This is a genomic window from Oerskovia enterophila (assembly GCF_044748475.1).
In the GTDB taxonomy this organism is placed as follows: domain Bacteria; phylum Actinomycetota; class Actinomycetes; order Actinomycetales; family Cellulomonadaceae; genus Oerskovia; species Oerskovia enterophila.
The window spans coordinates 621242-678038 of sequence record NZ_JBIVFZ010000003.1; the positions used below are offsets into that span (position 1 = coordinate 621242).

At 72.8% G+C, this 56797-nt stretch carries 51 protein-coding genes and 1 riboswitch (2 of these 52 cut by a window edge); of the genes, 16 read left to right on the forward strand and 35 right to left on the reverse strand.

Going from position 1 to position 56797, the window contains the following annotated elements; all coding sequences use genetic code 11:
• From ACIPWA_RS12155 to ACIPWA_RS12165, 3 genes are all read left to right on the forward strand, one after another.
• On the forward strand, positions 1 to 1655 hold the 3' portion of the coding sequence (locus ACIPWA_RS12155; protein WP_400290444.1) for a DUF885 domain-containing protein. Its footprint begins 100 nt before the window's first position; the window shows 1655 of its 1755 coding nt (coding positions 101-1755); its start codon lies off the left edge, out of view; the stop codon is at positions 1653 to 1655.
• Positions 1652 to 2359: a Maf family protein gene (locus ACIPWA_RS12160; RefSeq protein WP_400290446.1), complete on the forward strand. Its 708-nt coding sequence runs from the start codon at positions 1652 to 1654 to the stop codon at positions 2357 to 2359. Before ACIPWA_RS12155 ends, ACIPWA_RS12160 begins: the two co-directional genes overlap by 4 nt.
• A 241-nt stretch (positions 2360 to 2600) precedes the next feature.
• A complete protein-coding gene (locus ACIPWA_RS12165) occupies positions 2601 to 4433 on the forward strand; it encodes an acetyl/propionyl/methylcrotonyl-CoA carboxylase subunit alpha (protein WP_369819014.1) in 1833 nt (610 codons plus the stop codon).
• A gap of 91 nt (positions 4434 to 4524) precedes the next feature.
• Here the strand turns inward: ACIPWA_RS12165 and ACIPWA_RS12170 are convergent, their stop codons facing one another.
• On the reverse strand, positions 4525 to 5961 hold the full coding sequence (locus ACIPWA_RS12170; RefSeq protein ID WP_400290448.1) for an MFS transporter: 1437 nt from the start codon (positions 5959 to 5961) through the stop codon (positions 4525 to 4527).
• Positions 5962 to 6119: 158 nt separating this feature from the next.
• Here ACIPWA_RS12170 and ACIPWA_RS12175 point away from each other — a divergent pair, with 158 nt between their 5' ends.
• A complete protein-coding gene (locus ACIPWA_RS12175) occupies positions 6120 to 7421 on the forward strand; it encodes a benzoate/H(+) symporter BenE family transporter (RefSeq protein ID WP_400290450.1) in 1302 nt (433 codons plus the stop codon).
• A 180-nt stretch (positions 7422 to 7601) separates the two neighbouring features.
• Entirely contained in the window at positions 7602 to 8144 is a 543-nt protein-coding gene (locus ACIPWA_RS12180) for an NUDIX hydrolase (protein ID WP_400290452.1), read from the forward strand.
• A gap of 96 nt (positions 8145 to 8240) precedes the next feature.
• Here the strand turns inward: ACIPWA_RS12180 and ACIPWA_RS12185 are convergent, their stop codons facing one another.
• The gene (locus tag ACIPWA_RS12185) at positions 8241 to 8621 is read right to left on the reverse strand and encodes a DMT family transporter (RefSeq protein ID WP_400290454.1); all 381 of its coding nucleotides are present in this window, start codon (positions 8619 to 8621) and stop codon (positions 8241 to 8243) included.
• 1 nt (position 8622) lies between these two features.
• Positions 8623 to 8937 (reverse strand): DMT family transporter, encoded by a 315-nt coding sequence (locus tag ACIPWA_RS12190; RefSeq protein WP_400290456.1) that lies wholly within the window; start codon positions 8935 to 8937, stop codon positions 8623 to 8625.
• Positions 8938 to 8950: 13 nt separating this feature from the next.
• A riboswitch (guanidine-III (ykkC-III) riboswitch) is annotated at positions 8951 to 9018 on the reverse strand.
• 241 nt (positions 9019 to 9259) lie between these two features.
• Between ACIPWA_RS12190 and efeU the strand changes: the two genes are divergently transcribed.
• The 3 genes from efeU to efeB are packed head-to-tail and all read left to right on the forward strand — an operon-like array spanning position 9260 to position 12784.
• The gene (gene efeU / locus ACIPWA_RS12195) at positions 9260 to 10135 is read left to right on the forward strand and encodes an iron uptake transporter permease EfeU (RefSeq protein WP_068625350.1); all 876 of its coding nucleotides are present in this window, start codon (positions 9260 to 9262) and stop codon (positions 10133 to 10135) included.
• Positions 10132 to 11352 carry an iron uptake system protein EfeO gene (gene efeO / locus ACIPWA_RS12200; protein WP_400290458.1) on the forward strand — a complete coding sequence of 407 codons (1221 nt, stop codon included), beginning with the start codon at positions 10132 to 10134 and terminating at the stop codon, positions 11350 to 11352. The genes efeU and efeO overlap by 4 nt, the downstream gene beginning before the upstream one ends.
• Positions 11353 to 11365: 13 nt before the next feature.
• Positions 11366 to 12784, forward strand: coding sequence for an iron uptake transporter deferrochelatase/peroxidase subunit (efeB, locus tag ACIPWA_RS12205; RefSeq protein ID WP_400290460.1), 1419 nt, complete (start codon positions 11366 to 11368; stop codon positions 12782 to 12784).
• 19 nt (positions 12785 to 12803) lie between these two features.
• On the opposite strand, the gene ACIPWA_RS12210 is transcribed toward efeB, so the two are convergent.
• The 5 genes from ACIPWA_RS12210 to ACIPWA_RS12230 all read right to left on the reverse strand — a co-directional run bounded on the left by ACIPWA_RS12210 (position 12804) and on the right by ACIPWA_RS12230 (position 19416).
• Positions 12804 to 13934, reverse strand: a complete 1131-nt coding sequence (locus ACIPWA_RS12210) for a TIGR03842 family LLM class F420-dependent oxidoreductase (RefSeq protein WP_400290462.1) — start codon at positions 13932 to 13934, stop codon at positions 12804 to 12806.
• Between the two features lie 16 nt (positions 13935 to 13950).
• On the reverse strand, positions 13951 to 15387 hold the full coding sequence (gene hydA / locus ACIPWA_RS12215; RefSeq protein ID WP_400290464.1) for a dihydropyrimidinase: 1437 nt from the start codon (positions 15385 to 15387) through the stop codon (positions 13951 to 13953).
• An 83-nt stretch (positions 15388 to 15470) separates the two neighbouring features.
• On the reverse strand, positions 15471 to 16304 hold the full coding sequence (locus ACIPWA_RS12220; RefSeq protein ID WP_056650364.1) for a nitrilase-related carbon-nitrogen hydrolase: 834 nt from the start codon (positions 16302 to 16304) through the stop codon (positions 15471 to 15473).
• A gap of 101 nt (positions 16305 to 16405) precedes the next feature.
• The gene (locus tag ACIPWA_RS12225) at positions 16406 to 17776 is read right to left on the reverse strand and encodes an aspartate aminotransferase family protein (protein WP_400290467.1); all 1371 of its coding nucleotides are present in this window, start codon (positions 17774 to 17776) and stop codon (positions 16406 to 16408) included.
• Between the two features lie 101 nt (positions 17777 to 17877).
• Entirely contained in the window at positions 17878 to 19416 is a 1539-nt protein-coding gene (locus ACIPWA_RS12230; RefSeq protein WP_400290470.1) for a CoA-acylating methylmalonate-semialdehyde dehydrogenase, read from the reverse strand.
• Between the two features lie 187 nt (positions 19417 to 19603).
• On the opposite strand from ACIPWA_RS12230, the gene ACIPWA_RS12235 reads away from it, so the two are divergent.
• Entirely contained in the window at positions 19604 to 22240 is a 2637-nt protein-coding gene (locus ACIPWA_RS12235) for an endonuclease/exonuclease/phosphatase family protein (RefSeq protein ID WP_400290472.1), read from the forward strand.
• Positions 22241 to 22351: 111 nt separating this feature from the next.
• On the opposite strand, the gene ACIPWA_RS12240 is transcribed toward ACIPWA_RS12235, so the two are convergent.
• Positions 22352 to 23803, reverse strand: coding sequence for an NAD(P)H-quinone dehydrogenase (locus ACIPWA_RS12240; RefSeq protein WP_056763291.1), 1452 nt, complete (start codon positions 23801 to 23803; stop codon positions 22352 to 22354).
• A gap of 110 nt (positions 23804 to 23913) precedes the next feature.
• On the opposite strand from ACIPWA_RS12240, the gene ACIPWA_RS12245 reads away from it, so the two are divergent.
• Entirely contained in the window at positions 23914 to 24753 is an 840-nt protein-coding gene (locus ACIPWA_RS12245) for a purine-nucleoside phosphorylase (protein WP_056650348.1), read from the forward strand.
• Between the two features lies 1 nt (position 24754).
• On the forward strand, positions 24755 to 26581 hold the full coding sequence (locus tag ACIPWA_RS12250) for a phospho-sugar mutase (RefSeq protein WP_400290475.1): 1827 nt from the start codon (positions 24755 to 24757) through the stop codon (positions 26579 to 26581).
• A gap of 90 nt (positions 26582 to 26671) precedes the next feature.
• Here ACIPWA_RS12250 and ACIPWA_RS12255 read toward each other — a convergent pair whose 3' ends face one another.
• The 15 genes from ACIPWA_RS12255 to ACIPWA_RS12325 form a co-directional block, all read right to left on the reverse strand.
• The gene (locus ACIPWA_RS12255; protein ID WP_400290477.1) at positions 26672 to 27484 is read right to left on the reverse strand and encodes a siderophore-interacting protein; all 813 of its coding nucleotides are present in this window, start codon (positions 27482 to 27484) and stop codon (positions 26672 to 26674) included.
• Between the two features lie 117 nt (positions 27485 to 27601).
• Positions 27602 to 28309: a deoxyribose-phosphate aldolase gene (deoC, locus tag ACIPWA_RS12260; RefSeq protein WP_056763287.1), complete on the reverse strand. Its 708-nt coding sequence runs from the start codon at positions 28307 to 28309 to the stop codon at positions 27602 to 27604.
• A complete protein-coding gene (locus ACIPWA_RS12265; RefSeq protein WP_056763285.1) occupies positions 28306 to 29418 on the reverse strand; it encodes an adenosine deaminase in 1113 nt (370 codons plus the stop codon). The genes deoC and ACIPWA_RS12265 overlap by 4 nt, the downstream gene beginning before the upstream one ends.
• Positions 29419 to 29506: 88 nt before the next feature.
• Positions 29507 to 29779: a hypothetical protein gene (locus tag ACIPWA_RS12270; RefSeq protein ID WP_400290481.1), complete on the reverse strand. Its 273-nt coding sequence runs from the start codon at positions 29777 to 29779 to the stop codon at positions 29507 to 29509.
• Between the two features lie 30 nt (positions 29780 to 29809).
• Positions 29810 to 30913, reverse strand: a complete 1104-nt coding sequence (locus ACIPWA_RS12275) for a hypothetical protein (RefSeq protein ID WP_400290484.1) — start codon at positions 30911 to 30913, stop codon at positions 29810 to 29812.
• Between the two features lie 58 nt (positions 30914 to 30971).
• On the reverse strand, positions 30972 to 31286 hold the full coding sequence (locus tag ACIPWA_RS12280; protein WP_056650332.1) for a DUF202 domain-containing protein: 315 nt from the start codon (positions 31284 to 31286) through the stop codon (positions 30972 to 30974).
• Complete coding sequence (locus ACIPWA_RS12285; RefSeq protein WP_068625341.1) at positions 31283 to 31717, reverse strand: YidH family protein; 435 nt, start codon at positions 31715 to 31717, stop codon at positions 31283 to 31285. The genes ACIPWA_RS12280 and ACIPWA_RS12285 overlap by 4 nt, the downstream gene beginning before the upstream one ends.
• A gap of 1 nt (position 31718) precedes the next feature.
• Positions 31719 to 33065 (reverse strand): thymidine phosphorylase, encoded by a 1347-nt coding sequence (locus ACIPWA_RS12290; protein WP_400290488.1) that lies wholly within the window; start codon positions 33063 to 33065, stop codon positions 31719 to 31721.
• Positions 33062 to 33472, reverse strand: a complete 411-nt coding sequence (locus tag ACIPWA_RS12295; RefSeq protein ID WP_056650323.1) for a cytidine deaminase — start codon at positions 33470 to 33472, stop codon at positions 33062 to 33064. Before ACIPWA_RS12295 ends, ACIPWA_RS12290 begins: the two co-directional genes overlap by 4 nt.
• 4 nt (positions 33473 to 33476) lie before the next feature.
• Positions 33477 to 34745 (reverse strand): ABC transporter permease, encoded by a 1269-nt coding sequence (locus ACIPWA_RS12300; protein WP_056651346.1) that lies wholly within the window; start codon positions 34743 to 34745, stop codon positions 33477 to 33479.
• A gap of 5 nt (positions 34746 to 34750) precedes the next feature.
• Complete coding sequence (locus tag ACIPWA_RS12305; protein WP_056650320.1) at positions 34751 to 36007, reverse strand: ABC transporter permease; 1257 nt, start codon at positions 36005 to 36007, stop codon at positions 34751 to 34753.
• Positions 36004 to 37557, reverse strand: coding sequence for an ABC transporter ATP-binding protein (locus tag ACIPWA_RS12310; protein ID WP_400290493.1), 1554 nt, complete (start codon positions 37555 to 37557; stop codon positions 36004 to 36006). Before ACIPWA_RS12310 ends, ACIPWA_RS12305 begins: the two co-directional genes overlap by 4 nt.
• Positions 37558 to 37668: 111 nt before the next feature.
• Positions 37669 to 38760: a BMP family lipoprotein gene (locus ACIPWA_RS12315; protein ID WP_068625361.1), complete on the reverse strand. Its 1092-nt coding sequence runs from the start codon at positions 38758 to 38760 to the stop codon at positions 37669 to 37671.
• A gap of 289 nt (positions 38761 to 39049) precedes the next feature.
• Complete coding sequence (locus tag ACIPWA_RS12320; RefSeq protein WP_400290753.1) at positions 39050 to 40255, reverse strand: amidohydrolase; 1206 nt, start codon at positions 40253 to 40255, stop codon at positions 39050 to 39052.
• 228 nt (positions 40256 to 40483) lie between these two features.
• Entirely contained in the window at positions 40484 to 41647 is a 1164-nt protein-coding gene (locus ACIPWA_RS12325) for a mannose-1-phosphate guanylyltransferase (RefSeq protein ID WP_068625338.1), read from the reverse strand.
• Between the two features lie 324 nt (positions 41648 to 41971).
• On the opposite strand from ACIPWA_RS12325, the gene sdhC reads away from it, so the two are divergent.
• The 4 genes from sdhC (at position 41972) to ACIPWA_RS12345 (ending at position 45506) form a co-directional block, all read left to right on the forward strand.
• Positions 41972 to 42355 carry a succinate dehydrogenase, cytochrome b556 subunit gene (sdhC, locus tag ACIPWA_RS12330; RefSeq protein WP_082608862.1) on the forward strand — a complete coding sequence of 128 codons (384 nt, stop codon included), beginning with the start codon at positions 41972 to 41974 and terminating at the stop codon, positions 42353 to 42355.
• Positions 42355 to 42816: a succinate dehydrogenase hydrophobic membrane anchor subunit gene (locus tag ACIPWA_RS12335; protein ID WP_056650313.1), complete on the forward strand. Its 462-nt coding sequence runs from the start codon at positions 42355 to 42357 to the stop codon at positions 42814 to 42816. The genes sdhC and ACIPWA_RS12335 overlap by 1 nt, the downstream gene beginning before the upstream one ends.
• An 84-nt stretch (positions 42817 to 42900) precedes the next feature.
• A complete protein-coding gene (gene sdhA / locus ACIPWA_RS12340) occupies positions 42901 to 44733 on the forward strand; it encodes a succinate dehydrogenase flavoprotein subunit (protein ID WP_056763275.1) in 1833 nt (610 codons plus the stop codon).
• Complete coding sequence (locus ACIPWA_RS12345) at positions 44733 to 45506, forward strand: succinate dehydrogenase iron-sulfur subunit (RefSeq protein ID WP_056650307.1); 774 nt, start codon at positions 44733 to 44735, stop codon at positions 45504 to 45506. Before sdhA ends, ACIPWA_RS12345 begins: the two co-directional genes overlap by 1 nt.
• A gap of 88 nt (positions 45507 to 45594) precedes the next feature.
• Here the strand turns inward: ACIPWA_RS12345 and ACIPWA_RS12350 are convergent, their stop codons facing one another.
• The 7 genes from ACIPWA_RS12350 to sigE all read right to left on the reverse strand — a co-directional run bounded on the left by ACIPWA_RS12350 (position 45595) and on the right by sigE (position 52207).
• Positions 45595 to 46656, reverse strand: a complete 1062-nt coding sequence (locus ACIPWA_RS12350) for a YihY/virulence factor BrkB family protein (protein ID WP_400290498.1) — start codon at positions 46654 to 46656, stop codon at positions 45595 to 45597.
• A gap of 29 nt (positions 46657 to 46685) precedes the next feature.
• Entirely contained in the window at positions 46686 to 47237 is a 552-nt protein-coding gene (locus ACIPWA_RS12355) for a 2'-5' RNA ligase family protein (RefSeq protein ID WP_068625336.1), read from the reverse strand.
• A complete protein-coding gene (trpS, locus tag ACIPWA_RS12360) occupies positions 47237 to 48274 on the reverse strand; it encodes a tryptophan--tRNA ligase (RefSeq protein ID WP_068707046.1) in 1038 nt (345 codons plus the stop codon). Before trpS ends, ACIPWA_RS12355 begins: the two co-directional genes overlap by 1 nt.
• Before the next feature lie 71 nt (positions 48275 to 48345).
• Positions 48346 to 48720 (reverse strand): twin-arginine translocase TatA/TatE family subunit, encoded by a 375-nt coding sequence (locus tag ACIPWA_RS12365; RefSeq protein WP_068625334.1) that lies wholly within the window; start codon positions 48718 to 48720, stop codon positions 48346 to 48348.
• 9 nt (positions 48721 to 48729) lie between these two features.
• Entirely contained in the window at positions 48730 to 50586 is a 1857-nt protein-coding gene (locus tag ACIPWA_RS12370) for a S1C family serine protease (protein ID WP_400290502.1), read from the reverse strand.
• A complete protein-coding gene (locus ACIPWA_RS12375) occupies positions 50583 to 51581 on the reverse strand; it encodes an anti-sigma factor family protein (protein ID WP_400290504.1) in 999 nt (332 codons plus the stop codon). Before ACIPWA_RS12375 ends, ACIPWA_RS12370 begins: the two co-directional genes overlap by 4 nt.
• Positions 51578 to 52207, reverse strand: coding sequence for an RNA polymerase sigma factor SigE (sigE, locus tag ACIPWA_RS12380; RefSeq protein ID WP_231907597.1), 630 nt, complete (start codon positions 52205 to 52207; stop codon positions 51578 to 51580). The genes ACIPWA_RS12375 and sigE overlap by 4 nt, the downstream gene beginning before the upstream one ends.
• A 227-nt stretch (positions 52208 to 52434) precedes the next feature.
• Here sigE and ACIPWA_RS12385 point away from each other — a divergent pair, with 227 nt between their 5' ends.
• Positions 52435 to 53085, forward strand: a complete 651-nt coding sequence (locus ACIPWA_RS12385) for an O-methyltransferase (RefSeq protein WP_369800608.1) — start codon at positions 52435 to 52437, stop codon at positions 53083 to 53085.
• Between the two features lie 124 nt (positions 53086 to 53209).
• Here ACIPWA_RS12385 and ACIPWA_RS12390 read toward each other — a convergent pair whose 3' ends face one another.
• The 4 genes from ACIPWA_RS12390 to folP all read right to left on the reverse strand — a co-directional run.
• Complete coding sequence (locus tag ACIPWA_RS12390) at positions 53210 to 54835, reverse strand: leucyl aminopeptidase family protein (RefSeq protein ID WP_400290508.1); 1626 nt, start codon at positions 54833 to 54835, stop codon at positions 53210 to 53212.
• A 6-nt stretch (positions 54836 to 54841) separates the two neighbouring features.
• Entirely contained in the window at positions 54842 to 55009 is a 168-nt protein-coding gene (locus ACIPWA_RS12395) for a DUF3117 domain-containing protein (RefSeq protein WP_064506638.1), read from the reverse strand.
• A gap of 161 nt (positions 55010 to 55170) precedes the next feature.
• Positions 55171 to 56502, reverse strand: coding sequence for a hypothetical protein (locus ACIPWA_RS12400; RefSeq protein WP_400290510.1), 1332 nt, complete (start codon positions 56500 to 56502; stop codon positions 55171 to 55173).
• Positions 56503 to 56516: 14 nt separating this feature from the next.
• On the reverse strand, positions 56517 to 56797 hold the end of the coding sequence (folP, locus tag ACIPWA_RS12405) for a dihydropteroate synthase (protein ID WP_248948450.1). It continues 610 nt past the right edge of the window; 281 of the gene's 891 nt are visible here — the last part of the coding sequence; the start codon falls outside the window, past its right edge — the gene reads right to left on this strand; its stop codon occupies positions 56517 to 56519.

Below are 56797 nucleotides of genomic sequence, written 5' to 3' on the forward strand. Positions count from 1 at the left end.
CGGTCGCCGACCTGAACCCGCTCGCCGCCACGGCCATGGGCCTCACGGGTTACGACCACCGCATGACCGACCTGTCGCCCGCCGGGTACGAGGCCCTCGCGGCCGCGGACCGGGCCGTGCTGGCCGAGCTCGCGGACGTCGAGCCCGTCGACGACGTCGACCGCGTCACGCTCGCCGCGATGCGCGAGCGCATCGGTCTCTCGCTCGAGCTCCACGAGGCCGGCGAGGACCTCTCGCTACTCAACAACATCGCGTCCCCGCTGCAGGAGCTGCGCGACATCTTCGACATGATGCCCACGGGCACGGTCGAGGCCTGGGAGAACGTCGCGGCCCGGCTCGCCGCCCTCCCGGGCGCCATGGACGGGTACATCGCCTCGCTCAGGGCCGGCGCCGCGCGCGGCAACGTCGCAGCGATCCGCCAGGTCCGCGAGGGCGTCAAGCAGGCCCGCGAGCTCGCGGACCCCGAGACGTCGTTCTTCGTCACGTTCGTCCGTGGCGACGAGGCCGCAGCGGTCCTCGACGAGTCCGCCGCATGCTCCCTGGTGCGCAAGGAGCTCGAGATCGGCGCCACCGACGCCGTGGCCGCCTACGGCAGGCTCGCTGCCTTCCTCGAGGACGAGCTCGCCCCGCAGGCCCCCACGGCCGACGGCGTGGGGCGCGAGCGCTACGCCCTCGCGTCGCGCAACTTCCTCGGGGCCGAGGTCGACCTCGAGGAGACCTACCGGTGGGGACTCGAGGAGCTCGCGCGCGTCATCGCCGAGCAGGAGGCCGTCGCCGCCCAGATCGCCGGGCCCGGCGCCACGGTCGAGGAGGCCGTCGCGATCCTCGACGCGGACCCGAGCCGCAAGCTCGACGGCACCGACGCGCTGCGCGCGTGGATGCAGGAGACGTCCGACGCCGCGATCCAGGCGCTCGACGGCGTGCACTTCGACATCCCCACCCCGGTCCTGGACCTCGAGTGCATGATCGCCCCGACCCAGACCGGCGGGATCTACTACACGCCCCCGAGCGACGACTTCTCGCGCCCCGGGCGCATGTGGTGGTCCGTGCCCCCGGGCGTCACCGAGTTCAACACGTGGCGCGAGAAGACGACCGTCTACCACGAGGGCGTCCCGGGCCACCACCTGCAGTGCGGCCAGGCCGTCGCGGCGCGCGACACGCTCAACTCCTGGCGCCGCCTCGCGTGCTGGGTCTCGGGCCACGGCGAGGGCTGGGCCCTGTACGCCGAGCGCCTCATGGCCGACCTGGGCTACCTCGACGACCCGGGCGACCGGCTCGGGATGCTCGACGGCCAGCGCATGCGCGCCGCGCGCGTCGTGCTCGACATCGGTGTGCACCTGGGGCTCGACGCCCCCGAGGAGTGGCGCGGCGACTCCGAGGACCCGCGCTGGGACGCGGACAAGGCCTGGGAGTTCCTCAAGGCCAACGTCAACATGGACGAGTCGTTCGTGCGCTTCGAGCTCAACCGCTACCTCGGGTGGCCGGGGCAGGCCCCGTCCTACAAGGTCGGCCAGCGCCTGTGGGAGCAGACGCGCGACGCGGCCCGTGCGGCTGCGGAGGCCCGCGGCGAGGAGTTCGACGTCAAGGCGTTCCACGAGCGCGCGCTGAACCTCGGCTCGGTCGGCCTCGACGTGCTGCGCGGAGCCCTGCGGTGAACGAGCCCACGAGCCTCCCCGCTCCCCGCCTGCTCCTGGCCTCGCAGTCCCCGGCCAGGCTCGCGACCCTGCGCTCGGCGGGCGTCACGCCCGAGGTCCGGGTCTCCGGACTCGACGAGGACGCGGTCCTCGACGCCGCGACCGCACGGTTCGGTGCGCTCGACCCCGCCGACGCGGTGCTCGTCCTCGCCCAGGCGAAGGCCGAGGAGGTCGCCCAGGTGATCACGCGCGAGGCGCGCGAGCGGGACGAGGCGAGCGACGCCGTCGGGCCCGAGGAGAGCGCACCGATCGTGGTCGGCTGCGACTCGATGCTCGAGCTCGCGGGCGAGGTGTACGGCAAGCCGAAGGACGCCGACGAGGCGACCGCCCGGTGGCGCGCGATGCGTGGCCGGTCCGGCGTGCTGCACACCGGGCACTGGCTCGTCGACCTGCGCGACCCGCAGGACGGCGGAAGCGGGGCGACGCTGGGCGCGACCAGCTCGACCACGATCCACTTCGCCGACGTGACCGACGCCGAGATCGCCGCCTACGTCGCGACGGGCGAGCCCCTCGCGGTCGCCGGCGCGTTCACGGTCGACGGGCTGGGCGGGGCGTTCGTCGAGAGCATCGAGGGCGACCACCACGGCGTGGTCGGCATCAGCCTGCCGCTCGTGCGCGAGCTGCTCGGCGAGATCGACGTGGCCTGGACCGACCTCTGGGCGTGAGCCCCTGACGGCCCGCCTGCTCCGCCGCGCCACGCCCTCGGGTGCGGCGCGGCGGAGCGGGCGGGCCGTCGCTTGTCGAGGCCGCACAACCCAGGCCGACCCCGGGGCGGTTCGTCCCGCCGACCATGGAGGGTTCCTACAAACGACCCCGGTGCGCCTTGGCCTGATCTCCAATCTTGTCCGGTACCGGTGGTCGGAGCGTGAACCGAGGGCGCCCGACGCGTTACCGTGAGCCGTGCCCGTGAACTCAACGAACCCCGCGACCAGCCTGCCCAGACGACTGTCGAAGGTTCTCATCGCCAACCGCGGGGAGATCGCGGTCCGTATCGCCCGCGCCTGCGCCGACGCCTCGATCGCGTCGGTCGCCGTCTACGCGGACTCCGACCGCGAGGCCCTGCACGTCCGCCTCGCCGACGAGGCGTACGCGCTCGACGGCGCACGCGCCGCCGACACCTACCTCGACGTCGCCAAGCTGCTCGACGTCGCACGCCGCGCGGGCGCCGACGCGGTGCACCCGGGCTACGGCTTCCTCGCCGAGAACGCCGGGTTCGCCCAGGCCGTGATCGACGCGGGCCTCGTCTGGATCGGCCCGCCCCCCGCCGCGATCGACGCGCTCGGCGACAAGGTGAGCGCCCGGCACATCGCGCACCGCGCCGGCGCTCCCCTGGTCCCGGGTACCCCGGACCCCGTCGCCGACGCGACCGAGGTCCACGCGTTCGCCGCCGAGCACGGCCTGCCCATCGCGATCAAGGCGGCCTTCGGCGGCGGCGGCCGCGGGCTCAAGGTCGCCCGCACGGTCGACGAGATCGACGAGCTGTTCGACTCCGCGGTCCGCGAGGCCACGGCCGCGTTCGGTCGCGGCGAGTGCTTCGTCGAGCGCTACCTGGACACCCCGCGCCACGTCGAGACCCAGTGCCTGGCCGACGAGCACGGCACGGTCGTGGTCGTCTCGACGCGCGACTGCTCGCTCCAGCGTCGCCACCAGAAGCTCGTCGAGGAGGCCCCCGCGCCGTTCCTGACCGACGAGCAGCAGGCCGAGCTCTACAAGGCGTCCGAGGCGATCCTGCGCGAGGCCGGGTACGTCGGCGCCGGGACCTGCGAGTTCCTCGTGGGCGCCGACGGCACCATCTCGTTCCTCGAGGTCAACACGCGACTGCAGGTCGAGCACCCGGTCTCCGAGGAGGTCACGGGCATCGACCTGGTGCGCGAGCAGCTGCGCATCGCGGCGGGCGAGCCGCTCGGCTACACCCAGGTCGCCACCCGGGGGCACTCGCTCGAGTTCCGCATCAACGGCGAGGACCCGGCCGCGAACTTCCTGCCGGCGCCCGGTCGCATCTCGCGCCTGCACTTCCCCAGCGGCCCGGGCGTACGCGTCGACAGCGGCGTGAGCGAGGGCGACGTCATCTCCGGTGCGTTCGACTCGATGATCGCCAAGGTCATCGTGACCGGCGCGACGCGCCTCGAGGCCGTCCAGCGGGCGCGGCGCGCGCTGCGCGAGATGGTCGTCGAGGGCATCCCGACGGTCGTCCCGTTCCACCGCGCGGTGCTCGACTCCGAGGACTTCGTCCCGACCGACGGCTCGGCGTTCCGCGTGCACACGCGCTGGATCGAGACCACGTTCGCCGACGAGCTGACCAAGCTCGCGCCGGCCACGCCCGCCCAGTCGCCCACCGAGGAGGACGAGGCCCCCGCGACCGAGCGCGTGGTCGTCGAGGTCGGCGGCAAGCGCCTCGAGGTCGTGCTCCCCGCGGGCCTCGGCATGGCGGCGGGCCGCGCCCGCTCGGCCAACGCGGCTCGCCGCCCCGCCCGTCGTTCGACCGCCAAGGCGGGCTCGAGCAACGGCACCACGCTGGCCTCGCCCATGCAGGGCACGATCGTCAAGGTCGCCGTGGCCGAGGGTGCCGTGGTCGCCGAGGGCGACCTCATCGTGGTCCTCGAGGCCATGAAGATGGAGCAGCCTCTCGTCGCGCACCGTGCGGGGCGCATCACGGGCCTGACGGCGGGCGTCGGCGCGAGCGTCAGCTCGGGCACCTCGATCTGCGAGATCACGGACGTGACCGAGGCGTCTGCCTGAGGTTCTTCCACCGAGACGCCGACGGGGTCCGGTCGGCACGCTCCACCGAGCGTGCCGGCCGGACCCCGTCGGCGTCTCCGGCGTCGGACGGTCAGACCGTGGTCGAGGTGTGCGCGTCCGCCGCACGCATGGCCCGGCGCCCCGAGGGAACCAGGGTCGCGACCGCGATCACGACGAACATGAGCGCGCCCGACACGATCAGGAGCGACTCGACCGAGTACCGGTCCGCGAGCGGGCCGAAGATCAGCATGCCGAGCGGCATCGCGAGCGCCATCACGATGCCGACGAACCCGAAGACACGCCCCTGCCGGTCGGGTTCGACCGTCTCCTGCAGGACCGTCATCGAGGTCGTGGCGAAAGCGGGCACGGCGACGCCGAGGAGGAACATGAACGTGAAGAAGACCCACATGTTCGTCGACAGGCCCAGACCGACCGAGAGCACGCCGAACACGAACGTCGCGCCGACGATCATCGCGACCCGGTTCTTGAGCCCGCCCCAGGTGGCGAGCAGCACGCCGCCGACGATCGCGCCGAACGAGAACGCGAGCTCGTTGGCCGTGAGCTTCCAGACCTCCTCGCCGAACGTCCGCACGACCATGAGCGGCGTGAGATAGGACGGGGCCACGATCAGCAGGAACACGATCGCGTAGAGGCCCAGGACCCAGCGCACGAAGGTGTGGCCGCGCAGGTAGCGCAGGCCGCCCACGAGGTCGTCGAAGTACCCGACCTTCTCGCCCGCCGCCAGGTCGGCGCGCAGCACCTTGGTCACGGGGATCAGCGCCAGGAGGCCGATCCCGATCACGGCCGTGACGACGTCGACGAAGAAGATCGCGACGATCGAGGCACTCGCGTAGACGCCTGCCGCGACCGCGGGGGCGAGCAGCGTCATGGCCGACTGGATCGACCCGTTGATGCCGTTGACCCGCATGAGCTTGCTCACCGGGACGAGCTGCGGGAGGAGCGAGGACACCGCGGGCATCTGGATCCCGGCACCGACCGAGCGGATCGCGAGCGCGGCGTAGATGAACCACAGGTCGTCGCTGCCCGAGAGCATGAGCAGCGCGAGGGCGAGGGTCGTGACCGCGATCGAGGCGTCGGCCGCGATGATCAGGAACTTGCGGTTGAGCCGGTCCGCCCAGACCCCGCCGAAGATCGACACGACCGCCTGAGGCAGGAACCCGAAGACGGTCGCGAGCGCCAGGACCGACCCGGACTTGGTCTCGAGCGTCAGGTGCCACATGATCGCGTACTGCACGAGCATCGACCCGAACAGCGAGACGGTCTGCCCACCCAGGAAGATCGTGGCGTCGCGACGCCAGCGCGGCTTGTCGGCCTCGTCGTCGGTCGGCGGCGGGCCGGACGGGCTGGCGGGGTCAGCCTGGTCTGCGGGCTCGGGCTGGCCCGCGGGACCGTAGGGAGCAGCCGCAGGATCGGCGGGCTCAGAAGGGTGGGAGGGACTGGCGTCGGCGCCTGTCGAGGCATCCTCTGCGGTCGGGTCGGACACGATGTTCGGCTCGGGATGACTCACCCGTCCATGGTGCGGGGCGCAGGACCGTGCGTCCACCGTATTCGGGCCCGTCGCCCGTCCGCAGACGGGTCGTCCGGCTCGGACCGCCCCCGGAGTCGCACGGCCGTCTCCCCGCCCGGTTCCCGCTCGCGGCACCGCCGTGGTGGCAGGGTGGGCCCGTGACGTCCGAACCGCCCGCACCGCTCCCCGCCGGGAGCCCCCGCGCCGCCCCTGCCCGGACCGTCGACCTGCTCACGGGACCGGTGCCGTCCCCGGGTCTGGTGCGCGCATCGTCGATCTCGGCCGTGGTCGCGGGCCTGGTCGCGGTCATGGTCTCGTTCGCCGGACCGTCGCTCATCATCCTGCAGGCCGCGCACGACGGCGGGCTCACGACGGCCCAGACGACCTCCTGGCTGTGGGCCGTCTCGATCGGCAGCGGACTGACGGGCGTGGTCCTGAGCCTGCTGACGCGTCAGCCCGTCATCACGGCATGGTCGACGCCCGGCGCCGCCCTGCTGCTCGGCACGCTGGGCGACTTCGCGTTCTCCGACGTCGTGGGCGCCTATCTCGTCGCGGCCGTGGCAGCGCTCGCGCTCGGCGCGAGCGGGGTGTTCGGACGGCTCCTGGCGGCCGTCCCGCCCCAGATCCTCTCGGCGCTGCTCGCGGGGGTCCTGCTCCCGTTCGTCCTGGGGGCGGTCGTGAGCGCAGTCGGCTCGCCCGCGATCGGGGCGAGCGTCGCGGTCGCGTTCGTCGTGGTGCGTCGCCTCGCGCCGCGCTACGCCGTCCTGGCGGCGCTGCTCGCCGGGGTCGTGGCGGCGCTCGTCGCGGGCGACGTCTCGCGCCCGACGACCGCGCTCGCCCTGGCCGTCCCCGAGTGGACCACCCCGACGCTCGACCTGGGCGCGGTCGTCGGGATCTCCGTCCCGCTCCTGCTCGTGACGCTGAGCGCCCAGAACGGCCCGGGCCTGGAGATGCTGCGCGCGAGCGGATACCGCCCGAACAGCCGGCTGCTGGTCGGCGGGACCGCGGCGGCCTGGGCCTTCCTCGCACCGTTCGGCGCGCACGGCATCAACCTGGCCGCGATCACCGCGGGCATCTGCACGGGCCCGGAGGCCCACGAGGACCGCACGCGCCGCTACGTCGCGGGGGTCGCGTGCGGCGTGGGGTACCTGGTCGTGGGGACGTTCGCGGGGAGCCTGGTCGGCCTGTTCCACGCCGTGCCGACGGCCCTGGTCACGACCGTCGCGGGCGTCGCGCTCGTCGGCGCGCTCACGGGCGCCCTCGCGGGGACCTTCGCCCCCGCGGCCTCGACGCCCGGCGCGAGCCCCTCTCCTGCGGCACTCGAGGCGGCCGTGCTGACGCTCGTCGTCACGACCTCGGGGATCGTGGTCGCCCACGTCGGGTCGGCGTTCTGGGGAGTCGTCGTCGGGCTCGTCACCTACGGGGTCCTCACGGTCGGCAGGCGTCGCCGCGCGGCGTGAGGGCCGCGCGGGCGCGGTGCGGGCCCGGGCCGCGTGGCGCCGTCGGGCCGGTCCTTCCTCCTGCCCGACGGCGGAGCCTCCGTTCTCTTCGCAGGTCCCCCTGCGGGGCTGACTGTCCACGACGTGGTCACCGCGGCCGGGCGCTGTCCCGGCGGGCCCGCCGGATGGCAGGGTGGGACCGTGACGATCCCGACCGAGCCCACGCCTCCGACCCCCACGACCGACGCGCCCCGCGCTCCCCGCCATCTCCAGCCCGGGGACGGCTGGGTCGAGTGCACGTGCGGCAGGCGGCACTGGGGGCTCGCGGGAGCCGCGGGCCTGCTCGTCGCGCGCCGGGGCGAGGACGGGCGCGTGAGCCACGTCCTGCTGCAGCACCGGGCGACCTGGAGCGACCAGGGCGGCACGTGGGGCGTGCCCGGTGGCGCGATCCACCCCGACGAGACGCCCGAGCAGGGCGCGCTGCGCGAAGCGCACGAGGAGGCCGGCGTGGACCCCGCACTCGTGACGATCGTCGGCGACCGGGTCCTGGACCACGGGCCGTGGCGATACACGACGGTGCTCGCGGAGGTCGTGCCGGGTGCGCACCTCGAGGCACGAGCGACCGACGCCGAGAGCCTCGAGATCGCGTGGGTCGCGGTCGAGGACGTCACCTCGCTCCCCCTGCTGGACGCGTTCCGGGACGCGTGGCCCGAGCTCGTGGGACGGTTCGCCGAGGTCCTCTGACGACGTCGGCCGCCGCGCGAGGGCCTGGCGCGCGAACGGCCCGTGGTCGCCCCTCGACGTACGAGGACCGGCCACGGGCCGTCCGACGCGTGGTCGCTAGCGGCCCGGCAGGTCGTCCTGGGCGGTCGCGACCTCGGTGGGTGCGGGCTCCTTCGCGGGTCCGTGCGGGACGAGCTTGAGCCCCACGACCGCGGCGATGATGCCCGCGATGAAGACGACCTTGCCGACGGAGGCGGACTCGTCGCCCGTCAGGATCGCGTAGGACACGGTCAGGGCCGCACCGATGCCGACCCACACCGCGTAGGCGGTGCCGATCGGGATGTGCTTGACGGCCCAGCCGAGCCCACCCATGCTGACGGCGAGCGCGACGAAGAAGACGATCGACGGGACGAGGTTCGAGAAGCCGTCGGACTGGCCCAGGGCCGTGGCCCAAACGGCCTCGAAGACGGCGCTGAGGAGCAGGACGATCCACGGCATGTCAGCTCACCACCTTGAGGCCGACCACGGAACCGACGAGCAGGACCAGGAGCAGCCCGCGCAGCCAGGTGAACCGCTCGACGCCGGTGAAGAATCCCCAGACGACCGTGAGCGTGGCGCCGATGCCGACCCACACCGCGTAGGCGGTACCCGTGGGCAGCGAGGTCATCGCCCAGGCGAGACCGACCATGCTCAGCGTCAGGGACAGGGCGAAGACGACCGTCGGTCGCTTGCGCGTGAAGTTCTCCGATGCGGACAGCGCCGTCGCCCAGACGGCCTCCAGCATCCCGGAGAGGACGAGGACAACCCAAGCCATGACAAGTAACCCCTCTGAGTCAGTCTTGTCCGTGCGGGTACTGCTCCCTCGTCCGCGCGTTCCTCGTCGGAGGAACTTGGTACCAGTGTACCAAGAGTGCGCCGCTGCGGCCAGGGAGAGGATCCAGGGTGGTGTGGGACAGGTCACGCGGACTCCGGTTCCCGCACCCGGGCGACGGGAGTACTGTTCTCGCGGAGGAAGGCAAGCCTTACCAAACTAGGACGCGAGTCCCAGGTCGGCCGGGCCCCACCGCTGCGACCACCGGCCGCCCCGGCCTCCGGCTCCCGGGCTCCCCCGCCCCGCGACCCGTCGAAGGACTCCCGTGTTCGCCAACTTCCTCATCGGCCTGCGTGAAGGCCTCGAGGCCGCGCTCGTCGTCAGCATCCTCGTCGCCTACCTGGTCAAGACCGGTCGGCGCGACCTGCTCCCGTACCTCTGGCTCGGGGTCGGCATCGCCGTGGCCGTCTCGATCGGCTTCGGCGCGGCCCTGACGTACGGGCCGCAGGGGCTGACGTTCGAGGCCCAGGAGGCCATCGGCGGCACGCTGTCGATCGTCGCGGTCGGACTCATCACGTGGATGATCTTCTGGATGGGCAAGACCGCCCGGCACCTCAAGACCGACCTGCAGCACAAGCTCGACGACGCAGTGGCGGCCGGGAAGTGGGCCGTGGTCGTCATGGCGCTGCTCGCCGTCGGGCGCGAGGGCCTCGAGACCGCGCTCTTCCTGTGGGCCGGCGCCCAGGCCACGGGCACCACGACCAAGCCGCTGCTCGGAGCCGTGCTCGGGCTGGCCGTGGCCGTCCTGCTCGGCTGGGCCGTCTACAAGGGTGCCGTCAAGCTCAACCTGCGCGTCTTCTTCGCCTGGACCGGCCTGTTCCTGATCGTCGTCGCCGCAGGAGTCCTCTCCTACGGCGTGCACGACCTCCAGGAGGCCGGCATCCTGCCCGGGCTGCACAACCTGGCGTTCGACGTCAGTGCGCAGATCCCGCCCTCGAGCTGGTACGGCACGGTCCTCAAGGGCGTCTTCAACTTCTCCCCCGCGACCACCTGGCTCGAGCTCGCCGCCTGGTGGCTCTACCTCGTCCCCACGCTGTTCTTCTTCGTCCGGACCGTCTGGTTCAGCGCGCCTCGCAGCAGTGCCCCCGCGCAGGCCAGCACCCCGGCAACCATCGTCACGACTCCCGGAGGAAACCGATGACCCGCTCACGGGCCACCCGCGTCGCAGCGCCGCTGCTCGCCGTCGCACTGCTCGTCCCCGCCCTGGCCGCCTGCACGCCCAACGACCCGCCCGCTGCCGGTGCGACCGGTGCCGCGGACGGTTCCGCGAAGCTCACGGTCGACTCCTCGGCCGACGCGTGCACGCTCTCGGCCGCCGAGGCGCCGTCGGGCAACATCGTCTTCAGCGTGACCAACACGGGAGACGACGTGACCGAGTTCTACCTGCTCGCCGAGGACGGCCTGCGGATCGTGTCCGAGGTCGAGAACATCGGCCCGGGCATCAGCCGCGACCTGGTCCTCACGGCCAAGCCCGGCCGGTACGTGACGGCCTGCAAGCCCGGCATGATCGGCGACGGCATCCGCTCCGACTTCACCGTGACCGACTCGGGCAAGGACGTCGAGCCCACGGGCGCGGTCGCCGACCAGATCGCCCTGGCCTCGACCAACTACGTCGCGTACGTCAAGGACCAGACCGAGCAGCTCCTCGAGGGCACCCAGGAGTTCGTGACCGCGTACAAGGCGGGCGACGACGAGGCGGCCAAGGCTCTCTACGCCCCGGTGCGCGTCCACTGGGAGCGCATCGAGCCCGTGGCCGAGTCGTTCGGCGACCTCGACCCCAAGATGGACCTGCGCGAGGCCGACCTCGAAGAGGGCCAGGAGTGGACCGGCTGGCACCTGCTCGAGAAGGACCTGTGGCAGCCCGCGCCCGACGCCAACGGCGGCGAGACCTACGTGGCCCTGACGCCCGAGCAGCGCACGCAGTACGCCGACCAGCTCCTCGCGGACACCCAGGAGCTCTTCGACCGCACGCACGAGGCGTCGTTCGCGGGCGGCATCGACGCGCCCGCGATCGGCAACGGCGCCAAGGGCCTGCTCGACGAGGTCGCGACGGGCAAGGTCACGGGCGAGGAGGAGATCTGGTCGCACACGGACCTGTGGGACTTCCAGGCCAACGTCGACGGCGCCAAGGTCGCCTACGACGGTCTGCGCGACGTGGTCTCGGCCAAGGACGAGAAGCTCGCCACGACGCTCGACGAGCGCTTCCAGGCCCTTCAGGGCCTGCTCGACGAGCAGAAGAAGGGCGACGGGTTCGTGCTCTACACCGACCTCACGCCCGAGCAGGTCAAGGCGCTCTCGCAGGCCGTGGACTCGCTGAGCGAGCCGCTCTCGCAGCTCACCGCCGCCGTGGTGCTCTGAGGACCGACGCACCATGACGACCTCGCCCGACCAGCCCGACGCTGGCTCCTCCGCCCTCGAGGGGCCCGACGCACCCAGTGGGACCGCCGGACCCGGTGACCCCACGCGACCGACCGAGCCGACCCGGGAGGCGCGCCGCATCTCGCGGCGGGCCGTCCTGGGGATGGCCGGCGTCGGGCTGGCCGGTGCGGGGCTCGCCGGGGGCTTCCTCGCGGGGAGCGCCACGGCCTCGGCGCGCGACACCGCGCCGAGCGCGGGCCCCGCCGAGGGGGACGGAGCGTTCGCGTTCCTGGGCGAGCACCAGGCGGGGATCACGACCCCGGTCCAGGACAGCCTGCACTTCGCGACCTGGGACGTCACGACCCAGGACCGCGACGAGGTCGTCGCGCTGCTGCGCGCCTGGACGGCCGCGGCCTCGCGCATGACGCAGGGCCTGCCCGCCGGGGAGTTCGGCCCCATGTCCGGTCCGTACGACGCGCCGCCGGACGACACGGGCGAGGCCGAGGGGCTGCCAGCCTCCGGACTGACGATCACGTTCGGGTTCGGCCCCTCGTTCTTCACGGCCGCCGACGGCTCTGCCCGCTTCGGCCTCGACGGGCGCAAGCCCGACCTCCTCGCCGACCTGCCGCACTTCCCGGGCGACATGCTCGAGGACGCGCGCTGCGGCGGGGACCTCGCCGTCCAGGCGTGCGCTAACGACCCGCAGGTCGCGGTCCACGCGATCCGCAACCTCGCGCGCATCGCGTTCGGGACGGCGTCGGTGCGGTGGAGCCAGCTCGGCTACGGGCGCACGTCGTCGACCACGACCGCTCAGCCCACGCCCCGGAACCTGTTCGGCTTCAAGGACGGCACGGCCAACATCACGTCCGAGGAGTCCTCGGCGATCGACGAGCACGTGTGGGTCGCGCCGGGCGACGGGGCCGACTGGCTCGCGGGCGGCTCGTACCTCGTCGCGCGCCGCATCCGCATGACGATCGAGACGTGGGACCGCGCTCCCCTGCGCGAGCAGGAGACCATCGTGGGGCGGACCAAGGGCTCGGGGGCGCCGCTGTCCGGCGGCGAGGAGCGCACCGAGCCCGACTTCGAGGCCGCGGGCCGCGGGGGTGTCCCGCTCATCGACCCGGCGTCCCACGTGCGCCTCGCGCACCCCACGAGCAACGGCGGCGCGCGCATGCTGCGCCGCGGCTACAACTACACCGACGGCTCGGACGGGCTGGGCCGGCTCGACGCTGGGCTGTTCTTCCTCGCGTACGTGCGCGACCCCGCGACGCAGTACGTGCCCATGCAGAACGCGCTCGCCAAGCACGACCTCATGAGCGAGTACCTGCGGCACACCGGCTCGGGGATCTGGGCCGTCCCGCGCGGGGTCGCCGAGGGGGCCACGCTGGGCGGGGACCAGGGTGCGTTCGTGGGTCAGGAGCTGTTCGCCTGACCCCGCCCGGGCCGGGGCGTCACCCGCGGACCCGGCCCGCCTCCTGGACCGCTGGACGGACCAGCTCGCCGTAGGCCTGGAGCGTCTCGTCGTTCGCGTCGTGCTGGAGGTACAGCGCGAACTGGTCGACGCCGAGCGCCTTGAGCTCGAGCAGCCGCTCGACGTGCCGCTCGGGCGGCCCGACCAGGCAGAAACGGTCCACGATCTCGTCGCTCACGAACGCGGTGTGCGTGTTCCCCGCGCGCCCGTGCTCGTTGTAGTCGTAGTCGACGCGCCCGGCCACGAAGTCGGTCAGGGCACGAGGGATGCGCGGGCCCGCGTCGCCGCCCGGCCCTGCGCCCGTGCTCTCCCCCGCCCCGTAGCGCGCGACGATCTCCGCGACGTGGTTGCCGACCATGCCGCCGAACCAGCGGCACTGGTCGTAGGCGTGGGCGAGCGACCGCCCGCCCGCGCTCCCACCCGTGCCTGTACCTGTGCCCGACGCCGAGTCTCCCGTCACGTACGCGGGTGCGGCCACGCAGATGGTCACCTCGGCCGGGTCGCGGCCGGCCTGCTCCGCGGCCTGGCGCACCGCGTCGATCGACCAGGCCACGATGTCGGGGTCGGCGAGCTGGAGGATGAAGCCGTCCCCGACCTCGCCCGCGAGCGCCAGGGCGCGCGGGCCGTACGCCGCGACCCACACGGGGGTGCGGCTGTCGGGCGCCCAGGGCAGGTGCAGGGTCGTGCCGTGGTACTCGACCGACCGTCCGCCGGCGAGCCCCCGGATGGTCGTGACGGCTGCCCGGAGCTCGGTCAGGGTCACGGGCTTGCCGTTGGTCACCCGGACCGCGGAGTCCCCGCGACCGATCCCGCAGACGGTGCGGTTGCCGAACATGTCGTTGAGGGTCGCGAAGAGCGAGGCGGTCACGGTCACGTCGCGCGTCGCGGGGTTGGTGACCATGGGCCCCACGGTCACGCGATGGGTCGCGGACAGGATCTGCGAGTAGATGACGAACGGCTCCTGCCACAGCAGGTGCGAGTCGAACGTCCACACGTGGCTGAAACCGTGGAGCTCGGCGCGGCGCGCGAGGTCGACCACGCGCCAGGCGGGCGGGTTGGTCTGCAGGACGACGCCCAGGTCGAGGCGCGCGGCGGTGCCTGCCGCGGTCATGGCTGGTTCCCGCCCGTCATCGCAGGTAGGCCGAGGTGCTGCGGCGCAGGTACCGACCGTGCCCGGGGTGCCCGTGATACTCGCCGTCCGAGATCAGGACCGTGCCGCGCGAGATCACGACGTCCACGTGCCCGTCGATCTCGAAGCCCTCCCACGCGGAGTGGTCCATGTTCATGTGGTGGGTCTTGCCGTTGCCGTCCGAGGGGTAGCCGATCGAGGTGTGCCCGGCGGGGTCGTAGACCACGACGTCGGCGTCGGCCCCCGGGGCCAGCACGCCCTTGCGGTCGCCCAGCCCGAACATGCGCGCCGGCGTCGTGCAGCACAGCTCGACCCAGCGCTCGAGCGAGATCTTCCCGTCGACCACGCCCTGGTACACGAGGTCGAGGCGGTGCTCGACGCCGCCGATCCCGTTGGGGATCTTGGAGAAGTCGCCGAGCCCGAGCTCCTTCTGCTCCTTGAAGCAGAACGGGCAGTGGTCGGTGCTCACGACCGACAGGTCACCCGTGCGCAGGTAGCGCCACAGCTCGTCCTGGTGCTCCTCGGCCCGCGAGCGCAGCGGGGTCGAGCAGACCCACTTGGCTCCCTCGAAACCGGGCGCCCCGAGCTGTTCCTCGAGCGAGAGGTACAGGTACTGCGGGCACGTCTCGCCGAACACGTTCCAGCCGTCGTCGCGGGCCCGGGCGAGCGTGGCCACGGCCTGCTTGGCCGACATGTGCACCACGTAGAGCGGGGCGCCCGCGAGCCGCGCGAGCATGATCGCGCGGTGCGTGGCCTCCTCCTCGGTCTCCCAGGGGCGCGTGGTGCCGTGGAAGTAGGGGGCCGTGTCGCCGCGGTCGAGGGCCTGACGCACGAGGACGTCGATCGCGATGCCGTTCTCGGCGTGCATCATGACCATCGAGCCGTTGGTCGCGGCCTTCTGCATGGCCCGCAGGATCTGGCCGTCGTCGCTGTAGAACACCCCGGGGTAGGCCATGAAGAGCTTGAAGCTCGTGATGCCCTCGGCCACGAGCTCGTCCATGGCCTTGAGCGAGTCGTCGTCGACCCCGCCGAGGATCTGGTGGAACCCGTAGTCCACGGCGCAGTTCCCCTCGGCCTTGGCGAACCAGGCGGCGAGCGAGTCCTGGACCCGCTCCCCGGTGCGCTGGACCGCGAAGTCGACGATCGTCGTCGTGCCTCCCCAGGCCGCGGCGCGCGTCCCGGTCTCGAACGTGTCCGAGGCGGCCGTGCCGCCGAACGGCAGCTCCATGTGGGTGTGCGGGTCCACCGCGCCCGGGATCACGTACTTGCCGGTCGCGTCGATCACGGTCTGCGCGACCGAGGCGAGGTCCACGCCGAGCGTCGTGTCGCCCGGGCGCACGAGCGCGGCGACCTGCTCGCCGTCGAGCAGGACGTCGGCGCGCGAGCGCCCCGTGGGCCCGACGACGGTGCCACCCGTGATGAGGGTCAGTGCCATGGTGCGGTCCTCTCGTTCGTCGGTCGGTCTTCTGTGCGGGGGCCGGCTCCGAGCTGACGAAGTGCCTGCTCGGGGCCCTCGGCTCAGGGCGCCGTCAGCGGGCCGTACGCGTCCGGGCGGCGGTCGCGGTAGAACTGCCAGCGGTTGCGGACCTCGGTCAGCAGGTCGAGGTCGAGGTCGCGGACCACGAGCTCCTCCTCGTAGGCGTCTGCCGTCTCCCCCACGAACGCTCCCTCGGGGCTCACGAAGTAGCTCGTGCCGTAGAAGTCGTTCGACCCGAGCTCCTCGAACCCGACCCGGTTGATGGCCCCGACGTAGTACTCGTTGGCCACGGCCGCCGCAGGCTGCTCGAGCTTCCACAGGTAGTTCGACAGGCCGCGGCTCGTGGCGCTCGGGTTGAACACGACGGTCGCCCCGGCCAGGCCCAGGGCCCGCCACCCCTCGGGGAAGTGCCGGTCGTAGCAGATGTAGACCCCGATCCGCCCGACCGCGGTGTCGAAGACGGGGTAGCCGAGGTTCCCGGGGCGGAAGTAGAACTTCTCCCAGAACCCAGGCAGGTGCGGGATGTGGGTCTTGCGGTACTTGCCCAGGTAGCTGCCGTCGGCGTCGATCACGGCAGCGGTGTTGTAGAGGATCCCGGGCTGCTCGAGCTCGTACACGGGCAGGACGATCACGATGCCCAGCTCCCGGGCGAGAGCCGCGAAACGCTCGGTCGTGGGGCCCGGCACCGGCTCGGCGTAGGAGTAGAACGCGGCGTCCTCGACCTGGGGGAAGTAGGGAGCGTTGAACACCTCCTGGAAGCAGATGACCTTCGCCCCCTGGTCCGCGGCCAGACGTGTGAACGTCTCGTGGGCCGCGAGCATGGACTCCTGGTCGCCGGTCCAGCGGACCTGGGTGAGGGCGGCTCGCACGATCATGGGTTCTCCTCGGGTCTGTGTGGCTGCTGGGTCGGCGGGTCTCCTGCGGGTGGCGGTCCGGCTGGTCCGGCCGGGCCCACCGCCTCGGAGGGCGGGTGCGGTCAGGTGGGCGAGGGGTCGACGACGTACCGGTCGGCGACGTCGAGAGCGGCGTCGATCACGTCGAGGCCGTGCTCGAGGTCCTCGACCGACGTCACGAGCGGTGGGGCGAGGTGCAGCCGGTTGACCTGGGGGAAGGGCCAGACGCCGCCCGCCGTCACGGCCGCGACGACCTGCGCCATGGGCGCGTTCTGGGCAGCCGTCCCCTGGAAGGGCACGAAGCGCTCGCGCGTGGCGGGGTCGCGGACGAGCTCGATCGCCCACAGGAACCCGAGCCCGCGCACCTCCCCCACGCTCGGGTGGCGGGCTGCCATGTCACGCAGGCGCGCGCCGATCACCTTCTCGCCCAGCGTGCGGACGCGGTCGAGGATCCCCTGCTCCTCGAAGACCCGGATGCTCGCGACGCCCGGCGCGCACGCGAGCGGGTGCCCCGAGTAGGTCAGGCCGCCGGGGAACGCAGCACGGTCGAAGCTCGCGGCCACGCGCTCGGAGATGATGACGCCGCCGAGCGGCACGTACCCGGAGTTCACTCCCTTGGCGAAGACCACGAGGTCCGGCACCACCCCCCAGCGGTCCACCGCGAACCACTCGCCCACGCGACCGAACCCGACCATGACCTCGTCGGCGACGTACAGGATGCCGTGCTCGTCGCACAGCTCGCGGACGCCCGCGAGGTAGCCGTCGGGCGGGACGAGCACGCCGTTGGTCCCCACGACCGTCTCAAGCAGGATCGCCGCGATCGTCGCGGGGCCCTCGAGCTCGACGACCTCGCGCAGGTGGCGCAGCGCTGCCACGCACTCCTCGGTGTCGTCGGCGGCGCCGAACGCCGAGCGGTAGGTGTAGGGCCCGAAGAAGTGCCGCACGCCCGGGTCCACCTCGTTCGGCCAGCGGCGAGGGTCCCCCGTGGCCGTCACGGCCGTGCCGGTGTTCCCGTGGTACGAGCGGTAGGCCGCCAGGACCTTCTGGCGCCCCGTGTGGCGACGTGCGAGCCGCACGGCGTTCTCGACCGCGTCGGCGCCGCCGTTGGTGAAGAACACGCGGGTCAGCCCGCCGTCGGCGCCTCCTGGCGCGCGCTCGACGACGAGCCGCGCGAGCTCGCTGCGGACAGGGTTCGCGAACGACGGCGCGACCGTCGCGAGACGCCCGGCCTGCTCCTGGATCGCGCCCACGAGCGCGGGGTGCTGGTGCCCGAGGTTGAGGTTGATCAGCTGTGACGCGAAGTCCAGGTAGCGCCGCCCGTCCGTGTCCCAGAACCAGGCCCCCTCGCCGCCCGCGATGGTCACGGGGTGGATCAGCTCCTGGGCCGACCACGAGTAGAAGACGTGGGCGTCCTCGCGGTCGCGCCGCCCCGTGCCCGTCGCCTCGTCCGTCATGCGCCGGTCCTCCGTCCGGTCGTCGGCCCGCTGCCCGCGCTGGGTCGCGCGGCCGCCGCCGATGCCTGTCTCCACCTGCCGTCGCGTGCGGTCACGTGGGGTCACCTGTTCCGGGGGAAGCCGAGGTCGATCGTGCTCGTCGCCGGGTCGGGCCAGCGCGACGTCACGACCTTGGTCCGGGTCGAGAAGTGGATGGCCTCGGGTCCGTAGATGTGCGAGTCCCCGAACAGCGAGCCCTTCCAGCCCCCGAACGAGTAGTAGCCGACGGGCACCGGGATGGGCACGTTGATCCCGATCATCCCGGCCTGCGCCTCGACCTCGAAGCGTCGGGCCGCGCCCCCGTCGCGCGTGAAGATCGCCGCCCCGTTGCCGTAGGGGTTCTCGTTGACGAGGCGCAGCGCGTCGTCGAACGTCCGGACGCGGACGACCGAGAGCACGGGGCCGAACACCTCCTCGCGGTACACGGTGTGCTCGGCCAGCACGTGGTCGACCAGGCTGGGTCGCAGGAAGAACCCGCCGCTCACGTCCACGCCGTCGGCCCCGGGGGCCACGGGCGGCCCCGCGCGTCCGTCCACGACGAGGCTCGCGCCCTCGTCGAGCGCGCTCTGCACGCGCGACGCGACGCGGTCGCGGTGCTCGGCCGTGATGAGCGGCCCCATCTGCGAGGTGGGGTCGTTCCCCGGCCCGACGACGAGCCCCTCCACGCGCGTCCGGATCGCCTCGACCAGCCGGTCGCCGATCTCACCGACCGCGACCACGACCGAGATCGCCATGCACCGTTCTCCCGCGGACCCGTACCCCGCCGAGACCGCAGCGTCCGCCGCGGCGTCGAGCTCGGCGTCGGGCAGGACGACGAGGTGGTTCTTCGCCCCGCCCAGGGCCTGGACCCTCTTGCCGTGGCGCGTGCCCGTCTCGTAGACGTGCCGCGCGACGGGCGTCGAGCCGACGAAGCTGACCGCCGCGACGTCGGGGTGCTCCAGGAGCCGGTCGACCGCGACCCGGTCGCCCTGCACCACGTTGACGACGCCGTCCGGCAGCCCCGCCTGCGCGAGCAGGCGCACGAGCAGCAGGGAGACCGAGGGGTCTCGCTCGCTGGGCTTGAGGACGAACGTGTTGCCGCACGCGATAGCCGTCGGGATCATCCACAGGGGCACCATGGCTGGGAAGTTGAACGGCGTGATGCCTGCCATGACGCCCAGCGGCTGCTTGACCTCGTGGACGTCCACGCCCGTCGCGACCTGCTGGCTGAACCCGCCCTTGAGCAGGTGCGGGATCCCCGCGGCGAACTCGACGTTCTCGAGCGCGCGCGAGACCTCGCCCTCGGCATCGCTCACGACCTTGCCGTGCTCGGCCGAGACCAGGTGCGCGATCTCGTCGCGGTGCGAGCGCAGGAGCTCGTGGAACGCGAAGAGGATCTCGACGCGCCGGGACAGGCCCGTCGAGGCCCAGCCCGGGAAGGCCGCGAGCGCCGCGGCGACGGCCCGGTCGACGTCGTCCACGGAGGCCAGCGCGACGTGCGCCGTGACGTGTCCCGTGGCGGGGTCGTGGACCGGGCCGAACCTCTCGGCCTCTCGCACGGGTCGGCCCCCGACGACGTGGCCGACCACCCCGGCAGGCGGGGCGGGGACGGTGCTCGTCATGCTGGCCTCCCTCCCGGGCGTGGCTCGGTGAGCGGTGGCCCGGGTCGTCGACGACTGCTTCTCAGTGTGGCACGATCGCCCTGTTTCTGTGATCCGGATCACAGTACGGCCGTGGGAGGGGGTGAGCGACCTGTGAACGTCGCGCGTCCCCCGCCGCGGCGTCAGCGGCCCCTAGTACCGTCGGGCCGTGACCGACGACCACCGCACCCGTACCGACCTCCCGGACGACCCGCCGGCCTCGGCCGCTCCCCCTGCCGAGGACACACAGCGGGACGCGCCCTCGACACCCGCGACCCGGGCCGAGCGGCGCGCCGCGCAGCGCGCCGCAGAGCTCGCGGACCTGGCCCGGCGGTCGGACAGCAGGGTGCACCGCGTCCCCACGCACACCGCGGCGATCGGCCAGGTCGCGCCGGCCGCCTCGCCCGACACCGCCCCCACGACCCCACAGGCCGACGCGCGCTTCGCGCCGTCGCCGTCGAACCTGCCGGCACCCCTGCCGGCACCGTCGAGCGTGATGTCCTCGGCGCGGTCCGCACCTTCGGTGGCGTCAGCACCTGTCATGCCAACCGTGCCGACGACCACCCCGGACCCGGCCGACGACACCCCGCACGCCCCGTCGACGGACACCGCCGGAGAAGAGCCCCCCTCCTCGGCAGGCCCATCGACCTCGGGCACCGCACCGCACACGACGCGCCGCCAGATCGCGCACGCCGCACGCCGGGTCGCGAGCCTCGGACGCGGCAACGCGGCGAGGCTGCTGCTCCTCACGGTGGTCACCGCGCTCGCGGTCGAGATGATCCGGGCGAGCGGGCCCCTGCTGGACCACGCGTTCACCTCGGGGGTCGTCACAGCCGCCCTCACGGCACTGGTCACCTACGCCGCGCCGGCCCTCGCGGTGACCATCGTCGCGGCCCGCCTGCCCGTGAACGGTCGCGTCGTCGTCGGTGCCGTCGTCGCGCTCGTGGTGTGGCGCCTGGGCCTGCAAGGACTCGGGATCGCGGCCGCCTCGGGCTCCTGGCTCGGCACGGCCCGCTACGGGCTCGGGCTCGGGGGCGCCGCGCTCGCGGTCGCGACCGTCGTCCTGGTCGCCGGGTTCGCGAGCGGCACCCGGCCTCATCCCTCGACCGAGCCAGACGGCAGCCATGCGGGCCCGCCGCGCCCGGCGAACGGCCGGATGGTCGCGATGGGCATCGGCCTCGGGATCCTCGGCGCGGCCGGGGTCAGCCTGCTGCACGGCACGTGGGACGCGTACTGGCGCACCGACCTGCTCGGCTGGGTCGCGCCGGTCGTCCTCGGCGGCGTCGCAGTGGTCGCGGCCTGGCTCCTGCGTCGCGACCCCGCCACCCCGGGCTCGCGCGGCCTGTGGGTGCTCGGGCCCTACCTCGCGCTGGGCGTCATGGTCTTCGGCAACCCCGCGTTCGTCGCGTCGCAGACCGGCCTCTCGCTGCCCGCGGCCGGTGGAGCGGTCGCCGTCACGGCCCTGGTCGTCGGGCTGCTCCCGCTCTGGGGCGTCGCCGGGACGAGCACACCCGCCGCTCGCGCCCTGGCCTCGACGGGCCGCTGGGTCTCGCTCGTGCTGCTGCCCGCGTTCACCGCGGTGCTGTTCCTGGTGCCCGGGCGCACGCAGGACGTCTCGTCGCCGCTCGGCTGGGCGCTGCTGGTGTGCGTCGTGGGGCTCGCGGCGACCGCGACCGACGCGGTCCGCCACGCCCTGACCCGACCCGCCCACGAGCTCGGGTGGGCGCGCCTCGCCGGGGCGAGCACCGCCGTCGGGCTGGGCCTGATCCTGCCGCTGCTCGTCTACCAGCTCGACTACGACGTCCCCCTGCCCGTGCCCAACGCGACCGTCCCGGTCGCCGTCGCGGTCGTGCTCGCGGTCGCGGGCCTGCGCCGTGCGCGCGGCGGTCCGGCCGACCTCCCCGAGGCAGCCGGCACAGCCGCGGGCGCCGCAGCCGACGCGGCCCACGCGCCCGCACCGGGGCTGCGCATCTCCCTGCCGGTCACCGCGGCCGTCGCGGCCCTAGCCGCCGCCGGTGCGGTGCTCGTCTCGACGAGCGCGACCCCCGTCGCGGTGGCCGACCGCGAGCAGCGCCTCACGGTGCTCGACTGGAACCTGCACTACGGCGTGAGCGCGACGCCGTCGGTCGACCTCGACGAGGTCGTCGCGATCGTCCGCGACTCGGGCGCCCAGGTCGTGACGCTCCAGGAGGTCTCCCGCGGCTGGGTGCTCGGGGGCGGAGTGGACATGGCGTCCTACCTCGCCCGCGAGACGGGGCTGGAGGTCGAGTTCGTGGGTGCGGCCGACCGCCAGTTCGGCAACGCGATCCTGTGGAACCCCGACGTGGTCACGGCGAGCGACGTCGCGCGCCTCGCGCTGCCGCTGGGCGCCGGTCCGCAGAACCGCTCGACCGTCTCGGCCACGTTCACGCCCGTGGACGGCGACACCTCGTGGCCCGACGGCGTCCGGGTGACCTCGGTGCACCTGCAGCACCGCGAGGCGAGCACCCCGACACGCCTCGACCAGCTCGACGCGCTGTTCGCGGCCGAGCCCGTGGCCGGCCCGTACCTGCTCGCGGGAGACCTCAACGCCGAGCCCGGCTGGGAGGAGATCGACCTCGTCGAGTCCCACGGTCTCGTCAGCGGGCAGGACGACGTCGGGAACCCCGGCGACCTGACCTCGCCCGCGGACGCGCCGGCCTACCGGATCGACTGGGTGTTCGGCGCGGGGCTGGAGTTCCAGCGCGTCACGGTGCTCGACGTCGCCTGGTCCGACCACCGCCCGCTCGTCGCCGTGGTCCGGCCGAGCGGCACGGAGCAGGAGTAGGGGCAGACGGGCCGCAGCCGTCACGGCAGCGGCCCGTCCCCGTCGCACGCGACGGCGAGGTGCCCGACGGCGACGCACGCCCTGGGCGTGCGGCGCCGCTCTCGCTGTGGCTCAGTCCTCGCGGTGGTGGAGCATGCGGGCGACCTCGGCGATGGACCCGCTCAGCGACGGGTAGACCGTGAAGGCCTCGGCCACGTCGTCGACCGTGAGGCGGTGCGCGACCGCGAGGGTGATCGGGAAGACGAGCTCGCTGGCCCGCGGCGCCACGACCACGCCGCCGAGCACGACGCCCGCCTCGGGGTGCGCGAACAGCTTGACGAACCCGTCGCGCATGCCGAGCATCTTGGCGCGCGGGTTGCGGGCCAAGGGCAGCGTCGTGGTCACGTACTTGGAGCCCTGCTCCTTGAGCTTCTCCTCGCTGTACCCGACGGTCGCGATCTCGGGGGCCGTGAAGATGTTCGCCGCGACCGTGCGCAGCTTGATGGGACTCACGGCGTCGCCCAGGGCGTGCGACATGGCGACGCGGCCCTGCATCGCGGCGACCGAGGCGAGCGGCAGGATGCCCGTGCAGTCGCCGGCCGCGTAGATGCCGCGCACCGACGTACGCGAGACCTTGTCGACCTGGACGTGGCCGCTCGGCGTGAGGCGCACTCCCGCCTCCTCGAGCCCGATCCCCTGCGTCGAGGGGATGGACCCGACCGCGAGCAGGACGTGGGTGCCCTGGACGACCCGGCCGTCGGCGAGCGTGACCTCGACCCCGTCCTCGGTGCGCACGGCGGCCTCGGCCCGCGAGCGCGACATGACCGTCATGCCCCGCGAGCGGAAGACGCCCTCGATGAGCTCGGCGGCGTCGGCGTCCTCGCCCGGCAGGACGCGGTCGCGGCTCGAGACGAGCACGACGTCCGAGCCCAGGGCGTTGTACGCCCCCGCGAACTCGGCGCCCGTGACGCCCGAGCCGACGACGATCAGGCGCTCGGGGAGCTCCTTGAGGTTGTAGAGCTGGGTCCACGTGAGGATGCGCTCGCCGTCCGGGACGGCGGTCGGCAGCACGCGCGGCGTCGCGCCGAGCGCGAGCAGGATGACGTCCGCGTCGAGCGTGACGGGCGACTCGTCCGCGTCCGCGGGCGTCACCTGCACACGCGTGGGCCCGTCGAGGCGGCCCTCGCCGAGGAGCACACGCACGCCCTCGCGCTCGAGACGCGCGTGGATGTCGGCAGACTGGGCGGCCGCGAGCGCCATGACACGGGTGTTGACGGCGTCGAGGTCCACCATGTGCCGGCGCATGGCCGGGTGCGCCGCCTTGACGGTGTCGACCGGCAGGCGGATGCCGAGGTCTGCCGCGCGGTCCGCGATGGTCATCCAGTCGGCGGTCGCGATGAGGGTCTTGGAGGGGACGACGTCGGTGAGCACCGCGGCTCCCCCGAGCCCCTGGCGCTCGACCACCGTGACGTCCGCGCCGAGCCGACGGGCGACGAGGGCCGCCTCGTAGCCTCCGGGACCACCGCCCACGATCACGATACGGCTGGCCTGCAGGTCACTGTTCTCGTTCGTCACGGGTGCCATTGTGTCAGGAAGTCCGAGGTCACCGTGTCAGCATGCGGACAGATCGGTCACCCGGTCCCCGGGTGGGTCTTCGGCGGGGCGCGAGGCCCAAGAACGGCTAGCCTCGTCCTATGACGACGACCTTGTCTCTCGACGACCCCACCACCGACCCGTTCCTCGTGGCCCGCGCCGCTGCCGACCACATCGCCCACGCCACCGGGATCGAGGGGCACGACGTGGCCCTCGTGCTCGGGTCCGGCTGGGGCGGGGCTGCCGAGCTCCTGGGCGACGTCGTCGCGGAGATCCCCACGAACGAGATCCCCGGCTTCTCCAAGCCTGCCGTCGCCGGGCACGTGGGCACGACCCGCTCGATCCGGATCGAGCGCGCCGACGGCTCGGTCCGCCACGCGCTCGTGCTCGGGTCGCGCACGCACCTGTACGAGGGCAAGGGCGTGCGCCACGTCGTCCACGGCGTGCGGACCGCTGCCGCGACCGGCGCGCAGACCGTCATCCTGACCAACGGCTGCGGTGGCCTGAACCTGGACCACGGGCCGGGCACCCCGGTCCTCATCCGTGACCACATCAACCTCACCGCGACCTCGCCCCTCGAGGGGGCCACGTTCGTCGACCTCACGGACCTGTACTCCCCGCGCCTGCGGGACCTGGCCAGGTCGGTCGACGGCTCGCTGGGCGAGGGCGTCTACGCACAGTTCCCCGGCCCGCACTACGAGACCCCGGCCGAGGTCCGCATGGCCGGGATCCTGGGCGCGGACCTGGTGGGCATGTCGACCACTCTCGAGGCCATCGCCGCACGGCACGCGGGCCTCGAGGTGCTGGGCATCTCGCTCGTGACCAACCTCGCCGCGGGGATCAGCCCCACGCCGCTCTCGCACGGCGAGGTCATCGAGGCCGGCCAGGCTGCCGGTCCCCGGATCAGCTCCCTGCTCGCCCAGATCGCGAAGTTGGTGTGAGATGACGAACCCCGAGCCCCTGGCCAACGAGGTCGACGACCCCGGGTACGAGGCCGGCGCCGGCCACGCGGCCTTCCTCGCGCAGGTCGAGGCCTGGATCGAGGCGGACCCCGAGCCCGCCGACCAGCTCGAGCTGCGCACGCTGCTCGCGGAGGCCGACTCCCCCGACCCGCGCGACCACGAGGTGCGTGCACGGGCCCGCGCCGAGCTCCGCGACCGCTTCTCCGGCACGCTGCAGTTCGGCACGGCGGGCCTGCGCGGCGAGATGGCGGCCGGCCCGAACCGCATGAACCGTGCGGTGGTCATCCGCGCCGCCGCGGGCCTCGCGTCGTTCCTGCGCGACGCTCTGCCCGGCCAGACCCCGCGGGTCGTGATCGGCTACGACGCCCGCCACCACTCGCACACGTTCGCGCAGGACAGCGCCGCGGTCTTCACCGCTGCCGGGGTCGAGGCGTCGATCCTCCCGTCGGCCCTCCCCACGCCTGTGCTCGCCTACGCCGTGCGCCACCTGGGCGCCGACGCGGGCGTCATGGTGACCGCGAGCCACAACCCTCCGCGGGACAACGGCTACAAGGTCTACCTGGGTGGGCGGGTCGTGACCGACTCGGGCCAGGGCGCCCAGATCGTGCCCCCGTACGACGCCGAGATCGCGGCGGCGATCCACCGCGCCCCCGTGGCGGCACAGGTCCCGCGGGCGACCGACGGCTGGACGGTCCTCGGTCGCGACCTGGCGCTCGGCTACGTCGAGTCCGTGGGCCGCCTGTCCGACGGCGCGGCGCGCGACCTGCGCATCGTCGCGACCCCGCTGCACGGCGTGGGCGGGGCGGTCGTCAACCGGGTCCTCGAGAACGCCGGCTTCACCGACGTCATCAGCGTCGCCGAGCAGTTCGAGGCGAACCCCCTGTTCCCGACCGTGGCCTTCCCCAACCCGGAGGAGCCCGGCGCGATCGACCTCGCGTTCGCGTACGCGCAGGACGCCAAGGCGGACCTGGTGATCGCGAACGACCCGGACGCCGACCGGTGCGCGCTGGCCGTCTACGACCCGCGCGTCGGGACCTACCAGGGCGCCGAGACCGCACGCTCGAACGGGTGGCGCATGCTGCACGGCGACGAGGTGGGTTCGCTCCTCGGCGAGGAGATCGGCAAGCGGGCGGCGCGGCTGCGCACCGCCCCCGGGACGCAGTTCTTCGCGAGCTCGATCGTGTCCTCGCGGCTGCTGCGCAAGATCGCCGAGAGCCACGGCCTGGGCTACTCCTCGACGCTCACGGGGTTCAAGTGGATCTCGCGCGTCGACGGCCTGGTCTACGGCTACGAGGAAGCGCTCGGCTACTGCGTGGACCCGCAGAACGTGCGCGACAAGGACGGCATCAGCGCTGCGCTGCTGCTCGCGCAGCTCGCCAACCGGCTCAAGGCCGAGGGGCGCACGCTCGTCGACGCGCTCGACGACCTGGCGCGCACGCACGGCCTGCACGTGACCGACCAGCTCTCGGCCCGGTTCACGGACCTGGACCAGATCACGGCGGCCATGTCGCGGCTGCGCGCAGCCCCTCCCCGGACGCTCGCAGGTTCGGGCGTGAGCGAGGTCGTCGACCTGTCGGACGGTCTCGACGGCCTGCCCCCGACCGACGGCGTGCGGCTGCTGTCCGCGGACGGGACCCGGGTCATCGTGCGCCCCAGCGGTACCGAGCCCAAGGTCAAGTGCTACCTCGAGGTCATCGTCCCGGTCGCACCCGACGCGGGCTACGACGACCTCACGGCCGCCCGCGCGTTCGCACGGACCCGCCTCGACCACGTCCGCCGCGACGTCGCGGCGGCGCTCGGGATCTGACCCGTCCCTCCCGCGCCCTCCTCGGGCCGCCGCGCAGTCCCCGTCCGGGGACGCGCGGCGGCCCGAGGCGTGCGGGCAGAAGTCCGCGGATCAGGACCGCAGCGCGGGCTCCTCGTCGCGCGCCACGGCGGCCTTCCAGTCGGCCTTCTCGGCGCGCCAGCCCTCCTCGGTGCGCCCGCGGCGCCAGTAGCCCGACGCCGAGAGCGACGTCACGGGCACCTGCCGCTCGAGGCGGACGTGGCGGCGCAGCGTCCGTACGAACCCGGCGTCGCCGTGCAGGAACACCTGGGGCGTCCCGGTCAGGAACGTGAGGCTCTCGACGGCCTCGACGAGCGCCTCGCCGGGCGCACGATCGAGGTGCTCGTCGCGGCGCACCCATCGCAGGTCGAGCGCTCCGGGCGAGGTGAGGGGCTGCTGCTCGTCCGCGGAGGCGACCTCGACGACCGCGAGGACGGGCACGCCGTCGGGCACTGCCTCGAGGGCCGCGGCGATCGCGGGGAGGGCGCTCTCGTCGCCCACCAGCAGGTGCCAGTCCGCGGTGCCCGACGGCGCGTAGTCGCCTCCCGGACCGAAGAAGGAGATCGGGTCCCCCACCCGTGCGGCGGACGCCCAGGGGCCTGCGAGCCCCTCGCCGCCGTGCGCGACGAAGTCGATGGCCAGCTCGCGCGCCGCGGGGTCCCACGAGCGGATCGTGTACGTGCGCATCGGGACGCGCCCCTCCGGCCCGGCCGCCTCGGGGAAGAGCAGCTTGACGTAGCGGTCGGTGTACGGGCCGGCGTCGAACCCGTCGAGCCCCTCCCCGCCGAGGACGACGCGGATCATGTGCGGCGTGAGCCGCTCGGTGCGCACCACCACGGCGTGGGTCGCGACGCGCTCGGGCCTGCGGGGGGTGGGGTCGGTCATACGGTCCTCCAGGGTGCGCTCCGCCGGTGATGGCGAAGTGAGGCTAGCCTAACCCTGGACGTGCCGAGGGGTGGCCGCCCGTCCAGGCTCGGCCACCCCTCGGTCGTGACGAACGGGTCAGTAGCCCGACGAACCGCCCTCGGCGGGCTCGATCCCGTCGAAGCCCGCGAGCACTGCCGCGGTCCCGGACAGGCCCAGGCGCGTCGCGCCGTGCTCGATCATCGCGAGAGCGTCGGCGAGCGTGCGCACGCCGCCCGAGGCCTTGACCCCGAGCCGGCCGCCCACGGTCTCCGCCATGATGGACACCGCGTGCGTCGAGGCGCCACCGGCCGGGTGGAAGCCCGTCGAGGTCTTGACGAAGTCGGCACCCGCGGCCTCCGAGGCGCGGCACGCCTCGACGATCTCGTGGTCCGTCAGTGCCGCGGACTCGATGATGACCTTGAGGACCTTGGGGGCCGGGACGGCGGCCCGCACGGCCGCGATGTCCGCCTGGACGTACGCCCAGTCCCCCGCCTTGGCCGCGCCCAGGTCGATGACCATGTCGACCTCGTCCGCGCCGTCCGCGATCGAGCGGGCCGCCTCGGCGGCCTTGACCTCGCTGTGGTGGGTGCCCGACGGGAACCCGCACACGGTCGCGATCTTCAGGCCCTTGCCGTCGAGCGGCAGGACCGAGGGCGAGACGCACACCGAGTAGACGCCGAGCGCCACGCCCTCGTCGACGAGCGCCTCGAAGTCCGCGCGGGTCGCCTCGGGCTTGAGGAGGGTGTGGTCGACGAACTGCGCGAGGGACGCGCGGTCCAGGGGGGACGTGCCTGCGGTGCTCACAACTGTGCTCCTTGGATCTCCTGGTAGCCGGGGAGGATGACGTCGTCGATGAGCGCGCGGCGCTCGTCGTGGTGGATGAAGGCGCTCCACGCGGCCGTGGCCGTCACGTCGTAGAGGTCCTCGAGCGTCCAGCCGGCCTGCTCGACGAGCAGCGTCATCTCGTGGGTCATGGACGTGCGCGACATGAGGCGGTTGTCCGTGTTGAGCGTGACTGCGAAGTCGAGCTCCTTGAGGCGCGTGATGGGGTGCGTCGCGATCGAGCCCGCCGCACCGGTCTGCAGGTTCGAGACGGGGCACAGCTCGAGCGGGATCTGGTGGTCGCGGACCCAGTGGGCGAACTGCCCCAGGGCCGCGGTGCCGTGGCTCTCGTCGAACGAGATGTCCTCGATGAGGCGCACACCGTGGCCCACGCGCGAGGCCTGGCCCAGGTGGACCGCCTCGGCGATCGACGTGACGCCCGACGCCTCGCCCGCGTGGATCGTCACGGGGAAGTTCTCGTCGGCCAGGTACTGCCACACGTCGGGGAAGCGCGAGGGCGGGAAGCCGTCCTCGGCCCCGGCGATGTCGAACCCGACGACGCCGTTGCCCCGGTTGGCGACCGCGAGCTCGGCGATCTCCTGCCAGCGGTCGGCGTGCCGCATCGCGGTCACGAGCTGGCCCACGCGGATGGTGCGCCCCTGGGCCGCGGCGAGGGCAACGCCCTCCTCGAGCCCGGCCTGGACCGCGTCCACGGTGTCCTGCAGGCTCAGGCCGCGCTGCACGTGCTGCTCGGGGGCCCAGCGCTGCTCGGCGTACACGACGCCGTCCGCGGCCAGGTCGAGGACGGACTCGCGGGCGACGCGCGCGAGGGCCTCGGGCGTCTGCATGACGGCGATGGTGTGGTCGAAGGTCTCGAGGTAGCGCACGAGCGAGCCCGAGTCGGCCGACTCGACGAACCAGGTGCCCAGCGCGTCCGGCTCGGTCGCGGGCAGGTCGTGCCCGATCGCGGCGGCCAGCTCGATGATCGTCGCGGGGCGCAGCCCGCCGTCGAGGTGGTCGTGGAGGACGACCTTGGGGAGCGCGGCGATCGCCGCGACGGTCTCGCTCACTGAGGAGGGTGTGGAGGTCATGCGCTCACGCTACCGGGCAGGGGACGGGTGCACCCGACGTCCGCCCCGCCGGGCAGGTCACGGCTGCGTCACGGGCGGTCATGCGGTCTCACGCGCCGTCGTCGCCGACAGCGCCCGGGACGTCCTCATCCTCGTCCCCGCCCTCGCCGACCGGGACCACGGCAGCCTGCTCGACGACGTCGGCCTCGGCGGCCTCACCGTCCAGGTCGGGCCGCGGGGTCCCCGGGGTGTAGTCCTCGGCGTCCTCGGGCGAGGGCGGCGGGTCGCCCTGCGACTCCTCCTCGACCAGGTTCGTGGGGACGTCGTCGGGGGTGACCAGCCCGGCGTCTCGCCAGGCCTCCGCTCCGGGCACGGTGCTCATGGGGGTGCTCCTCTCGCCGTCCCTCCATCGTCACCCGACCCGGCGCGACCCGCCAGCCCGTCCGGCGGGCAGGACCGCCCAGGTCACGTGCGGCCAGCCCCCGAGCGCGCGGCGCACGGCCTTGCTCGGCTCCCCCGCGACGCGGGTGCCCGCCAGGAGGTCCGTGACCCGCACGCGGTGCAGCGCCCCGGACGACGGCTCGTACACCGAGCACCAGCGCCCCCCGTGCGCCGGTGTCCCGTCGTCCCCTCCCGCCTCGGCCTGAGGACCGCTCACCCCGGCCAGGAGCACGACGTGCCGCGGCACCGCGGTGGACCACCCGGTCCCGACGTCGCCGCCGGTGTACAGCGGGACCGGCACGCCCGCGGCCACGGACCGCAGCGCGCTCGCGAGCACCGGGTCCCCTGGCCCGCCGCCCGCGACGATCCGGTGCGTGAAGCGCACGTCCGCGTAGCGGGCGTCGCGTGCTGCCGTCCAGGGCGGCGTCCCGAGCCTGCCGGGCCACGGGAAGGGACCGAGCGCGGCCCGCGTCGTGCGCGCCTTGAGGAGCCGCTGGAGCGCCTGGAACCGGCCCGACGACGTCTCGAGCTCCCGGGCGGTCGCGTCCACCTGGCCCTCGCTCACGACGTGCTCGCAGGCCCCTCGCGAGACGTCCGTCCCGGCGACGAGCCACAACGAGACCACCGGGTCCCCCGCCGCGGCCAGGACGGCCAGGACCGCGGACCCGCACGTCGTCTCGTCGACCTGGACCGCGCGGGCCCGGCCCAGCACGAGCGGTTCGGGGAAGCGCAGGTCCGGGCGCCCCGGGGCCGACCCCTGCCCCTGACCGACCGGCCGCCCGGCCGTCAGGTCGGGGCCGCCCGCGAGGTCACGGCGCTGGTCGGGCGCGACGGAGCGGCGACGCAGCGGGTCGAGCACGTGCTCGCGCTCCCACGGGCGCAGCGACTCGAGCATCGTGACGAGCCGGTCGGAGACCTGCCCGGGATGCCCCGCACGCAGGGCGGCCCGACGGGCCGAGGAGGCTGCGGCGTCGGGCAGGGCATAGCGCCCCGACGGAGGCTGCAGGGGCAACGGACCCCGGCCCGCGCCCGCTGCGCGCAGGACCCGGGTGAGCTGGAGGTCGGCGAGGATCATCCGGACAGCCTGCCATCCTTCGCACACGTCGAGCGCCTCGCTCCGCGCACCGCCACCCTCAGAGCAGCCGGACGAGCGCGCTCGCCGCGCCCAGCAGGCCCAGGACGCCCACGAGCGCGGCGACCCGGACCAGGAAACCCCACGACCTCAGACGGCCGTCCCGGGGCAGACCGCCCGACGGCGGCCGCAGGACCGCGGGCACGAGCGTCGCGACCGCGAGCGTCCCCGCGCACGCCGCGAGGACCGGCTGTCCCGCGCGCAGGCCGGCCACCGCGAGCAGGATCGCGCCGATCACGACCGCGAGGACCGTGCGCTGCCAGGCCAGGGCCGTGCGCTCTGGCTGGAGCCCCGGGTCCCGGGTCGGCGGCGTCACCGCCGCCAGACCTCGGTGACCGCGTACCCGGCCACGAGCAGCGCGAGCACGACGACGCCCGCGACGAGCACGGGCAGACCGGTCGGGGACGGCAGCGGGTCGCCCCGGCGGATCGCGCGCTCGACGCGCTTCCAGGAGAGGAGCGCGTACCCTGCGAACCCGGCCCCCGCGAGGCAGGCCACCGCGGCGATCAGGTCGACGAACCCCGTGAGGTCCGCGAACGACGCGAACGACGTCAGCGCGACACCGCCCGCGACCAGTCCGAGCCCCGTGCGCACCCAGGCCAGCGCGGTGCGCTCGTTGGCCAGGCTGAAGCGGATGTCCGGCTCCTCGCCGACGCCGTAGACCGAACGGGGTCGGCGGTCGTCGGGCGGGGAGGCCTCCGGGTCGCGCGGTGCCGCGCCCCCCGAGGCCTCCCCCTCCGCCGTCATGTCAGGCGAGCCGGTCGAGGATCAGGGCCGGCGTCTCGACGGCCGTGCCCGGGTCCGCGACGGACCAGGCGCCCTCGAGCGCCTCGACCGCCCGGTCGAACCGCTCCGGGGTGTCGGTGTGGAGCGTGAGCAGGTGCTGCCCCTTGGTGACCACGTCGCCCGGCTTGGCGTGGATCTCGATCCCCGCCCCGGCCTGCACCGGGTCCTCCTTGCGGGCACGGCCCGCTCCGAGGCGCCAGGCCGCGACCCCCACGCCGAACGCGTCGAGGTGCGAGAGCACGCCGTCGCGGTCGGCGACCACGTGCTCCTTCTCGCGCGCCACGGGCAGCGGAGCGCGGGCGTCGCCGCCCTGCTCCGCGATCATCTCGCGCCACTTGTCCATGGCCCGGCCGTTCGAGAGCGCGTGCCGCACCTCCTCCTCCGGGACGGGCTTGCCCGCCGCGTCGAGCATCTCGACCGCGAGCGCGACCGTCAGGTCGACGACGTCGCGCGGCCCCCCGCCCGAGAGCACGTCGAGCGTCTCGCGGACCTCGAGCGCGTTGCCTGCCGTCAGCCCCAGCGGGGTCGACATGTCGGTCAGCAGCGCGACCGTCCGGACACCCGCGTCCGTGCCCAGGTCCACCATGGTCCGCGCGAGCTCGCGCGCCTGGTCGATGTCCTTCATGAACGCGCCCGAGCCGACCTTGACGTCCAGGACGAGCGCACCCGTGCCCTCGGCGATCTTCTTGCTCATGATCGAGGACGCGATGAGCGGGATCGCCTCGACCGTGGCCGTGACGTCGCGCAGCGCGTAGAGCTTGCGGTCGGCCGGGGCCAGCCCCGAGCCCGCCTGGCAGATGACGGCGCCCACGTGCTCGAGCTGGTTCATCATCTGCTCGTTCGTCAGCGCGGCGCGCCAGCCGGGGATGGACTCGAGCTTGTCGAGCGTGCCCCCCGTGTGCCCCAGACCGCGCCCCGAGAGCTGCGGCACCGCGACCCCGAAGACCGCGACGAGCGGAGCGAGCGGCAACGTGATCTTGTCCCCCACGCCTCCCGTCGAGTGCTTGTCGGCCGTGGGGCGCGAGAGCGCCGAGAAGTTCATGCGCTCGCCCGAGGCGATCATGGCCGCGGTCCAGCGCCCGATCTCCGTGCGGTCCATGCCGTTGAGCAGGATCGCCATGTTGAGGGCGGCCATCTGCTCCTCGGCCACGACACCGCGCGTGTAGGCGTCGATGACCCAGTCGATCTGCTCGGCCGACAGACGGCCCTTGTCCCGCTTGGTGCGGATGACGTCGACCGCGTCGAACGACTCGGTCTCCTTGTTCGGCAGCGCGCCGGAGGCGCCCACCGGAGTGCTCTGCGTGCTCATGCTCGCTCCACCAGATCTTCAGGCCCGAAAGCGTCGGGCAGCACATCGGTCATGGGCTTGATGCCACGGGTCGTCTCCACGAGCAGCCGGGGCCCGCCGTGCTCCCACAGGAGCTGGCGGCACCGTCCGCACGGCATGAGCACGTTGCCGTGCCCGTCGACGCAGGCGAAGGCCACGAGGCGCCCGCCTCCGCTCCCGATCAGGTCGCTCACGAGCGAGCACTCGGCGCACAGCGTCACGCCGTACGCCGCGTTCTCGATGTTGGCGCCCGTGACCAGCCGGCCGTCGTCGACCAGCGCGGCGGCCCCGACCTTGAACGAGGAGTAGGGCGCGTACGCCTTCTCCATCGCGGCCCGGGCAGCGACCCGCAGGCCCTCCCAGTCGATCGTCGGTGTCTCGTCGCTCATCCGGTCATCCCTTCACGTACGGTTCGCCCGCGGCAGCGGGCCCGCGCACGCGACCGACCAGGCCGGCGACCGCGAAGATCGTCACGACGTAGGGCAGCATGAGCATGAACTGGTTGGGGATCGGGGTCTCGAGGACGCCGAGCACCTGCTGCAGCTTGTCGGCGAACCCGAAGAGCAGCGCGGCGCCCAGGGCCCCCCACGGGCTCCAGCGACCCAGGATCATCGCGGCGAGCGCGATGTAGCCCTTGCCGGCCGTCATCTCCTGGCCGAACGCACCCACGGACCCGATCGTGAAGAACGCACCGCCGAGGCCCGCGACCATGGACCCGAGCAGGACGTTGCCCCACCGGGTGCGGTTGACGTTGATGCCGACCGTGTCCGCGGCCTGGGGGTACTCCCCGACCGATCGGACGCGCAGGCCCCACCGGGTGCGGAAGAGCGCGATGCTGATGACGATGACCGCGACGTAGAGCAGGTACACGATGATCGACTGGCGGAACAGCACCGGGCCGATGATCGGGATCTCGGAGAGCAGCGGGATCGGGAGCGTCGGCAGGCGCGGCGGCGTGTTGAGCGTCGCGGGGTCGTTCTTGAGCACCGAGGAGAACAGGAAGCTCGTCAGGCCCACTGCGAACACGTTGAGCACCACGCCGACGATGATCTGGTTCACGTGGTACTTGACCGTGAACAGCGCGAGCATCGCGCCGATGAGCAGCCCCGCGAGCGGAGCGGCGACCAGACCCACGTACGCGTTGCCCACGACCGAGGCGAGCACGGCGGCGCCGAACGCACCCGTGAGCAGCTGACCCTCGATCGCGATGTTGACGACGCCGGCCCGCTCGTTGAGCAGACCGCCGAGCGCACCGAACGCGAGCGGGACCGCGAGGAGCAGCGAGCCCTGCAGGAGGCTCACGATCGACGTGCTCTTGTCCGCGACGGCCCACACCAGGAACGTCAGGACCCACAGGACGCCGAAGACCGCGAGCACCCAGCGCCCGACCGGCTTGTCCGCGCGGACCCGCAGGGTCGCGTAGCCGGCCAGGAGCAGGCAGAGCACCGAGAGCACGATCGCGGTGGCCCGCGTGGGGAGCTCGACCGGGTCGAACTTGAGGAGGTCGGCCCCCGTGGAGATCCCGAAGGTCGTCACGGAACCTGCCGGCCCCAGGAGGCCGAACAGGACGAACGAGAGCAGGCCGAAGACCCCGAGCGTGATGGGGACCTTCCAGCTGCGGGTCGCCGTCACGGCAGCGACCTGGGTACGCGGTGCGGCCATGGCGGTCATGCGCTGGCTCCCTTCACGACGACGGGGTTCGGGGCGGGCAGCCGGAAGATGGCCCGGACGAGCGGCGGGGCCGCGATGAAGAGCACGACGAGCGACTGGATGACCAGGACGATGTTGATCGACGTACCCGTCGAGGCCTCCATGGCCCGTCCACCCACGTTGAGCCCGGCGTACAGCAGGCCCGCGAAGAAGATGCCGAGCGGCTTGGACCTGCCCAGCAGGGCGACGGTGATCGCGTCGAACCCGATCGAACCGGCGATCCCGCCGGTCAGCGCCTTCTCCGTGCCGAGGATCTGCACGGCGCCCGCGAGGCCCGCGAGGGCACCCGAGACGACCATGACGAGCACGAACGACGACGCCACTCCCATGCCTGCGGTCCGGGCGGCCTGCGGGTTGGAGCCCACCGCGCGGAACCGGAAGCCCCACGTCGAGCGGGACATGAGCCACCAGACGAAGACCGCGGCCAGGATCGCGACCAGGAAGCCCGCGTTGAGGCGGAACTGGTCGCCGAGGAGCAGCGGCAGCTGGGCCGTGTCCTTGACGCCCGGGCTCTTGGGCTGGTTGGACCCCGGTCGGGTGAACGCGCTGGTCGTGAGGAACCACGCGACGAGGTAGAGCGCGACGTAGTTCAGCATGATCGTCACGATCACCTCGTGCGCGCCGGTACGGGCCTTGAGGAATCCGGCGATGCCGGCCCAGAAGCCACCGGCGAGCACGCCGCCGAGCAGCGCGAGCAGCAGGTGCAGGACGGGTGGCAGGTTCCAGGCGAAGCCCACGTAGCCGCCGATCGCAGCCCCCATGAGGACCTGCCCCTGCGCGCCGATGTTGAACAGGCCCGCACGGAAGCCGACGGCCACGCCGAGGGCCGCGATGATGAGCGGCGTCGAGACGGTCATGGTCTCGGTCAGCGAGCGGATGCCGCGGGCGAACGTCGGGGCCTCGTAGTTGTAGACCGCGCCGCGGAACATGGCCGAGTAGGCGTCAGCCACCGCGCTCCAGGCCGCACCGAAGAAGTCGGCGGGCTTGGCGAAGAGGTAGCTCGCGGCAGCCGTCACGTCGGGGTCGGTGACGATGATCAGGAGCCCGCCGATGACGAGCGCCAGGACGAACGCCAGGACGGTGACGCCGAACGGGCCCGTCGTGATCTCCCGGAAGGTCGCAGCCCAGCGGGCGTCGCTCGCGGGCTTCGCCGCGCTCGGCGCCTCGGGGGCCGGCTCCCCCGTCGCCGGAGGGACGGGCTGCTGGTCGGTCACTGGGTTGCTCCCGTCGTGTCGGTCTGGTCGGTCACCTGTGCGGTGGCCTCGTCGTAGGGCACGCCGGCCATCATGAGGCCGAGCACCTCGCGCGACGTCGTGGGCGGGACGAAGCCCACGATGCGCCCGCGGTACATCACGGCGATCCGGTCGGCGAGCTCGACGACCTCGTCGAGCTCGGTCGAGACGATGATCACCGGGGTGCCGTTGTCGCGCTCCTGGACGATGCGGCGGTGCAGGAACTCGATGGACCCCACGTCCACGCCGCGCGTCGGCTGGCTCGCGATGAACAGCTTGAGCGGGCGCGAGAGCTCGCGCGCGAGGACGACCTTCTGCTGGTTGCCGCCCGAGAGCCGGCCGACCTCCTGGCCGGGGCCCTGCGTGCGGATGTCGAACTCGCTGATGCGGTGCTCGGCGTTGCGCCGGATCTCCGGCAGGTTGAGCGCGATGCCCCGCGCGTACGGGGACTTGTCGTAGAGGTCGAGCACGAGGTTCTCCGCGACCGTGAAGTCGAGGACGAGCCCGTCGACCTTGCGGTCCTCGGGCACGAACCCGATCCCGGCGTCGAGGGCCGCGTCGGGCGAGAGCCCGCGCAGCTCCTTGCCGTGGAGCGAGATCGACCCCTCCGCGGAGGGCAGCAGCCCGAGGATGGCCTCGGTGAGCTCGGTCTGCCCGTTGCCCTGCACGCCCGCGACGGCGAGGATCTCGCCCTCTGCGACCGAGAACGAGACGCGGTCCACGACGGCCTGCCCGTTGGGCGCGAGGACCGTGAGGTCCGTGACCACGAAGGTCTCTTCACCGAGCTGCGGGGGTGCCTTGTCGAGACCGAGCGAGACCGAGCGCCCCACCATGAGCGACGCGAGCTCCGTCTCGGAGGCCGACGGCTCGGCCGTGCCGACGACCGCGCCACGACGGATGACCGTGATGACGTCGGCGACGGCCTTGACCTCGCGCAGCTTGTGCGTGATGAAGACGATCGACGTGCCCGAGGCCTTGAGCTGTCGCATGATCTCGATCAGCTCGTCGGTCTCCTGCGGCGTCAGCACCGCGGTGGGCTCGTCGAGGATGAGGACCTTGGCCTCGCGTGCGAGCGCCTTGACGATCTCGACGCGCTGCTGCACCCCGACCGGCAGGTCCTCGACGACGGCGTCCGGGTCCAGGCCGAAGCCGAACCGCGCGGACAGGTCCCGCACCCGGGCACGGGCGGCCTCGAGGTCCAGGAAGCCCCCGGCCTTGACGTCCTCGTGCCCGAGCATGACGTTCTCTGCGACGGTGAACACGGGCACGAGCATGAAGTGCTGGTGCACCATGCCGATCCCGGCGGCGAGCGCGTCGCCCGGTCCCCGGAAGGCGCGCTCCTCGTCGTCGAGCAGGATGGCGCCCGAGTCGGCCTGGTAGAGGCCGAACAGCACGTTCATCAGCGTGCTCTTGCCTGCGCCGTTCTCCCCGAGAAGGGCATGGATCTGCCCCGGTTCGATGACGAGGTCGATGTGGTCGTTGGCGACGAGCGGTCCGAACGACTTGGTGATACCGCGGAGCTCCAGCTTCACGTACGGTCCCTTCGATGCACAGGCAGCCTTGCCTGTGACGTTAGCCCAAGACTGGTCGAGCCGGCCCGGCGAGGATGCCGGGCCGGCTCGACCACGAGGTACAGCGTCAGGTCACGGCGAGCTCGGGGACTCCACGACGATGGTGCCGTCGATGATGTCCTTGCGGAGCTGGTCGATCTCGTCCTTGAGCTCCTGCGGGACCTTGGAGTCGAAGTCGTGGTACGGCGCGATGTCCACGCCGCCGTTCTCGAGCGTGCCCACGTAGGGCTCGTTCGAGAACTCGTCCTCGGAGGCCGCGGTGATGACGTCCTCGACGCCCGCACCGATCTCCTTGAGGACCGAGGTCAGGATCAGGTCGCCCGAGTCGGGGTTGGTCTCGAAGCCGTCGGCGTCGACCCAGATGACCGACACGTCGGTCGCGTCCTTGGCCGCGGCGAGCGTGCCGACACCGACCGGACCGGCGACGGGCATGATGATGTCCGCACCCTGGTCGATGAAGGTCTGCGTGAGCTGCTGGCCCTGGGACTGGTCCTCGAAGCCACCGGCGAACGAGCCGTTCTGCGACTCCTTGTTCCAGCCGAGGGTCTTGACGTCGGTGCCGTGCGTCTCGTTGTAGTTCGCGACGCCGTCGACGAAGCCGTCCATGAAGATCGTCACGGACGGGATCTGCAGACCGCCGTACGTGGCGACCGTGCCCGTCTTGCTCATGCCCGCGGCGAGGTAGCCCGCGAGGAACGAGGCCTGGGCGGTGTCGAAGCTGATGGGCTTGACGTTGTCGAGCTCGATCGTGTTGCCGTCAGCGTCTTGCGCCGTCGAGTCGACGATCGCGAAGTCGACGTCGGCGTTCGCCTGGGCCGCGTCGCCCGTGGCGGTCGCGAGCAGGAAGCCGACCGTGACGATGATGTTGCAGTTCTCGGAGATCAGGTTGTCGATGTTCGGAGCGAAGTTCGACTCCTCCTTCGACTCCGCCGTGGCGGTCTGGATGCCCAGGTTCTTCTCCGCAGCCATGAGGCCGTTGTAGCCCGACTCGTTGAAGGACTTGTCGTCGAACCCGCCAGCGTCGGACACCATGCAGGCCTTGAAGCTCGACTCGGAGCCTCCCGCCGTTCCCGTGCTGCCACCCTCGTCGGGCGCGCTGCCACATGCGGCCAGCGTCAGCGCGGCGACCGCCGCGAGGGCGGTCATCTGCGTTGCTCTCTTCACCATGAGCTCCTGTCGATCTCGTCGATGGCCTCACGGAGATGACCGGGACCCACCCGCGCGCCGTTGCACGGGAAGGTCACGGAGTCCGTCGGCCTGTATGGATCGAACACTAGCCACGTCCAGGAATCGCGGACGTTACTTGCGGGTAACGACGCCGCTTCGTTATGGAAGCGTCATCTGGCGTCTCAGCCGTGGTCGTTCTCGGTCCACGGATCGGACACCTGGTTGTGTCGAGCAACCACGACGCACCCTCGAGAGACGCCGCCACGGCTCCCGGGCGGCCTCCCCCTCAGCCCAGCGCGACGCGCGCGAGCAGCCGGACCCCGGCACCGATCGCCGACTCGTCGACCTGCAGGTCGCCCTGGTGGATGTCGTAGGACCGGCCGCCGGGAGTCCGGGTCCCGAGCCGTGCCATGGCGCCCGGCACCTTGGTCAGGTACCAGGCGAAGTCCTCCCCGCCGAGCGACTGCTCGGTCAGCAGCACCGAGGTCGGCCCGAGCACGTCGCGCGCGGCCGCCTCGAGGGCGCCCGTGCAGTCCTCGGCGTTCTCGACCGGCGGCACGCCGCGCGTGTGGTTCACGGTGACCTCGACCTCGTAGGGCGCGACGACCTGCTCGACCGCGTCGTGGAGCACCTGTCCGGCGAACTCCCAGGCCCGCACGTCGAGGCAGCGCAGCGTCCCCCGGACCGTCCCGGTGCTGGGGATCGCGTTGTGCGCCGACCCCGCGTGCACGGCACCCCACGTGAGGTTGACGCCCGAGCGGGGGTCGAGCCGGCGCCCGAGCACCGCGGGCACCTGGGTGATGACCTGGCCGAGCGCGTAGACGACGTCGCCCGTCAGGTGCGGCCGCGAGGTGTGCCCCCCGGGCGACGTGATGGTCACGGACACCTCGTCCGAGGCCGAGGTGATGGGCCCGATGCGCGTGCCGATCTGCCCCGCGTCGACCTTGGGGTCGCAGTGGACCGCGTAGATCTCGTCGACCCCGTCGAGGCCCCCCTGCGCGATGACGTCGAGCGAGCCGCCGGGCTGGACCTCCTCGGCGGGCTGGAAGATCAGCCGGACGGGGCGGGCGAGCTCACCGCGCTGTGCGAGCTCGGCGAGGACCAGACCGGCCCCGAGCACCACGGTCGTGTGGACGTCGTGGCCGCACGCGTGCGCGACCCCCGGGACGGTCGAGGCCCACGGCAGCTCGCAGCGGTCCTGGAGCGGCAGCGCGTCGATGTCGGCGCGCAGCGCGACCCGGCCGCGCGTCTCGCCGTCGGGACCCTCGGCACCGCCGATGTCGCACACCAGACCGGTGCCCTGCAGCAGGCGCGGCGAGAGCCCGGCCGCGCGCAGGCGGTCGGCGATCAGTGCCGTGGTGCGGGTCTCTGCCCGAGAGACCTCGGGGTGCGCGTGGATGTCGCGCCGGATCGCGACCAGCTCGTCCGCGAGCGACGCCGCGACGGCCGTGACGCGGTCCCCCGCCCCGGTCCGCCCCCCGCCCGAGGGCAGCGACGGGGACCGGTCGTTCTGGGTGCTCTCCTCAGGCGTGCTCACACGCCGAGACTAACGCCGACCCGTGCAGGTGGGGCGGGGGCGGCCACGCACCGGGACGGCGAGAGGCCTGCGCGGGCCGCGCTGCGCCGTCGGGCCGCCAGCGATCTCCCGCCCGCGGCCCGACGGCGCAGCCCGCCCAGGTGCGCGAGCGCACGCCCGCCCCGGGTGCACGGGTGAGGAGAGTCAGAGCAGCTCGTCGAGCCCGCGCTCGCGCACCGCGTCGACCATGGACTTGACCTGCTGCGCACGCGCACGCGTGGTGACCAGGAGCGCGTCGGGCGTGTCGACGACCACGACGTCGTCGAGGCCGAGGATCGTCACGACGCGCTCGCTCGCCGGGACGACGACCGAGCCCGCGCTCTCGAGCCGGACGACCCGACCGGCGTCCCCCAGGACCTTGGAGCCCGACTCGTCCGCAGCGGGCAGCAGGGCGGCGAGCGAGTTGAAGTCACCCACGTCGTCCCAGCCGAAGTTCCCCGGGACCACGGCGACCCCGCCCACGGCCGCGACGGGCTCGGCGACCGCGTGGTCGATCGCGATCTTCTCGAGCCCGGGCCACTCGTCCGCGAGGACCTGGTCCCGCTCGGGCGTGTCCCAGGCCGCGGCGATCCGTCGCAGCCCGTCGTGGAGCTCGGGGCGCTGGTCTGCCAGGTGCCCGAGCAGGACCGAGGTCCGCGTGATGAACATGCCCGCGTTCCAGCGGTACTCCCCCGAGCGCACGTAGCGCTGCGCGGTCAGGGCGTCGGGCTTCTCCGTGAAGCCCTCGGCGTGCAGACCGGTCGGCGCCCCCTCGAGGCCGAGCGGCGCCCCGCTGCGGACGTAGCCGAATGCGGTGGAGGGCCTCGACGCCGCGATGCCGACCGTGACGACGTAGCCCGCCCGCGCGGCCTCCACGCCCTCCCGGACGGCCTGCTCGAACGCCGCCTGTCCCGTGATGACCTGGTCGGCCGCGAACGAGCCGATCACCACGTCGCCGTGACGCTGCTCGAGGACCGCGGCCGCCAGCCCGATGGCCGCCATGGAGTCGCGGGGGGACGGCTCGGCGAGCACCGAGTCCTCGTCGAGCCCCGGCAGCTGCGTCCTGGCCGAGGCCACGTGCTGGCGACCCGTGACCAGGACGATGCCCCCCTCGCCCGTCAGGGGCGCCAGGCGGTCGACCGTGGCCTGGAGCAGCGAGCGCCCGGTACCCGCGAGGTCGAGCAGGAACTTGGGGTTGCCCCGTCGGGACAGAGGCCACAACCGTGTCCCGGCCCCGCCCGCGGGGATCACGGCATAGAAGCCGGGGACGGCCCGGTCGTCCGTGGACGACCCGCCGGGAGCAGGGGCAGGCGCAGGAGTGGTCGACATGCTCGAAGCATAGTGACCACGGGTCGAGACGCCGTCGGGGACGCCTGCGAGACCGGTCCTCGGCAGTTCCCCGAAGCCATGTGGAATGAGTCACAATCCGGGGTGGGCAGGGCGCCTGGAAGCCCCGGCGGTCCGCAACCTGACGCCGATGTCACTATGGTGGAACCCCAGAGACGGATATCGACGGACTCCGGCGAGCCCTGGATCTGCCGCTCCTCCCGACTCCTCGGAGCCTCGAGACGGAGCGGTCGTGAACGGCCACCGGCGGACGACGTCGTCCAGCTCGATATCTCACCCCTGAACTCGCCACAGGAGGCCCCTAAAGTGCCCAGTGCACCTGCTGGCACGCTGTACCGCGGCCGTGAAGGCATGTGGTCGTGGGTCGCGCATCGCGTGACCGGCGTGCTCATCTTCTTCTTCCTCCTCGTGCACGTGCTGGACACAGCGCTGGTACGAGTCTCGCCCGAGGCGTACGACGCCGTGATCGGCACGTACAAGACCGTGATCATGGGACTCGGTGAGGCCGGCCTGGTCGCCGCCATCGTGTTCCACGCCTTCAACGGTGTCCGGATCATCCTCGTGGACTTCTGGGCCAAGGGCCCCAAGTACCAGCGCACCATGCTGTGGGTCGTCGTCGGTCTGTTCGCCGTGACCATGGCGGGCTTCCTGCCCCGCCACCTCATGAACGTCTTCGGAGGTGGGCACTGATGGGCACCACGACCACCAGCTCGCCCCTGGCGGCCCCCCGCGACCCGTACAAGCGCCAGAAGACGACGCGCTCGAACTACGAGCTGTACAGCTGGGTCTTCATGCGCGCCTCGGGCGTCGTGCTGATCGTCCTGATCTTCGGGCACCTCTTCGTCAACCTCATGGTCGGCGAGGGCGTCCACGCGATCGACTTCGGCTTCGTCGCCGGCAAGTGGGCCTCTCCGTTCTGGCAGGTCTGGGACCTCCTGATGCTCTGGCTCGCGATGATCCACGGCACCAACGGTGTCCGCACCATCATCAACGACTACGCCCAGCGCGACGGCACCCGCATGGTCCTCAAGTGGGCCCTGTACCTGGCCTTCGTGATCGTCACCGTGCTCGGCACCCTCGTGGTCTTCACGTTCGACCCGTGCCCGCCGAACGCGCTGGACTACCAGCTCCCGTCGTTCTGCACCGCCTGACGGACCTGCCGGTCGGCGTTCCCCCAGACGCCGCCTGACAGCCCCCGTCCCCCTTCCCACTCGTCACAGGAGGCATCGACACCGATGCAAACCCATCAGTACGACGTCGTCATCGTCGGAGCAGGCGGCGCCGGCATGCGCGCGGCGCTCGAGTCGTCCGGCAAGGTCCGCACGGCGGTCATCTCGAAGCTCTACCCCACCCGGTCCCACACCGGCGCGGCGCAGGGCGGCATGTGCGCCGCCCTCGCGAACGTCGAGGAGGACAACTGGGAGTGGCACACGTTCGACACGGTCAAGGGTGGCGACTACCTCGTCGACCAGGACGCCGCGGAGATCATGGCCAAGGAGGCCATCGACGCGGTCCTCGACCTCGAGCGCATGGGTCTGCCGTTCAACCGCACGCCCGAGGGCAAGATCGACCAGCGTCGCTTCGGCGGTCACACCCGCAACCACGGCGAGGCCGCGGTGCGCCGCTCGTGCTACGCCGCGGACCGCACGGGTCACATGATCCTCCAGACGCTCTACCAGAACTGCGTCAAGCAGGACGTGGAGTTCTTCAACGAGTTCTACGTCCTGGACCTCATCACGGACCACGACCTCGCCGCCGAGGACGTCCCCGACGGCGAGACGGTCAACGCGACCGGCGTCGTCGCGTACGACCTGGCGACCGGCGAGATCCACGTCTTCCAGGCCAAGGCGATCATCTTCGCCACGGGCGGCGCGGGCAAGATCTTCAAGACGACCTCCAACGCGCACACCCTCACGGGTGACGGCATGGCCCTGGCCTACCGCCGCGGCCTGCCGCTCGAGGACATGGAGTTCTTCCAGTTCCACCCGACAGGTCTCGCCGGCCTCGGCATCCTCCTGTCGGAGGCGGCCCGCGGTGAGGGCGGCATCCTGCGCAACGGCGAGGGCGAGCGCTTCATGGAGCGCTACGCACCCACCATCAAGGACCTCGCACCGCGTGACATCGTCGCGCGGTCGATGGCGAACGAGGTCCGCGAGGGACGCGGCGCCGGGCCGGACAAGGACTACGTCCTGCTCGACCTGACGCACCTCGAGCCCGCGCACATCGACGCCAAGCTGCCGGACATCACCGAGTTCGCGCGCACGTACCTCGGCATCGAGCCCTACACCGAGCCCGTGCCCGTCTACCCGACCGCGCACTACGCCATGGGCGGCATCCCGACCAACGTCGGCGGTGAGGTCCTCCGCGACGGTCACAACGTCGTCCGCGGCCTGTACGCGGCCGGCGAGGTCGCGTGCGTCTCGGTGCACGGCTCCAACCGCCTCGGGACCAACTCGCTCCTGGACATCAACGTGTTCGGCAAGCGTGCGGGCCGCCAGGCCGCCGCGTACGCCGCGACCGCCGAGTACCGCGAGCTGCCGGAGAACCCCGCGGCCGCGGTGATCTCCCAGCTCGACGAGATGCGCAACCGCCCCGACGGCGAGCGCGTGGCGGACGTCCGCAAGGCGCTCCAGGAGACCATGGACGCCAACGCGCAGGTGTTCCGCACGGGCGAGTCGCTCAACCAGGCGCTCTCGGACATCCGCACCCTCCAGGACCGCTACCGCAAGGTCTCGGTCCAGGACAAGGGTCGTCTGTTCAACACCGACCTGCTGGAGGCCATCGAGCTCGGCTTCCTCCTCGACATCGCCGAGGTCACGGTCATCGCGGCCATCAACCGCAAGGAGTCGCGCGGCGGTCACTACCGCGAGGACTTCCCGGACCGCGACGACGCCAACTACATGCTCCACACGATGGCCTACCGTCGCCCCACGGCTGCCGGCGACACCGCCGACGGGCACGTGGAGGGATACTTCGACCACGTCGAGGAGTTCGATTCCTACAAGATCGTGCTGGGTTCCAAGCCCGTCACCCAGACCCGGTACGAGCCCATGGAGCGTAAGTACTGATGACTGCCACACTCGAAGCCCCTGCCGGTTCGGAGAAGACCGAGGTCGGCGCCGTGCCCTCCTTCGAGGTCACGATCAAGCTCCGCCGCTACAACCCCGAGTCCGAGCACGGTGAGGACGCGTACTGGGAGGAGTACACGGTCCTGGCCCACGGCACGGACCGCGTGCTCGACGCGCTGCACAAGATCAAGTGGGAGCACGACGGCTCGCTGACCTTCCGTCGCTCGTGCGCCCACGGGATCTGCGGCTCGGACGCGATGCGCATCAACGGTCGCAACCGGCTGGCCTGCAAGACGCTCCTCAAGGACGTCAACCCGGACAAGCCGATCACCGTCGAGCCCATCAAGGGCCTGCCGGTCATCAAGGACCTGGTCGTCGACATGGAGCCGTTCTTCGCCTCCTACCGCGAGATCATGCCGTTCCTCATCACGTCGGGGAACGAGCCGAGCAAGGAGCGCCTGCAGTCTGCCGAGCAGCGCGAGCGCTTCGACGACACCACCAAGTGCATCCTGTGCGCGGCGTGCACGTCCTCGTGCCCCGTGTTCTGGACGGACGGCCAGTACTTCGGCCCGGCCGCGATCGTCAACGCGCACCGCTTCATCTTCGACTCGCGCGACGACGGTGCGACCCAGCGCCTGGAGATCCTCAACGACAAGGAGGGCGTGTGGCGCTGCCGCACGACCTTCAACTGCACCGAGGCGTGCCCCCGTGGCATCGAGATCACCAAGGCGATCCAGGAGGTCAAGCGCGCGATGATCACCCGCGCGTTCTGACGCCCTCCCTGCACTGCCCGACGGCGGTCCCCGGCTCCGGCCGGCGGGCCGCCGTCGTCGTTCGCGGGCTCGAGCAGAGCTGCGGCGCTCAGACCTCGGCGTGCACCCGCGGCGCCCGGCCCCGGCGCACCCCGCGCACCAGAGGGCTCCAGGGATACCCGTAGCCGGCCCCTCGCCGGACCTCCGCGTCCAGCCGCTCCTCCTGCTCGGCCTCGGCCTGCGCGCGCAGCTCGTCGACCGTCGGCTGGGCGGGCGGGTCGGCGATCCAGGCCGCGACCATGAGCAGGATCCGGGTCACGAAGTTCGCGAGGAGCAGGATCGTGACGAACGTCGCGAACGAGCCCAGCAGGGCGTTGCGGGACGAGCTGCCGACGATCACGCTCGTCCCGAGGTAGCGCAGGACCCCGAACGCCGCTGCGGCCGTCATGGCCCCGATGTACAGGTCCTTGCGGGGCGGACGTACTCCCGCCACGAAACGGATGATGAGCAGGACCACGAGCGCGTCGAACACCAGGCCCACGAGGATGCCCCCCACGGGCACCAGGACCGAGGCCAGGACACCATGACCGAAGAGCGTCGCTCCCAGCGTCTGGACGACCACCGTGGCGGCCGCAGAGATGACGACGCTGATCCCCAGCACGGCGAACCCGCCGAGCTCGCGCAGCTTGGACAGGACCGGGTTCTGCCCCACGTTCGTGAGCGAGAACATCGCGCGGGTCGAGGTGCGCAGCGCGGCCATGAACGACACGGCGCTGAAGAGCAGCACGAACACCGCGATGATGCTCGACAGGTCGAACCCACGGTCAAGGATCAGCTGGTCGGGCGAGATGATCCCGTTGCTGCCGTCCCCGGTGTCGATCAGCCCCGGGATCGCCTTGTCGATCTGCGCGAAGATCTCGTCGCGCAGCTCCTCGCGGTTGCCCAGGAAGGCCATGAAGGCCGTGTAGAAGATCGTCAGGCCCGCGAACAGCGAGAACAGCGCCGAGTAGGCCATACCGCCGCAGAGGAGCGCCCCTCGCTGGACCCCGTACTGCGCGAGGGCCCGGGCGGGCCGGGTCGTGTTCCACCAGGCCTGCACCGCCTTGGCCCGGGTCGTGAGCCGAGCCACCAGGCCGGGAGCCTCGTCGTCGGGCGTCGTGGGAGAGGTCATCGCCCGAGCCTAGGAGAGGAAACCTCGACTCACCCGTCCGACAGACCGGAGAGCTCGAAACGGCGAGCCGGACGCCAGACCCCGTCGTCCCCGTGCTCGTAGAGGTGGATGCCCGTGACGTCGAACGAGGCCTCGAACCCTGCCATCTCCTCGAACGCGAGGTCGAGCGCCTCGTCGTCGACCTCGTGGGCGACCGTGACGTGCGGGTGGTAGTTGAACCGGAGCTCCTGGTCCAGCACGCCCGAGCGCACCGCGCCCTCGAGCTCCTCGCACTCCGCGATCCCCTGCGCGACGATCACGAAGACGACGGGCGAGACGGGACGGAACGTCCCGCTGCCGCGCAGGATGACCCGGAACGGCGCAGCCTGCGCGGTCACGCGGTCGAGGTGGGCGTACACGTCCTCGAGGGCCGACTCGTCGACGACCGTCGGGCCGAGCAACGTGATGTGCGGCGGGATGTCCCCGGCGAAGGGGTCGCCGAACGCCGCACGAGCCTCCTGGAGCGCGGGGCCGAACGGCTCGGGGATCTCGATCGCGATGCCGATCCGCACCTGCGACGGACCGCGCTCGGGCAGGTTCATCAGCGGGTCCGACGAGCCGGCAGCAGACCGACGCGGTCGTAGATGCGGTCCAGGGTGGTCTGGGCGAGCCCTCGCGCACGCTCGGCCCCGCGGGCCAGGACCGCGTCGAGCTCGGCCGGGTCGGACAGGTACTCGTTCGCCCGGGCCTGGAACGGCGTGAGGAAGTCGACGACGACCTCGGCCAGGTCCACCTTCAGGTGCCCGTACCCCTTGCCCTCGTAGTCGGCCGCGATCGCCTCGACCGGACGGGAGGTCAGGGCCGAGAAGATGGTCAGCAGGTTGGAGATGCCCGGCTTGCTCGCCGGGTCGTAGCGGATCTCGTTCTCCGAGTCGGTCGCCGCGGAGCGGATGCGCTTGGCGGCGGCCTTGGGGTCCTCGAGCAGCCAGATGACGCCCTTGCCGCCCGACGACGACTTGCTCATCTTGGCGGTGGGTTCCTGCAGGTCGTAGATCTTCGCGACGGCCTTGACGATGTGGGGCTCGGGGACCACGGCGGTGTCCTCGCCGAACCGCGAGTTGAGGCGCTCCGCGAGGTTGCGGGCCAGCTCGAGGTGCTGACGCTGGTCCTCGCCCACGGGCACGAGCGCCGCGTCGTAGAGCAGGATGTCCGCGGCCATCAGGACCGGGTAGGTGAAGAGGCCCACGGTCGTGCCGTCGGTGCCCTGCTTCGCGGACTTGTCCTTGAACTGGGTCATGCGACCCGCCTCGCCGAACCCCGTCTGGCACGACAGCACCCAGGCGAGCTCGGCGTGCTCGGGGACGTGCGACTGGACGAACAACGTCGAGGACTCGGGGTCCACTCCCCCGGCCAGGTACTGCGCCGCGGTGCGCCGCGTACGCTCGCGCAGCTTCGCGGGCTCGGGGTTGACCGTCAGGGCGTGCATGTCCACGACGCAGTAGATCGCGTCATACGACTCCTGCAGCGCGACCCATTGGCTCAGAGCCCCGATGTAGTTGCCCAGCTGGAGCGAATCCTCCGTGGGCTGCATCCCCGAGAAGATGCGTGGACGCCGTTCACCGGGAACCTCGTTGACCATTGCCCCATTCTGACAGGTCGACGTGCCTCGACCGAATCCGGGCTCGTCCGCTGGGACGCCGGGCCCTGCGCTCAGGTCGCCTCGTCGTCGAAGGGGGCCGGGACGCGCACGCCGTCCGCGTCCACGGGCGCGGGGGGCGGCGGCGGGACGGGGGACGCGCTGCGGGGCCGCGAGGACGTGCCCATCAGGTCGTCGTCGTCGAGCAGCGCCTCGCGCACGATCCGTCGCGGATCGTACTGACGAGGGTCCAGCTTGGACCAGTCGACGTCACCCACCTCCGGCCCCAGCTCCTCGTCGACGCGCGACTTGGCGTCCTTGAGGAAGCCGCGGGCGGTGCGGACGAACGCGCCGAGCTGCTCGGCATAGCGGGGCAGTCGCTCGGGACCGATGACGATCACGGCGACGACGAGGAGGACGACGAACTCGGCGCCGTTGATACCGAACACGCGGTCAGACTACTCGCTCGTGGCTTCGTCGAGCACAACGCGGACGTCGCGCTCGGCGTCGCCCGTGCGCACGCGCAGCGTCACGGTGTCTCCGGGGGCCTTCGCGCGGATCGCCACGATGAGCTCGTCGCTCAGGCTCACGGGCCTCCCGTCGATCGCGAGGATGACGTCCCCGGCCTGGATCCCGGCCTCGTCCGCCGGCCCCCCCGCGGTCACGGGCGACTGCCCGCCCTGCGGTTCGGTCGTGACCTGGACACCCTCGCCCTGGTAGCGCGAGTCGAGCAGGACCCCGATCACGGGGTACGTGGCGGTGCCCTTCTCGATCAGCTCCTCGGCCGTCCGCCTGGCCTGGTCGGAGGGGATCGCGAACCCGAGGCCGATGCTGCCCGTCGCGCCCCCCGTCCCGGGCGGCTGCGCGATCGCGGAGTTCACGCCCACGACCTCGCCCGCTCCGTTCACCAGCGGGCCACCCGAGTTCCCCGGGTTGATGGCCGCATCCGTCTGGATCGCGTTGATGAACGCGGTCTCGGCCGAGTCGCCTGCCGCGACGGGACGGTTCAGCGCACTGACGATCCCGGTCGTGACGGTCCCGTTGAGCCCGAGCGGGGCACCGATCGCGACGACGGGGTCCCCCACGACCACGGCGTCCGAGTCGCCCAGCACGAGCGGTGTCAGACCGGCCTCGTCGACCTTGACGACCGCGAGGTCGTAGTCCGCGGTGCGACCGACGATCGTGGCCGGACGCTCGCTGCCGTCCGCGAAGAGCACCGTGACCTTGCCGCCGTCCGCGCCACCGGCGACCACGTGGTTGTTGGTGAGGATGTAGCCGTCCTCACGGATCACGAAGCCCGAGCCCGTCGAGATCCCGTCCGCGCCCTCGACCTGCAGCGACACGACGCTCGGCAGCACGGTCGCCGCGATCGCCGCGACCGAGCCCGCGGGGCGCTCTGCGTCGGGGGCCGTCCCCGCGACCGGGAGCGACGCGCTGACCGGGCGACGCTGGGTGCCGTCGACGATCCGGTCGGCCGCGATGCCACCGACCGCCCCCGCCACGAGGGCGAGCGCAGCGATGCCGGCGACCGCGCCGGCACCGATGCGGCGCCGGGGCTTCTGCGCGGGCGGCGGGGGCGGGGCCCCCCAGGGCTCGACGGGCGTCGTGGAGCCGTGCGGGTCGGCCTCTCCGGGCGGGCTTCCCGCTCCCGGATACGCCGGCTGCGGCGGAGTGGTTCCGTGCTGCGCTGGCCCACCCGGCGTGGCCGTGGCGTGCTGGTACGCGGCGGCGTACGGGTGCTGCCCGGCCGGTGGCTGCGAGGCATATCCGGGAAGGCCGGGACGGGCGACGGGCAGTGCGCCCAGGGGCGCTCCGTACGGGCGCGTGTCGTGCGGACCGGGCGGAGGCACGGGGCCGGGAGCTGCGGGGCGCGCGCCCGGCGCGACGGGGCTCAGGGGTGCGGTCGTCGTGGACCGGAACGCCGACGGCGGAGCGAAGGGGATGGGAGCGGCCGGAGGCTGCGTGGGGGCCGGGCGAGGCACCGGTACCTCCTCGGTGCGCTGCTCTGCCCCGGGCGTGGGCGTCTGCTCCGAAGAGGCGCCGGGCGCCAGGGCCGACGGCTCACCGCCTGGCTCGCGCTCCGACGCGGGAGCGTCCGGTGCCACGACTGCCGTCTGCGCCTCGACCGTCGACCGCCCCGAGGGGCCCTCGGAGGCGTCGGCCTGCGAGGCCGACGCCCGCTCGGGCGACGACGGAGCAGCCTCGACCGTGGCGGGGTCGCTCGCGGTCTCGGGGGCCTGCGAGGGCGATGGCGCGTGAGGCTGCGCAGCGGGCTGCGGCTCGGCGGGGTCCAGCGCTGAGTCGTGTGCGGTCATGGGGTGCCCAAGGCTCCTGTCATGGTCGTCCAGCCCCGGGAGATGCGGGCCGGGACCCCCGCGTCGAAGTCGTGCGCGGGGAACGTCGCCACGAACGAGGCGAGGACGTCCTTGCTCACCTCTGCCACGACGTCGATCACCGTGTCCCCAGCCTGCCACACCAGGTGGGGCGGCTCGTCGGACAGGACGTAGACGGCGCGCCCCTCGAAGCCCTCGGAGCGCGAGAGGCTCGACGTGTCGAGCCGACCGACCTGCTCGCGGACCACGATGGTCCCCTCGGGGCCCGTGAGGTCCACACGGAGCACGTCGCGCTCGGGCCCGACGAGCTGGACCGAGGTGACGTCGAACCCGTCGAGGATCCCCGTCGGGCTCGTCCATCCGTGCTCGGCCATCCAGGCGAGCGCGGTCGAGTCCGCGAGGTCCACGCTGCCGGCACCGTCCCCGGCGCCCGCGGCGTCCGAGACCTCCGGCAGGACGGGGACGAGGGCCACCTCGGTGGCCCCTGCCGCCGTGGCACCGCCGGCCTCTGCCAGCACCGTCAGCGGCGACGCCACGTGCCGGTCCGGCACCACGACGGGACGGTCACCGAGCGTGAAGAGCGCGACGGCCAGCACGGCGACCCCGCTCGATGCCGCGACGAGCACGCGACGCGAGCGGCGTCGTCGGGCATGGGCAGCGATGTCTCCCGTGAGCGCGCAGCTCAGCGCCCCCGCCTCGGGAGCGGGCGCCCACGGGTCGCGCGCCGCCGGCCCCTTGCGCAACGGGTCGCCCTCGGCGTCGGGGATCTGTGCCGAGAGCGCGAGGAGCCGGGAGGTGAGGTCGGTCGTCGGCAGGACGTCCCGCGCGCACGACAGGCGCTTGCGGACCGCACGCGCGACCGCGAGCTCGGCGGCGCACTGGTCACACCCCGCGACGTGCGTCAGCGCCCGCTCACGCGTCGCGGGCGGGAGCTGGTCGTCGGCCAGCGCGCTGATGAGGGTCCCGAGGTGCGTCATGGTCCCCCCGGTGCGGTGCGGGTCCCGAGTGCCGTCAGCTCGTCGACCGCGACGTCCCCGGACGGTGCACCGTCCGTGGCGGCGCGCTCGGACGGGTCACGGTGCGGCAGGGCCGCACGCAGCTGCGAGCGCGCGCGGTGGATGCGCGAACGCACCGTGCCGAGCTTGATGCCCAGGGTGACCGCGATCTCCTCGTAGCTCAGCCCCTCGATGTCGCACAGCACGACCGCCGCCCGGTACTCGGGCGACAGGGCGTCGAGCGCACGCTGGACGTCGTGGTCGAGGTTCGTGTGCTCGTACCCGCGCTCCGGGTGCGTCATCTCCCCCGTGGCCGCGTACTGGGCCGAGTCCTCGCCCATGGCCTCCATGCGGATGCGCTGCTTGCGACGCACCTGGTCCAGGAACAGGTTCGTGGTGATGCGGTGCAGCCACCCCTCGAACGTCCCCGGGGTGTAGCTCGACAGCGACCGGAAGACGCGGATGAACGTCTCCTGGGTCAGGTCCTCGGCGTCGTGCTGGTTCCCGGTCAGGCGGTACGCCAGCCGGTACACGCGCGCGGAGTGCTCCCGCACGATCTGGTCCCACGAGGGGGGCGTCCAGGGCTGGGCACTCACGTCACTGCTCACACGGTCCATTGTCCCCGTACAACGCGGTGCGTCGCGCATCCGTTCCCGACGTCGCACGGACGTGCGCACCACGTCCACGAAACCTCCCCGGGACGTGGGCGCATCCAGCGCCACGGAGCCCGCGGGCCGGTACGATCGCCTCACCTGCACCGCGCAGGACGGCAGCACCGCAGCAGTCCGTCCGGGGTTCCCCGGAGGCGCGCGGTGCCCGAGACCAGGAGGGCCCTATCACCACCGACATCGGCCGGACCAACGCCAAGGCGTCGAGCTGGACCTACTGCGAGGAGTTCGTGCCGGAGGACGACGTCCTCCTGCGCGCTCGCGAGCGTGCCGCCGAGCTGGGTTGCCCCGCCGTCCTGCCAGGCGTGGGAGCAGTGCTCCAGGCCCTCGCGGCCGCCCTGGGCGCCCGCTCGGTCGTCGAGATCGGCACCGGCACGGGAGTCGCGTCGCTCTGGCTCCTGCGCGGGATGCCCGAGGACGGCGTCCTGACGACCATCGACGTCGAGGTCGAGCACCAGCGTGCCGCCAAGGACGCGTTCGCCGAGGCCGGGATCCGCGCCACCAGGACCCGGACCATCCCCGGCCGTGCGAGCGACGTCCTGCCCCGCCTCACCGACGGCGCGTACGACCTGGTCCTCGTCGGCGCCGACCGTCACAGCTACCCCGAGTACGTCGAGCAGGCACTGCGTCTCCTGCGTCCGGGCGGCATCGTCGCGGTCGACGGCGCGCTCGTCGGCGACCGCGTGGCGGACCCTGCCCGGCGCGACGAGATCACCACGATCGTGCGCGAGGTCGGTCGCTCGCTGCGCGCCGACGACCGCGTCCTGCCCGCACTCATCCCGAGCGGCGACGGACTGCTCCTCGGCGTGCGCCGGTAGCGCACCGTCGCCTCCCGCGGCGCTCCGCACGCAGCCGCGCGAGCGTGAGCACGACGAGGGCCCCTCACCCGCCGAACGGGTGAGGGGCCCTCGTCATGTGCCCGGCAGGTCGCCGGTGCCGGCCTCAGCGGAGGTCGGTGAGGTACCGGAGCAGCAGGCGCGCCCCGTACCCCGTCGCCCCCTCGGTGACCTCGTGCCGCGACGACGTCGCCCGTGCCGGGCCGGCGATGTCGAGGTGGACCCAGGGCAGCCCTCCCGTGAACTCCCGCAGGAAGAGCGCAGCCGTGATGGATCCGCCACCCCCGGCCTCGAGCGGCACGTGCCGCAGGTCCGCGACGGTCGATCGCAGCGCGGACGTGTAGTCCTCGACGAGCGGCATGTGCCAGACCCGTTCACCCGTCGCGGCTGCGGCGGCCTCGAGGCCGGTCACGAGCTCGGGAGCGGTCGCGTAGAGCGCCGCGTGGCCCCGCCCGAGCCCGATGCTCGCTGCTCCGGTCAGGGTCGCGACGTCGATCAGCAGGTCCGGCGTGAGCTCGGCGATCGCATAGCCGAGAGCGTCCGCGAGGACCAGTCGCCCCTCGGCGTCGGTGTTCGCGACCTCGACCGTGCGTCCCGAGTAGGTGCGCAGCACGTCCCCGGGACGGTAGGAGTCCGCGCCGAAGTGGTTCTCGGCGAGCGGGAGGACCGCGGTGACCTGGTGCCGCACACCGGCCTCTGCCGCGCCGAGCACCACGGCCAGCGCGACGGCGGCCCCCGCCATGTCCGTCTTCATGGGCACCATGGCCTCGCGCGGCTTGATCGAGAGCCCGCCGGTGTCGTACGTGATGCCCTTGCCGACGAGGACCACGTGCTGCTCGGCGTCCTCCGGCACGTAGGTGACCGTCACGAGCCGGGGAGGGCTCGCCGAGGCAGCACCCACGGCCAGGAGACCGCCGAAACCCTTCGCCGCGAGCTCGCGCGGACCGAGGACCTCGGTCTCGAGGCCGGCGGCACCCGCGAGGTCGGTCGCCTGCTGGGCGAACCAGGCCGGGTCCTTGATGTTGGACGGGGTGTTCGACAGGTCGCGCACGAGCCAGGTCGCGCTCGCCGCGATCCGAGCAGCGAGGATCTGCTGCTCGGCTCCCTCTCCGAGGAGGACGAGCTGTTCGGCGGCCGCGTGCGGGTCCGGGGCGGGCCCGCGCACCTTGCGGCTCGGGGCGAGCCCGCCGAAGCGTGGCGTGCGGTAGGCCGCGAGCAGGTACCCCTCGACGAACGCCGTGACGCCGCTGGGGGTGGCGTCGGCCGTCGCGGCGCTCACGACGCGCTCGAGACCCCGCGTCGCCCCGGCCAGCGCCGCTCCCGCACGCCGGAGCTCGAGGTCGGAGCCTGCGCCGATACCGAGCAGAACGATCGTGGACGGGAGACCCGCCCAGGGCAGCGGGTTGGCCGCTCCGGCGTGCGTGCGCGGCAGGTCGACGGTCGTGACCTCGCCGGCCGCGCCCCGGAAGCTCGAGCCTCCGGAGCGGTCGGCCAGCTCTGCGAGATCGATCCCGTAGCGCGCGGCCGCGTCCACGGTCCCCGCACGCGGCTGCAGCCCGTCCTCCTCCTCGAGAGGAGGGGCCACGGCCACCACGAGGGCCGAGACCGCGTCGTCCGTCAGGAACGGGCAGTCCAGGACGGTCCCCGGCGTCTCGACCACCTCGGGGAGGTGGCGGGGAGCTCCCCCGACAGGAGGAAGGTCCAGGAGCGGCTGTGCGTCGCGCGCGGTCAAGGCGTCTCAGCCCACGACGGCTTGGAGCGCCTCGCCCAGCTCGCTGGCCTCGGTCGCGTTGAGCTCCACCACGAGTCGACCGCCACCCTCGAGCGGGACACGCATGACGATGCCGCGGCCCTCCTTGGTGACCTCGAGCGGGCCATCCCCCGTACGCGGCTTCATCGCAGCCATTGTGGGCTCTCCATTCCGTAGTCCAGTACTGCTGTGGTCGGCGCCCCGGCAGGGTGGCAGCACGTCACCGCGCCGACCGCCCGAGGACGCCCGTGCACCATTCTAGTTCACCCGTGCGACACGCCGTCGCGGCAAATGCGCAGATCGTGACCTGGTTGCCGCTAGGGCGGCCATCCGCTCGGCGGGGTGAGCCTCCACAGGCCCCAGACCCACCAGGCCTGCCCCGCGACGCACGCTGCGACGCACCCCCAGAACCACCACCGCGACCGGGTCCACCCGAGCGTCACGGCTCCGAGCGGGAACGCGAGCAGGAGGAACCGGACCAGGCTCGTCCAGGGCTCGATCACGGCGACGAGGTATCCCAGGTAGGCGAGCGGCCACACCTGGAGCTCAGGGCCGAGCCGGCGCGCGACGGGGCTCAGGCCCACCGCGGCCACGGCGGCCAGGACCGCCACGAGGACCCAGGGGCCGGCGCTGCCGAAGAGCATCTGCGAGACCTGGACCCAGGGCACGAACGGGACGACCGGTCCGGTCCCACGCCAGGCCTCCTGCGTCAGGAAGTAGGCGTCGGGCCGACCGGTCACCAGGCCGCACAGGACCTGCCACACGAGTCCGCTGAGCACCGTGACGACGAGGAGCCCCCCGATGCGGGCGACGTCGCGCCAGGGCACCGCCACAGGACCAGCACCCGGCTCCAGCCCGACCACGCGCCTGGCGCGCCACCACACCCTCCCCCGGACCACCGCGTGCCACGCGACGACCAGGGCGAGCGGCAGCGCGACGGCACGGCTGAAGCCGAGCAGCACGACCACGAGCCCCGCCCACTCGTAGCGGCGCGCCCACACCAGGTACAGCGCGCCGGCGATCAGCAGGAGCGCGAGGGCCTCGGTGTAGGCCACCTGGAGCACGACCGACGAGGGGAAGACGCTCACGAGCGCGACCGTGGCGAGCGGGAGGCCCGGACGGCGCGCCACGGCGAGGCGACCGGCCCGCTCGACCAGGCGGTGGATCACGAGCATCGCCCCGGCGCCGCACAGCAGCGCCACGGTCGGTGCGACGACGTCCCATCCCAGGCCGGTGACCTGCTGCACGGCCCGCACCAGGAAGGGGAAGAGCGGGTAGAACGCCCAGACGTTCTGCTGCACCCGCCCGTCGCCCCCTACGGGCAGCTCGGCGGGGTACCCGTTCTCGGCGATCTGCTGGTACCAGGACGCGTCCCACATCCGCCCCGTCCACGCGGAGTACGACGGCGCCGCGTCGGTCCAGAGGTTGGCCTCCTGCGAGCGCGCGACGACCAGGAGGATCACCGCGGTGACGAGCCGCGCCGCAGCGTAGACCGCGAGCACCTGCACCCACCACGTCCACCGTGCGGGCGCCCGGAGGACTGCCAGGAGCGCGGAGCCCCGCCCGGACCGTGCGGCGTCGCCCCCGGTCGGTGGGGCCGGCGCCCTGGCCCCGGGCCGGGTCGCGCGCTCGTCGCCGGGTCGCTGCACCGCGGCAGGCTCGCTCACGCGAGCCCGCGCAGCGCGACCGCCGGTGGCGCGTCGCCCCGGATCGCGGCCACGGTGTCCAGCGTCCGCCGTGTGGCCGCCACGTCGTGGGCGCGGAAGACCCGGGCGCCGAGCCACGCGGCGACTGCCGTCGCGGCGAGCGTCCCCTCGAGCCGCTCGTCGGCCGGGAGATCGAGCGTCTCGCCCACGAAGTCCTTGCGGGACAGCGCCATGAGCAGCGGGAAGCCGAGACCCGCGAGCGCCTGGGTCCGGCGTACGAGGTGCAGCGAGTGCCACG

Excerpts from the sequence above, each read along its gene's own strand:
- trpS (WP_068707046.1), bottom strand. The coding sequence starts at position 48,274 with ATGGTCAACGAGGTTCCCGGTGAACGGCGTCCACGCATCTTCTCGGGG.
- ACIPWA_RS12300 (WP_056651346.1), bottom strand. The coding sequence starts at position 34,745 with ATGGCCGCACCGCGTACCCAGGTCGCTGCCGTGACGGCGACCCGCAGC.
- ACIPWA_RS12290 (WP_400290488.1), bottom strand. The coding sequence starts at position 33,065 with ATGAGCACGCAGAGCACTCCGGTGGGCGCCTCCGGCGCGCTGCCGAAC.
- ACIPWA_RS12220 (WP_056650364.1), bottom strand. The coding sequence starts at position 16,304 with ATGATCGTGCGAGCCGCCCTCACCCAGGTCCGCTGGACCGGCGACCAG.
- ACIPWA_RS12375 (WP_400290504.1), bottom strand. The coding sequence starts at position 51,581 with ATGACGCACCTCGGGACCCTCATCAGCGCGCTGGCCGACGACCAGCTC.
- ACIPWA_RS12190 (WP_400290456.1), bottom strand. The coding sequence starts at position 8,937 with ATGGCTTGGGTTGTCCTCGTCCTCTCCGGGATGCTGGAGGCCGTCTGG.
- ACIPWA_RS12185 (WP_400290454.1), bottom strand. The coding sequence starts at position 8,621 with ATGCCGTGGATCGTCCTGCTCCTCAGCGCCGTCTTCGAGGCCGTTTGG.
- ACIPWA_RS12250 (WP_400290475.1), top strand. The coding sequence starts at position 24,755 with ATGACGAACCCCGAGCCCCTGGCCAACGAGGTCGACGACCCCGGGTAC.
- ACIPWA_RS12325 (WP_068625338.1), bottom strand. The coding sequence starts at position 41,647 with ATGTCGACCACTCCTGCGCCTGCCCCTGCTCCCGGCGGGTCGTCCACG.
- hydA (WP_400290464.1), bottom strand. The coding sequence starts at position 15,387 with ATGGCACTGACCCTCATCACGGGTGGCACCGTCGTCGGGCCCACGGGG.
- sdhA (WP_056763275.1), top strand. The coding sequence starts at position 42,901 with ATGCAAACCCATCAGTACGACGTCGTCATCGTCGGAGCAGGCGGCGCC.
- ACIPWA_RS12255 (WP_400290477.1), bottom strand. The coding sequence starts at position 27,484 with ATGACCGACCCCACCCCCCGCAGGCCCGAGCGCGTCGCGACCCACGCC.
- ACIPWA_RS12240 (WP_056763291.1), bottom strand. The coding sequence starts at position 23,803 with ATGGCACCCGTGACGAACGAGAACAGTGACCTGCAGGCCAGCCGTATC.
- ACIPWA_RS12395 (WP_064506638.1), bottom strand. The coding sequence starts at position 55,009 with ATGGCTGCGATGAAGCCGCGTACGGGGGATGGCCCGCTCGAGGTCACC.
- ACIPWA_RS12245 (WP_056650348.1), top strand. The coding sequence starts at position 23,914 with ATGACGACGACCTTGTCTCTCGACGACCCCACCACCGACCCGTTCCTC.
- ACIPWA_RS12285 (WP_068625341.1), bottom strand. The coding sequence starts at position 31,717 with ATGACGGCGGAGGGGGAGGCCTCGGGGGGCGCGGCACCGCGCGACCCG.
- ACIPWA_RS12370 (WP_400290502.1), bottom strand. The coding sequence starts at position 50,586 with ATGACCGCACACGACTCAGCGCTGGACCCCGCCGAGCCGCAGCCCGCT.
- ACIPWA_RS12225 (WP_400290467.1), bottom strand. The coding sequence starts at position 17,776 with ATGACGGACGAGGCGACGGGCACGGGGCGGCGCGACCGCGAGGACGCC.
- ACIPWA_RS12345 (WP_056650307.1), top strand. The coding sequence starts at position 44,733 with ATGACTGCCACACTCGAAGCCCCTGCCGGTTCGGAGAAGACCGAGGTC.
- ACIPWA_RS12295 (WP_056650323.1), bottom strand. The coding sequence starts at position 33,472 with ATGAGCGACGAGACACCGACGATCGACTGGGAGGGCCTGCGGGTCGCT.
- ACIPWA_RS12230 (WP_400290470.1), bottom strand. The coding sequence starts at position 19,416 with ATGACGAGCACCGTCCCCGCCCCGCCTGCCGGGGTGGTCGGCCACGTC.
- ACIPWA_RS12335 (WP_056650313.1), top strand. The coding sequence starts at position 42,355 with ATGGGCACCACGACCACCAGCTCGCCCCTGGCGGCCCCCCGCGACCCG.
- efeB (WP_400290460.1), top strand. The coding sequence starts at position 11,366 with ATGACGACCTCGCCCGACCAGCCCGACGCTGGCTCCTCCGCCCTCGAG.
- ACIPWA_RS12210 (WP_400290462.1), bottom strand. The coding sequence starts at position 13,934 with ATGACCGCGGCAGGCACCGCCGCGCGCCTCGACCTGGGCGTCGTCCTG.
- efeO (WP_400290458.1), top strand. The coding sequence starts at position 10,132 with ATGACCCGCTCACGGGCCACCCGCGTCGCAGCGCCGCTGCTCGCCGTC.
- ACIPWA_RS12270 (WP_400290481.1), bottom strand. The coding sequence starts at position 29,779 with ATGAGCACCGTGCCCGGAGCGGAGGCCTGGCGAGACGCCGGGCTGGTC.
- ACIPWA_RS12355 (WP_068625336.1), bottom strand. The coding sequence starts at position 47,237 with ATGAACCTGCCCGAGCGCGGTCCGTCGCAGGTGCGGATCGGCATCGCG.
- ACIPWA_RS12350 (WP_400290498.1), bottom strand. The coding sequence starts at position 46,656 with ATGACCTCTCCCACGACGCCCGACGACGAGGCTCCCGGCCTGGTGGCT.
- ACIPWA_RS12275 (WP_400290484.1), bottom strand. The coding sequence starts at position 30,913 with ATGATCCTCGCCGACCTCCAGCTCACCCGGGTCCTGCGCGCAGCGGGC.
- ACIPWA_RS12265 (WP_056763285.1), bottom strand. The coding sequence starts at position 29,418 with ATGACCTCCACACCCTCCTCAGTGAGCGAGACCGTCGCGGCGATCGCC.